The 56,031-nt window shown below is 64.7% G+C and carries 57 protein-coding genes and 1 pseudogene; 44 read left to right on the top strand and 14 right to left on the bottom strand.

Going from position 1 to position 56,031, the window contains the following annotated elements; all coding sequences use genetic code 11:
• Positions 1-39: 39 nt before the first annotated feature.
• On the top strand, positions 40-828 hold the full coding sequence (locus D2N39_RS06785) for an exodeoxyribonuclease III (protein ID WP_119134032.1): 789 nt from the start codon (positions 40-42) through the stop codon (positions 826-828).
• On the opposite strand, the gene D2N39_RS06780 is transcribed toward D2N39_RS06785, so the two are convergent.
• Positions 829-1,761 (bottom strand): transporter substrate-binding domain-containing protein, encoded by a 933-nt coding sequence (locus D2N39_RS06780; RefSeq protein WP_119134031.1) that lies wholly within the window; start codon positions 1,759-1,761, stop codon positions 829-831.
• Between the two features lies 1 nt (position 1,762).
• Positions 1,763-2,443 carry a cytochrome c-550 PedF gene (gene pedF, locus D2N39_RS06775; RefSeq protein ID WP_119134030.1) on the bottom strand — a complete coding sequence of 227 codons (681 nt, stop codon included), beginning with the start codon at positions 2,441-2,443 and terminating at the stop codon, positions 1,763-1,765.
• A gap of 152 nt (positions 2,444-2,595) precedes the next feature.
• Between pedF and D2N39_RS06770 the strand changes: the two genes are divergently transcribed.
• The 8 genes from D2N39_RS06770 to D2N39_RS06735 all read left to right on the top strand — a co-directional run bounded on the left by D2N39_RS06770 (position 2,596) and on the right by D2N39_RS06735 (position 9,900).
• Positions 2,596-3,786 carry an ABC transporter substrate-binding protein gene (locus tag D2N39_RS06770; protein WP_119134029.1) on the top strand — a complete coding sequence of 397 codons (1,191 nt, stop codon included), beginning with the start codon at positions 2,596-2,598 and terminating at the stop codon, positions 3,784-3,786.
• Positions 3,787-3,790: 4 nt separating this feature from the next.
• Positions 3,791-4,759 carry a YVTN family beta-propeller repeat protein gene (locus D2N39_RS06765; protein ID WP_119134028.1) on the top strand — a complete coding sequence of 323 codons (969 nt, stop codon included), beginning with the start codon at positions 3,791-3,793 and terminating at the stop codon, positions 4,757-4,759.
• Positions 4,760-4,776: 17 nt separating this feature from the next.
• Positions 4,777-5,226 (top strand): hypothetical protein, encoded by a 450-nt coding sequence (locus D2N39_RS06760; protein WP_119134027.1) that lies wholly within the window; start codon positions 4,777-4,779, stop codon positions 5,224-5,226.
• Positions 5,223-5,942: an ABC transporter ATP-binding protein gene (locus D2N39_RS06755; protein ID WP_119134026.1), complete on the top strand. Its 720-nt coding sequence runs from the start codon at positions 5,223-5,225 to the stop codon at positions 5,940-5,942. Before D2N39_RS06760 ends, D2N39_RS06755 begins: the two co-directional genes overlap by 4 nt.
• Positions 5,939-6,730 (top strand): ABC transporter permease, encoded by a 792-nt coding sequence (locus D2N39_RS06750; RefSeq protein WP_119134025.1) that lies wholly within the window; start codon positions 5,939-5,941, stop codon positions 6,728-6,730. The genes D2N39_RS06755 and D2N39_RS06750 overlap by 4 nt, the downstream gene beginning before the upstream one ends.
• Positions 6,731-6,845: 115 nt before the next feature.
• Positions 6,846-7,307, top strand: a complete 462-nt coding sequence (locus D2N39_RS06745; RefSeq protein WP_119134328.1) for an Hsp20 family protein — start codon at positions 6,846-6,848, stop codon at positions 7,305-7,307.
• Positions 7,308-7,426: 119 nt separating this feature from the next.
• Complete coding sequence (locus D2N39_RS06740; RefSeq protein WP_119134327.1) at positions 7,427-7,966, top strand: RNA polymerase sigma factor; 540 nt, start codon at positions 7,427-7,429, stop codon at positions 7,964-7,966.
• A complete protein-coding gene (locus D2N39_RS06735; protein ID WP_119134024.1) occupies positions 7,963-9,900 on the top strand; it encodes a vWA domain-containing protein in 1,938 nt (645 codons plus the stop codon). The genes D2N39_RS06740 and D2N39_RS06735 overlap by 4 nt, the downstream gene beginning before the upstream one ends.
• Positions 9,901-9,916: 16 nt before the next feature.
• Here D2N39_RS06735 and ade read toward each other — a convergent pair whose 3' ends face one another.
• A complete protein-coding gene (gene ade, locus D2N39_RS06730; RefSeq protein ID WP_119134023.1) occupies positions 9,917-11,617 on the bottom strand; it encodes an adenine deaminase in 1,701 nt (566 codons plus the stop codon).
• A gap of 113 nt (positions 11,618-11,730) precedes the next feature.
• Here ade and D2N39_RS06725 point away from each other — a divergent pair, with 113 nt between their 5' ends.
• Entirely contained in the window at positions 11,731-12,645 is a 915-nt protein-coding gene (locus D2N39_RS06725) for a DMT family transporter (RefSeq protein ID WP_108128724.1), read from the top strand.
• Here D2N39_RS06725 and D2N39_RS06720 read toward each other — a convergent pair whose 3' ends face one another.
• Positions 12,646-13,467, bottom strand: a complete 822-nt coding sequence (locus tag D2N39_RS06720) for a uracil-DNA glycosylase (RefSeq protein WP_119134022.1) — start codon at positions 13,465-13,467, stop codon at positions 12,646-12,648.
• Positions 13,468-13,547: 80 nt separating this feature from the next.
• Here D2N39_RS06720 and D2N39_RS06715 point away from each other — a divergent pair, with 80 nt between their 5' ends.
• The 15 genes from D2N39_RS06715 to plsY all read left to right on the top strand — a co-directional run bounded on the left by D2N39_RS06715 (position 13,548) and on the right by plsY (position 28,513).
• Positions 13,548-14,228, top strand: coding sequence for an HAD family hydrolase (locus D2N39_RS06715; protein WP_119134021.1), 681 nt, complete (start codon positions 13,548-13,550; stop codon positions 14,226-14,228).
• Positions 14,225-15,181, top strand: coding sequence for a sugar-binding transcriptional regulator (locus D2N39_RS06710; RefSeq protein WP_119134020.1), 957 nt, complete (start codon positions 14,225-14,227; stop codon positions 15,179-15,181). The genes D2N39_RS06715 and D2N39_RS06710 overlap by 4 nt, the downstream gene beginning before the upstream one ends.
• A 119-nt stretch (positions 15,182-15,300) precedes the next feature.
• Positions 15,301-16,608 carry an ABC transporter substrate-binding protein gene (locus D2N39_RS06705; protein ID WP_119134326.1) on the top strand — a complete coding sequence of 436 codons (1,308 nt, stop codon included), beginning with the start codon at positions 15,301-15,303 and terminating at the stop codon, positions 16,606-16,608.
• A gap of 91 nt (positions 16,609-16,699) precedes the next feature.
• Positions 16,700-17,572 carry a carbohydrate ABC transporter permease gene (locus D2N39_RS06700; RefSeq protein ID WP_119134019.1) on the top strand — a complete coding sequence of 291 codons (873 nt, stop codon included), beginning with the start codon at positions 16,700-16,702 and terminating at the stop codon, positions 17,570-17,572.
• Between the two features lie 3 nt (positions 17,573-17,575).
• A complete protein-coding gene (locus tag D2N39_RS06695) occupies positions 17,576-18,406 on the top strand; it encodes a carbohydrate ABC transporter permease (protein ID WP_119134018.1) in 831 nt (276 codons plus the stop codon).
• Between the two features lie 8 nt (positions 18,407-18,414).
• Positions 18,415-19,410: an ABC transporter ATP-binding protein gene (locus tag D2N39_RS06690; RefSeq protein ID WP_119134017.1), complete on the top strand. Its 996-nt coding sequence runs from the start codon at positions 18,415-18,417 to the stop codon at positions 19,408-19,410.
• The gene (locus D2N39_RS06685; protein WP_119134016.1) at positions 19,410-20,180 is read left to right on the top strand and encodes an L-iditol 2-dehydrogenase; all 771 of its coding nucleotides are present in this window, start codon (positions 19,410-19,412) and stop codon (positions 20,178-20,180) included. Before D2N39_RS06690 ends, D2N39_RS06685 begins: the two co-directional genes overlap by 1 nt.
• Positions 20,177-21,616: a mannitol dehydrogenase family protein gene (locus tag D2N39_RS06680; protein WP_199725223.1), complete on the top strand. Its 1,440-nt coding sequence runs from the start codon at positions 20,177-20,179 to the stop codon at positions 21,614-21,616. Before D2N39_RS06685 ends, D2N39_RS06680 begins: the two co-directional genes overlap by 4 nt.
• A gap of 180 nt (positions 21,617-21,796) precedes the next feature.
• Positions 21,797-24,484: a calcium-binding protein gene (locus D2N39_RS23640; protein WP_119134014.1), complete on the top strand. Its 2,688-nt coding sequence runs from the start codon at positions 21,797-21,799 to the stop codon at positions 24,482-24,484.
• Positions 24,485-24,562: 78 nt separating this feature from the next.
• The gene (locus D2N39_RS06670; protein ID WP_108128732.1) at positions 24,563-25,525 is read left to right on the top strand and encodes an aspartate carbamoyltransferase catalytic subunit; all 963 of its coding nucleotides are present in this window, start codon (positions 24,563-24,565) and stop codon (positions 25,523-25,525) included.
• Positions 25,522-25,977, top strand: coding sequence for a hypothetical protein (locus D2N39_RS06665; protein ID WP_119134013.1), 456 nt, complete (start codon positions 25,522-25,524; stop codon positions 25,975-25,977). Before D2N39_RS06670 ends, D2N39_RS06665 begins: the two co-directional genes overlap by 4 nt.
• Entirely contained in the window at positions 25,974-26,468 is a 495-nt protein-coding gene (locus D2N39_RS06660) for a hypothetical protein (protein ID WP_119134012.1), read from the top strand. The genes D2N39_RS06665 and D2N39_RS06660 overlap by 4 nt, the downstream gene beginning before the upstream one ends.
• Positions 26,465-26,587 (top strand): hypothetical protein, encoded by a 123-nt coding sequence (locus D2N39_RS23535; RefSeq protein WP_267899568.1) that lies wholly within the window; start codon positions 26,465-26,467, stop codon positions 26,585-26,587. The genes D2N39_RS06660 and D2N39_RS23535 overlap by 4 nt, the downstream gene beginning before the upstream one ends.
• Positions 26,588-26,629: 42 nt before the next feature.
• Complete coding sequence (gene pyrC / locus D2N39_RS06655; RefSeq protein WP_119134011.1) at positions 26,630-27,904, top strand: dihydroorotase; 1,275 nt, start codon at positions 26,630-26,632, stop codon at positions 27,902-27,904.
• Between the two features lie 3 nt (positions 27,905-27,907).
• A complete protein-coding gene (plsY, locus tag D2N39_RS06650) occupies positions 27,908-28,513 on the top strand; it encodes a glycerol-3-phosphate 1-O-acyltransferase PlsY (protein WP_119134010.1) in 606 nt (201 codons plus the stop codon).
• Between the two features lie 31 nt (positions 28,514-28,544).
• Here the strand turns inward: plsY and D2N39_RS06645 are convergent, their stop codons facing one another.
• Genes D2N39_RS06645 through D2N39_RS06635 form a run of 3 tightly spaced genes read right to left on the bottom strand, consistent with a single transcriptional unit; the run spans position 28,545 to position 31,220 of the window.
• Entirely contained in the window at positions 28,545-29,894 is a 1,350-nt protein-coding gene (locus D2N39_RS06645; protein WP_119134009.1) for a glutamate--cysteine ligase, read from the bottom strand.
• Between the two features lie 55 nt (positions 29,895-29,949).
• Positions 29,950-30,498 (bottom strand): hypothetical protein, encoded by a 549-nt coding sequence (locus D2N39_RS06640; protein WP_233557076.1) that lies wholly within the window; start codon positions 30,496-30,498, stop codon positions 29,950-29,952.
• Positions 30,495-31,220 (bottom strand): 16S rRNA (uracil(1498)-N(3))-methyltransferase, encoded by a 726-nt coding sequence (locus tag D2N39_RS06635; RefSeq protein ID WP_119134008.1) that lies wholly within the window; start codon positions 31,218-31,220, stop codon positions 30,495-30,497. The genes D2N39_RS06640 and D2N39_RS06635 overlap by 4 nt, the downstream gene beginning before the upstream one ends.
• A 14-nt stretch (positions 31,221-31,234) precedes the next feature.
• Between D2N39_RS06635 and ubiA the strand changes: the two genes are divergently transcribed.
• The 4 genes from ubiA (at position 31,235) to D2N39_RS06615 (ending at position 36,266) form a co-directional block, all read left to right on the top strand.
• Positions 31,235-32,209 carry a 4-hydroxybenzoate octaprenyltransferase gene (ubiA, locus tag D2N39_RS06630; RefSeq protein ID WP_119134007.1) on the top strand — a complete coding sequence of 325 codons (975 nt, stop codon included), beginning with the start codon at positions 31,235-31,237 and terminating at the stop codon, positions 32,207-32,209.
• Positions 32,210-32,270: 61 nt separating this feature from the next.
• Positions 32,271-34,307 (top strand): OmpA family protein, encoded by a 2,037-nt coding sequence (locus D2N39_RS06625; RefSeq protein WP_119134006.1) that lies wholly within the window; start codon positions 32,271-32,273, stop codon positions 34,305-34,307.
• A gap of 33 nt (positions 34,308-34,340) precedes the next feature.
• The gene (locus D2N39_RS06620) at positions 34,341-34,670 is read left to right on the top strand and encodes a hypothetical protein (protein ID WP_119134005.1); all 330 of its coding nucleotides are present in this window, start codon (positions 34,341-34,343) and stop codon (positions 34,668-34,670) included.
• Positions 34,671-34,787: 117 nt separating this feature from the next.
• Positions 34,788-36,266: an NAD-dependent succinate-semialdehyde dehydrogenase gene (locus tag D2N39_RS06615; protein WP_119134004.1), complete on the top strand. Its 1,479-nt coding sequence runs from the start codon at positions 34,788-34,790 to the stop codon at positions 36,264-36,266.
• Between the two features lie 54 nt (positions 36,267-36,320).
• On the opposite strand, the gene D2N39_RS06610 is transcribed toward D2N39_RS06615, so the two are convergent.
• Entirely contained in the window at positions 36,321-37,079 is a 759-nt protein-coding gene (locus D2N39_RS06610) for a lipase family protein (RefSeq protein ID WP_233557075.1), read from the bottom strand.
• On the opposite strand from D2N39_RS06610, the gene D2N39_RS06605 reads away from it, so the two are divergent.
• From D2N39_RS06605 to D2N39_RS06595, 3 genes are read left to right on the top strand one after another with little or no spacing between them, the layout of a single operon-like run.
• Positions 37,078-37,560, top strand: coding sequence for an NUDIX domain-containing protein (locus D2N39_RS06605; RefSeq protein WP_119134003.1), 483 nt, complete (start codon positions 37,078-37,080; stop codon positions 37,558-37,560). The two genes, D2N39_RS06610 and D2N39_RS06605, sit on opposite strands and share 2 nt — an antisense overlap.
• The gene (locus D2N39_RS06600) at positions 37,557-38,057 is read left to right on the top strand and encodes a GreA/GreB family elongation factor (RefSeq protein ID WP_119134002.1); all 501 of its coding nucleotides are present in this window, start codon (positions 37,557-37,559) and stop codon (positions 38,055-38,057) included. Before D2N39_RS06605 ends, D2N39_RS06600 begins: the two co-directional genes overlap by 4 nt.
• Positions 38,047-38,535: a GNAT family N-acetyltransferase gene (locus D2N39_RS06595; RefSeq protein WP_119134001.1), complete on the top strand. Its 489-nt coding sequence runs from the start codon at positions 38,047-38,049 to the stop codon at positions 38,533-38,535. Before D2N39_RS06600 ends, D2N39_RS06595 begins: the two co-directional genes overlap by 11 nt.
• 3 nt (positions 38,536-38,538) lie before the next feature.
• On the opposite strand, the gene D2N39_RS06590 is transcribed toward D2N39_RS06595, so the two are convergent.
• On the bottom strand, positions 38,539-40,137 hold the full coding sequence (locus tag D2N39_RS06590; RefSeq protein WP_119134323.1) for an alpha-glucosidase: 1,599 nt from the start codon (positions 40,135-40,137) through the stop codon (positions 38,539-38,541).
• Positions 40,138-40,350: 213 nt separating this feature from the next.
• Here D2N39_RS06590 and D2N39_RS06585 point away from each other — a divergent pair, with 213 nt between their 5' ends.
• From D2N39_RS06585 to D2N39_RS06530, 12 genes are all read left to right on the top strand, one after another.
• A complete protein-coding gene (locus D2N39_RS06585; RefSeq protein ID WP_119134000.1) occupies positions 40,351-41,586 on the top strand; it encodes an MFS transporter in 1,236 nt (411 codons plus the stop codon).
• Positions 41,586-42,758, top strand: a complete 1,173-nt coding sequence (locus D2N39_RS06580) for an MFS transporter (RefSeq protein WP_119133999.1) — start codon at positions 41,586-41,588, stop codon at positions 42,756-42,758. The genes D2N39_RS06585 and D2N39_RS06580 overlap by 1 nt, the downstream gene beginning before the upstream one ends.
• A gap of 51 nt (positions 42,759-42,809) precedes the next feature.
• On the top strand, positions 42,810-43,937 hold the full coding sequence (locus D2N39_RS06575) for a capsular polysaccharide export protein, LipB/KpsS family (RefSeq protein ID WP_119133998.1): 1,128 nt from the start codon (positions 42,810-42,812) through the stop codon (positions 43,935-43,937).
• Positions 43,934-44,551 (top strand): glycosyltransferase family 29 protein, encoded by a 618-nt coding sequence (locus D2N39_RS06570; RefSeq protein ID WP_119133997.1) that lies wholly within the window; start codon positions 43,934-43,936, stop codon positions 44,549-44,551. The genes D2N39_RS06575 and D2N39_RS06570 overlap by 4 nt, the downstream gene beginning before the upstream one ends.
• Positions 44,552-44,620: 69 nt before the next feature.
• Positions 44,621-45,643: an aspartate-semialdehyde dehydrogenase gene (locus tag D2N39_RS06565; RefSeq protein ID WP_119133996.1), complete on the top strand. Its 1,023-nt coding sequence runs from the start codon at positions 44,621-44,623 to the stop codon at positions 45,641-45,643.
• 125 nt (positions 45,644-45,768) lie between these two features.
• Positions 45,769-46,383, top strand: a complete 615-nt coding sequence (locus D2N39_RS06560) for a ribonuclease D (protein WP_119133995.1) — start codon at positions 45,769-45,771, stop codon at positions 46,381-46,383.
• Entirely contained in the window at positions 46,364-47,329 is a 966-nt protein-coding gene (locus D2N39_RS06555; RefSeq protein ID WP_119133994.1) for a KpsF/GutQ family sugar-phosphate isomerase, read from the top strand. Before D2N39_RS06560 ends, D2N39_RS06555 begins: the two co-directional genes overlap by 20 nt.
• 3 nt (positions 47,330-47,332) lie before the next feature.
• Positions 47,333-47,932, top strand: a complete 600-nt coding sequence (gene lptC, locus D2N39_RS06550) for an LPS export ABC transporter periplasmic protein LptC (protein ID WP_119133993.1) — start codon at positions 47,333-47,335, stop codon at positions 47,930-47,932.
• A gap of 12 nt (positions 47,933-47,944) precedes the next feature.
• A complete protein-coding gene (gene lptA, locus D2N39_RS06545; RefSeq protein WP_119133992.1) occupies positions 47,945-48,436 on the top strand; it encodes a lipopolysaccharide transport periplasmic protein LptA in 492 nt (163 codons plus the stop codon).
• Entirely contained in the window at positions 48,436-49,188 is a 753-nt protein-coding gene (gene lptB / locus D2N39_RS06540; protein ID WP_119133991.1) for an LPS export ABC transporter ATP-binding protein, read from the top strand. The genes lptA and lptB overlap by 1 nt, the downstream gene beginning before the upstream one ends.
• A 240-nt stretch (positions 49,189-49,428) precedes the next feature.
• Positions 49,429-50,004, top strand: coding sequence for a ribosome hibernation-promoting factor, HPF/YfiA family (hpf, locus tag D2N39_RS06535; protein ID WP_119133990.1), 576 nt, complete (start codon positions 49,429-49,431; stop codon positions 50,002-50,004).
• A 34-nt stretch (positions 50,005-50,038) separates the two neighbouring features.
• Positions 50,039-50,503, top strand: a complete 465-nt coding sequence (locus D2N39_RS06530) for a PTS sugar transporter subunit IIA (protein ID WP_119134322.1) — start codon at positions 50,039-50,041, stop codon at positions 50,501-50,503.
• A 3-nt stretch (positions 50,504-50,506) separates the two neighbouring features.
• Here D2N39_RS06530 and D2N39_RS06525 read toward each other — a convergent pair whose 3' ends face one another.
• The 5 genes and pseudogenes from D2N39_RS06525 to D2N39_RS06505 all read right to left on the bottom strand — a co-directional run.
• Complete coding sequence (locus tag D2N39_RS06525; RefSeq protein ID WP_325048509.1) at positions 50,507-51,904, bottom strand: nodulation protein NodH; 1,398 nt, start codon at positions 51,902-51,904, stop codon at positions 50,507-50,509.
• A 1-nt stretch (position 51,905) separates the two neighbouring features.
• Positions 51,906-53,603 (bottom strand): DUF5927 domain-containing protein, encoded by a 1,698-nt coding sequence (locus tag D2N39_RS06520; protein WP_119133989.1) that lies wholly within the window; start codon positions 53,601-53,603, stop codon positions 51,906-51,908.
• Positions 53,604-53,613: 10 nt separating this feature from the next.
• On the bottom strand, positions 53,614-54,624 hold the full coding sequence (locus D2N39_RS06515; RefSeq protein WP_119133988.1) for a glycosyltransferase family 2 protein: 1,011 nt from the start codon (positions 54,622-54,624) through the stop codon (positions 53,614-53,616).
• 33 nt (positions 54,625-54,657) lie between these two features.
• Positions 54,658-55,899, bottom strand: a complete 1,242-nt coding sequence (locus tag D2N39_RS06510) for a glycosyltransferase family 4 protein (protein WP_233557074.1) — start codon at positions 55,897-55,899, stop codon at positions 54,658-54,660.
• Positions 55,900-55,904: 5 nt separating this feature from the next.
• A pseudogene (locus D2N39_RS06505) lies at positions 55,905-56,031 on the bottom strand (UTP--glucose-1-phosphate uridylyltransferase); the annotation flags it as partial.

Genomic DNA, 56,031 nt, shown 5'->3' with positions numbered 1-56,031 from the left:
GCCGTGCCACCTAGACAGGTGGGGCGAAAGGAAACCGCCATGCCCTTCACGATTGCCACCTGGAATATCAACTCCGTCCGTCTGCGCGAGGCGTTGGTGTCGCGCCTGATGCAGGAGGAGGCACCGGATGTCCTCTGCCTGCAAGAGATCAAGACCCCGATCGAGAAATTCCCCCGCGAGGCGTTCGAGGCGCTTGGCTACCGTTACATGGTTGCGCGCGGGCAGAAGGGCTATAACGGCGTCGCCATCCTGTCGCGCCTGCCGCTGGAAGATGCGGGCGACCGTGATTTCGCCGCACTGGGCCATGCTCGCCACGTTTCGGCACGGCTGGAAAACGGCGTGACCGTGCATAATTTCTATGTGCCTGCCGGTGGCGATATTCCCGACCGCGAGGCCAATGTGAAATTCGGACAAAAGCTGGATTTCCTGACCGAGATGCGCGACTGGGCGCATGCCGACAAGCCGTCGAAGGCGATCCTTGTGGGCGACCTGAACATCGCCCCGCGCGAAGATGATGTGTGGAACCACAAGGCCCTGCTGAAGATCGTCAGCCATACGCCCGTCGAGGTCGAACATCTGGGTGCCGCGCAGGACGCTGGTGGCTGGGTGGACGTGACCCGCAAGGACATCCCGGAAGGCCGGCTATATTCGTGGTGGAGCTATCGTTCCCCCGACTGGGATGCCGCCGACAAGGGCCGCCGGCTGGATCATGTCTGGGCCACCCCCGACATCGCGGGCGCCGCGCATGGCAGCCGCATCCTGCGGCCGTGCCGGGGTTGGGATCAGCCCTCGGACCATGTGCCGGTCTTTGCCAGCTTCGACCTGTGATCACCGCTCCGGCGGGGTAAAGGTCAGCCCGTAGGCAGCATAGGCGGCAGCAAGGCGCCCGTCGGCCAGCGCCGCCGCAATGGCATCGTCCAGCGCATAGGCAAGGTCGCGGTGGCTTTGATGCACCGCAATGCCAACGGTCCAGCTGCCCAGAGCGAAACCCGGCAAGGGCGGCTGATGCACCGCGACGCCCTCGGCTGCGCCGAACTGCAATTGCGCGCGCGGCCCCATCGCGGCCATGACCTCACCCGCCACCAGCGCCTTCATCGCCTTGGCCATATCGGGAAAGCGATGAATGTTCGGCCCGATCTGCCCACCCGGAAAGGCGGTCAGGTAGAAATCGGAAATCGAATCGTTTTCCACCGCCACCGTGTCAAAGCGGAAATAGGCAGGCACCGGCCCCCCTTCGTGCCGGGGTTTGTCCGAAGGCACGGCATCGGGATAGGCGTCAAGCCGGTAGGCAATCGCCACTTCCTCCTTGGCATACTGCCCGGTAAAGACCACCTGCTCGACCAGACAGGTGAACTCGCTGTTATAGGGCACCCGCATCATCACATTGGATACCGGCTCTTTCTGCACCGTGCCGCGCCAGATGTAGGACATGAGATCGGTCTGCGTATTTTCTCCCGCCTGCACGAAGCGGTATTCCGGCTTCACGCCCAGCCCTTCGGCCAGAATGCGGCCGACCTCCACATCCACCCCGCGGGGGGTGCCTGCATCATCCCAGCTATAGGGCGGGAAATCCTCGTAAACCGCGATAGTCAGAGTGCCGCGTTCAACGATCTCATCCAGTGTTTGCCCGACATACTGGCGCGATGTGTTCTGCGGGCGGGCGCCGGGGGCCACGCCTTCGCAGCGGGCGAAAACGGGTGCGGCGGCGAGGCTGAACAGCCCCGCCGCCAGCCCCGCAACAAGTGCGGAACGCCGGTCCATCTCAGTGTGCCGCCGAAAGCCCGACCGTCAGCGCATCGGCCGCATGTTTCGCTCCGAGATCCGAACCATCCAGTAGCTTCGCCGCCCGGCTGGCCGCGCTGTCCGCGACCGGCGCGCCCGAGGCGGTCTTGACCTCGACCGCGATGGCGGCAAGCTCTTCCTTCAGCGCGGGCTGATCGGCGCCACCCGCCATCAGCGTGTCGCGGATCGCGGTCAGACGGGCGGAATGCGCATCCAGTGCGCCATCCTCGGGCCGGGTCTCGATATAGGTGCGAATCGCCCAGCCTGCCTTCTGGCCCAGAACTTCGCCGAAGGCTGGCATCTTGGTGACACCATCCTGAGTGTAGCCGTGCTGGAACCGTTCCATGAACCATTCGTCGCCGTATTCCTCGGCCTCCAGAAAGCGCACATCGGGGGCCAGACCACCCGACACCGCGCCCAGACCATGACAACGCGCGCAGTTCTGGTTGAAGGCGCTGTCGCCGATCTCTACCGCCTTGGCCCAGACGTCATCCCCTGCTGCTGCCGCACGATAGGGGTTCTCGGTCAGCCATTCCTCGCCCACATCGGGCAGCGCGTCGGTGTTCACCGGCTGCGGGGCCACATCGCCGTGGGCAAAAGCCATGGTCGCAAGCCCCGCGAGGGCCACAGCGGCAACGAAGCCGCGGGTCATGTTCGTCATTGCGCATCCTCCCTGAGCACTTGAGTCAGAGCTAACCTTTCCGCACCGCAGCGCGGTATTGGACTTTCGTGCAAAGCGGCGGGGTCTTGCGACCAATGTCCAATATCGCCCTGTGGCGTGGGCGACCAACATCCCCGACAGGGAGAGAAACCATGCCAAAAACAACCCTGCGCCGGATGGCGCTGGCCGCCGTTACCGGCATTGGCCTGATGCCCGTTCAAGGGTTATACGCTGCGTCGGTGGACGTTCAGGTGATCTATCTGCGACAGCAGGTGGTGCCAGCGCCGGTCCTGTCGAACCTTGATCCCGTGCCCGAGGATCTGGGGATCGCCGGGGCGAATCTCGCGCTGGCCGAGGTTGCCGCGACGGGCAAGTTCCTTGGTGAGACCTATGCCCTGACCGTGATCGACGTGCCCCCGGATGGCGATTTTGCCGCCGCCACGCGTGAGGCACTGGCCGGGGCCGGGTTGGTGCTGGTGGACGCCACCGCCGCCGAGCTTCTGGCCGTGGCAGACACGCCCGAAGCTGCGGACAAGCTGCTGTTCAACGTCGCTTCTGGGGACGAGGCGCTGCGGTCCGCCGATTGCCGGGCCAACCTGCTGCATACGATCCCCGAGGATGGCGCACGCACCGATGCGCTGATGCAGGTTCTGGCTGCGAAACGCTGGTCGAAACTGGCGTTGATCACCGGGCCAAAGGCCGCCGATCTGGTCTATGCCGATCATCTGCGCCGCTCTGCGGCCAAGTTCGGCCTGACGCTGGTGGGCGAAAAGGCATGGAGCTTCGACACCGACCTGCGCCGCGCCGCCACAGTCGAATTGCCGCCCTTCACGCAGGATCTGCCGGACCATGACGTGCTTCTGGTGGCCGATGAAACCGACGATTTCGGCCGTTATGTCGAAAACAACACATGGCTGCCGCGCCCCGTCGCCGGGTCCGAGGGCATGGAGCCACTGGGCTGGACGCATGTGATGGAACAATGGGGCGCTGTCCAGTTGCAGAACCGTTTTGAAGAGACGGCGGGACGCGACATGCAAAGCCGCGACTATGCAGCATGGGCCGCAATCCGGGCAATCGGCGAGGCGGTCATCCGCACCGGCAGCGCCGATCCGGCCACACTGCGCAGCTATATGCTGTCCGATACCTTCAAGCTGGACGGGTTCAAAGGGCGCGGTCTCAGCTTCCGGCACTGGAACGGCCAGATGCGTCAGCCCATCGCGGTCGCCAATGCCCGGGCGCTCGTGACGCTCGCCCCGGTCGAAGGGTTCCTGCACCAGCGCAACGAAACCGACACGCTTGGCCTCGACGAACCCGAGAGCCAGTGCCACGCCTTCACGGAGTAACCCGATGCGCCGCCTTGCCGCAGCCCTGCTGCTGACTGCCACGCCGTTGATCCCCGCCCCGATCCATGCCGGGGAAATCTGGGTCACCAATGAAAAGGATGACACGGTCAGCGTCATCGACACCGACACGCTGGAGGTCATCAAGACCTATCCCACCGGCGAGCGCCCGCGTGGCGTGACCTTCTCCAAGGATTTCAGGCGGCTGTATATCTGCGCTTCTGACAGTGACACCGTGCAGGTGATGGACCCTGATACAGGCGAGATCCTGCATGACCTGCCTTCGGGTGAAGACCCTGAACAATTTGTGCTCGCTCCCGATGACCGGCATCTCTACATCGCCAACGAGGATGATGCGATCACCACGGTCGTCGATACCCAAAGCCGTCAGGTGGTCGCGCAGATCGACGTGGGGGTGGAACCCGAAGGCATGGCCATCAGCCCCGATGGCAAGATCGCCATTACCACCTCTGAAACCACCAATATGGCGCACTGGATCGACACGGCGACGCACAAGCTGTTTGCCAATACGCTGGTCGATAGCCGCCCCCGCCATGCCGAATTTACCGCTGACGGCAGCCAGCTTTGGGTCAGCGCTGAAATCGGTGGCACTGTCACCGTGTTTTCGGTGGCCGACCAGCAAGAACTGGGAAAGGTGCATTTCGCCATTGCCGGAGTGAATGACGATCTGATCCAGCCCGTCGGGTTCAAGTTCTCGCCCGATGGCAAACGCGCCTTCGTGGCCCTTGGCCCCGCCAATCATGTGGCCGTGGTCGATACCGCCAGCTACGAGGTGACGAATTACATCCTCACCGGGCGTCGGGTCTGGCACATGGCCTGGTCGCCAGATCAAAGCCAGCTTTTCACCACCAACGGCGTGTCCGGCGACGTGACGGTGATCGACGTTGCCCGCGAAACCCCTGTCAAATCCATCAAGGTCGGCCGCTTCCCCTGGGGCGCGGCGATGCGGCCGTGAACCAGAAAGGACATCCCATGAAACCGCTGATCCTTGCCGCGCTGCTGGCCGCCCTGCCCCTTGCTGTCCATGCCGAAGGGGAGGATGACGATGACGCGGCTCTGGGGGCCGCTGGCTTGATGTCGAAGGGTAACAAGAGCAACCTGCCGCCCATCCTGCTGTCCGCCGGTGCGCCGCTGGCAGATGCGCCGTGGAAGCTGAAATCCGGCCACTACTACGAGGTCGAGATCGAGGCGGATGGCAGCCAGGAGCTTGGCCTCGTCGCGCCGGAATTCTTCCGTGCCATATGGATCGACGAAATCGTCATCGAGGGTCTGGAGGTGCGGCCGCTGGGCCTCGATTCCGTCGAGTTTGACGAGGCGGGCACCATGGAAATCGGCTTTATCGCCGTGAAACCCGGCAGCTATGTCATGCGCGTGCCCGGCACCAAGGGCGATACCCAGAAGCTGGACATCGTGATCGAATGACGCCCGGCCTCGGCATCCATGGGGTCAGCTACAGCTACGGCGCCAAGGCGGCGCTGAGCGAGGTGGCGCTTGAGGTGCCGAAGGGCCGGTTCTGCGCCCTGCTGGGGCCGAACGGGGCCGGGAAATCGACGCTGTTTTCCCTGCTCACCCGGCTGTTTACCACACGGACAGGCCGCATCACCGTCGCGGGGCAGGATCTGGCCCGCGCACCCCGCGCCGCGCTGGCGCGCATGGGGGTGGTGTTCCAGCAGCCAACACTGGATCTTGACCTGACGGTGCGGCGCAACCTGCTGTATTTCGCCGCCCTGCACGGCATCGGCGGGCGCGAGGCCGAGGCCCGCACCGCCGAGGCGCTGGAGCGGCTGGGCATGGCCGAACGTGCGGCTGAACCCGTCCGTGCCCTGAACGGTGGCCACCGCCGCCGGATGGAACTGGCGCGCGCCCTGATCCACCGGCCCGAGGTCTTGCTGCTGGACGAACCGACTGTCGGCCTTGATGCCGCCGCGCGGGCGGCGATCACCGCCCATGTCCATGACCTTGCCGATCAGGGGCTGGCCGTGCTCTGGGCCACGCATCTGACGGATGAGGTGCGCGACAGCGATCAGCTTGCCATCCTGCATCGCGGCCGGTTGCTTGCCGATGGCATCACCCGCGACCTGCGCGGGGACGAGCCGCTGCGCGAGATGTTCCTGCGGCTGACGGGGGCCGAGGCATGATCTGGTGGCTGGCCTTCCGCGCCATCCTGCACCGCGAGGCGCTGCGCTTTCTGGGTCAGCGCGGGCGGCTGGTTGCCGCCCTGGTGCGGCCGCTGGTCTGGCTGCTGGTCTTTGCCGCCGGCTTTCGCGCCGCACTGGGCCTGTCGATCATCCCGCCCTACCAGACCTATATCACCTATGAAATCTACATCACTCCCGGCCTCTGCGGCATGATCTGCCTGTTCAACGGCATGCAAAGCTCGCTGAGCCTGGTTTATGACCGCGAGATGGGGTCGATGCGCCTGCTGCTGACCGCACCCTTGCCGCGCTGGTGGCTGCTGCTTGCCAAGGTCACGGCGGGGGCGATGATTTCGCTGCTGCAATGTGCTGCCTTCCTTGCCATCGCGGCGGGGGTCGGTATCCACATGCCGTGGCAGGGCTATATCGTCGCCATTCCCGCCATTCTGCTGGCCGGGCTGATGCTGGGGGCGCTGGGGCTGATGCTGTCGTCTTTCATCCGCCAGCTTGAAAACTTCGCGGGGGTGATGAACTTCGTCATCTTCCCGATGTTCTTCCTGTCCTCTGCGCTTTACCCGCTGTGGAAGATGAAAGAGGCCAGCCCTCTGCTGGCGCAGATCTGCGCTGTGAACCCCTTTACCCATGCGGTCGAACTGATCCGCTTTGCGCTTTACCTGCAACCGAACCTCGCGGCCGCAGGCTGGGTGCTGCTGGCGCTCATGGTCTTCGGGGCGGCGGCGCTTTGGGGCTATGATCCGGCGCGCGGAATGCAGGCGCGCAAAGGGTCTTGAAACCGGCGCGACGGCTTCCCAGATCACTTGGGCGGGTGCCATGACGGGCCCGCGCCATCAACCGAGGCCCGCCCGCAACGGGGGGCCGGACAGACATCGCTTCAAGAGGATGACCATGCGCAATCTCGATTTCGCACCGCTTTACCGTGCCACCGTGGGCTTTGACCGGATCGCCGATCTGATGGATCGTGCCCTCAGCGCCGACGTGGCCCAGCCGACCTATCCGCCCTACAACATCGAAAAAACCGACGAGAATGCCTATCGCATCTCGATCGCTGTCGCAGGCTTCACGCCCGAGGAACTGAGCGTCGAGGTCAAGGAAGGCGCGCTGTTCGTGTCGGCCCGCAAGGCACCGGAAGAAGCCGAACGCAGCTACCTGCATCGCGGCATCGCCACCCGCGCGTTTGAACGCCGCTTCGCGCTGGCTGATCATGTGCGCGCCACCGGCGCCACCCATGAACACGGGATGCTGCACATCGACCTCGTGCGCGAAACGCCCGAGGCGCTGAAACCCCGCCGCATCGAAATCGCCCGCCCCGCCGGGGTGACGCAGGTGGTGGATGCCGCCGTCAACTGACCCCGCCCGCAAGGACGGCAAGGCCCGGAGATTTCTCCGGGCCTTTTGCATTGGTGCGAAATTTTCAGGTGACAGGCCAAGGATTGCGCAGCCCGTCGCGTCTGAATAGCGTCATGCGCATGGAAACACCGGATGAAACCCTTGCTCTGGCCGCCGCAAGTGGCGACCGTGCCGCTTTCGCGGCGCTGGTGACGCGGCATTACGACCGGGTTTACGGTTTTGGCTGGCGGCTGACTGGCTCGGCCGCGGATGCGCAGGATCTGGCGCAGGAAATTTGCGCCGCCCTGCCCGCCAAGCTGGCAAACTGGCGGGGCGAGGCGCGGTTCACCACATGGCTTTACCGTGTCGTCGTCAATGCCGCCTCCGATCTGCGGCGGCGGCAGGCGACGCGGGCACGGGCCGCTGATGGCTGGGGCGATTGGGAAATCGCCCGTCAGGCCGAAATGGAGGAATCCCGCGCCGCGCGGCAGTGGCTGGAAGGCGCCATGGCCCGGTTGTCGCCGGAACTGCGCGAAACCGTCGCGCTGGTTCTGGGCGAGGAACTGACCCAGGCCGAGGCGGCCGAGGTGCTGGGCCTTTCCGAAGGCACGGTCGCCTGGCGCATGTCCGAGGTGAAAAAGCGGCTGCGCCGCATCGCAGCAGAGGACGAGGCGCAATGACCGATGATTTTGACAAGCTGAAATCGGCCCTGCGCGCCGCCCCGCCACCGCCCGGTGATGCGGCGCGGATGGCGGCGCTGGATGCCGCGTTGCAAAATTTCGATCTTTTGCAGGACAACCGCCAAGAAACCGCTGCCCCCGCGCGTCCCAATCCGGCAAGCCCTGAAAGGAAGGGCTTTCTGACCGGAGTCAAAGACATGCTGAAATCCCTTTCCCCCGCCGGGCTTCTGGCGGCAACGACCTCTGTCGCCGCGCTGGCCGTGGCGGTGATCGCCCTTTCCCCTGCGCTGCACCAGCCGCCCGAACCGGCGCTGGTGCGCCTTGCACCGGAACCCACCACGCCTGAGGCCGTCGAAGACATGGCGCCCCTCGCCGCTCCCGCGCCGCTGGCAGGGGCGCCCGCCTTGGCCACGCGCAAGGTGGCGCCAACCATAGCACCTTCCGCCGATGCCCCCGTGATGCTTGAGGCCGCTCCCGAGGCTGAGTTTGCGATGGGTGGCGCAATAACGGCAATGGACGCGGCCACCGCGCCAGAACCCGATACCTCGGCCTTCGCCAATGCCGATGCGAACCCGGTGAAGTCGGTCGATACCGACCCGGTTTCCACCTTCTCGGTCGATGTTGATACGGCCTCTTATGCCGTGATCCGCCGCGATCTGGAGGCGGGCGCCCTGCCCCCGCCCGAGGCGGTGCGGATCGAGGAGATGGTGAATTACTTCCCCTATGCCTATCCCGCGCCCGAAGGCGATGCGCCGTTCCGCGCCGATGTTTCGGTCATGCCGACGCCGTGGAACGCGGGTACCCGGCTGGTGCGGATCGGCTTGCAGGGCCGCCTGCCCGCGCTGGCCGACCGACCGCCGCTCAATCTGGTATTTCTGGTCGATACCTCGGGCAGCATGGACGAAGCCGATAAGCTGCCGCTGCTGAAACAGGCGCTGCGGCTGGTGCTGCCGCAACTGCGCCCCGAGGATGAGGTCGCCATCGTCGCATATGCTGGCTCTGCCGGTGTGGTGCTGCCGCCCACACCCGCCCGCGAAACCGCCGCGATTTCCGCCGTGCTGGATGATCTGGTGCCCGGCGGCGGCACGGCAGGGGCGGAGGGGTTGGCCGAGGCTTACCGTCTTGCCGACCAGATGCGCGGCGAGGGCGAAATCAGCCGCGTGCTGCTGGCGACGGACGGGGATTTCAACCTCGGGATTTCAGACCCCGAGGAACTGGAGACTTTCATCGCCAAGGAACGCGCGGGCGGCAGCTATCTGTCGGTGCTGGGCTTCGGGCGTGGCAATCTGGACGACGCCACCATGCAGGCGCTGGCGCAAAGCGGCAATGGCATGGCGGCCTATATCGACACCGCGCAAGAGGCTCGCAAGGTGCTGGTGGATCAGCTTTCCGGCGCGCTGTTCCCGATCGCCGACGATGTGAAGATTCAGGTCGAATGGAACCCCGCGCAGGTCGCGGAATACCGGCTGATCGGCTATGAAACCCGTGCCCTGCGGCGCGAGGATTTCAGCAATGACAAGGTGGATGCGGGCGAGATCGGCGCCGGCCATCAGGTGACCGCGCTTTACGAGATCACCGCCCCCGACAGCCCCGCCCGGCTGACCGAGCCGCTGCGCTATGGCACCGCCCCCGAGGCGACGGGACCCGCGGGGGAACTGGGCTTCCTGCGGCTGCGCTATAAGGCGCCGGGTGCGGCAGAAAGCCAGTTGATCGAAACCCCCATCCTTTCGACCGACGTGGCCCCCGGCGCGGATGCCCGCTTCGCCGCCGCTATTGCGGGCTTCGGCCAGCTTCTGACTGGCGCGACCTATCTGGGTGACTGGGGCTGGGACGATGCGATCCGCCTTGCCGAAGGCGCACGGGGTGATGACCCGTTCGGCTATCGTGTCGAGGCGGTGAACCTGATGCGTCTGGCGAAAAGCCTGAACCGCTGAAGCGCGTGATGCCCGATCAGGGCATCACCTCGAAACGATCCACGTCGATCATGCCATGGTCGGTGATCTTCAGATGCGGGATCACCGGCAGGGCGAGGAAGGCGAGTTGCAGGAAGGGTTCTTCCAGCTCCACCCCCAGGGACCGGGCGGCGGCGCGCAGCGTGATCAGATCGTCGCGCACCACCTCGAACGGTTGCAGGCTCATCAGCCCGGCGACGGGCAGCGCGAGTTCGGCCAGCACCTTGCCACCTTCCGTCACCACAAAGCCGCCTTCGATCTCGCCCAGCCGGTTGGCGGCCAGCGCCATATCGGCATAGTCGGCGCCGACCACTGCGATATTGTGGTGATCGTGACAGACGGTCGAGGCGATGGCACCGCGTTTCAGGCCAAAGCCCTTGACGAAGCCGGTGGCGCGGTTGCCGTTCTTGCCGTGACGCTCGATCACCGCGATCTTCACCAGATCGCGTGCAAGGTCGGGGCGCTTGTCGCCATCGCTGGGCGCGATGTCATAGGTCAGATGTTCGGTGATGATCTTGCCGGGCAGGATGCCGATGACCGGGGTTTCGGCGCGGTTGCCGCCAGTGCGGAAATCCTCGGCGCGCACCGGTGGCGCCTTCACCGAATGGCGTGCGACCGGCGGCACGATCCGGCGGGTGACGAAGGCGGCATCGCCCACCCGCACCCCGCCGGTGAACACCATCTCCGGCCGGCAGGTCGCCAGATCCTCCAGCACCACGATGTCGGCCCGCTTGCCCGGCGCGATCAGGCCACGGTCCTTCAGACCAAAGGCTTCGGCCGCCGAAAGGCTGGCGGCCCGGTAAGCGGCCAGCGGCGGGCAGCCCAGCGCGATGGCGGTGCGGATCAGGTAATCCAGATGACCGTGTTCGGCGATGTCCAGCGGGTTGCGGTCATCGGTGCAGAAACAGCAATAGGGCGAGGTCCGTTCCGTCAGCATCGGCGCCAGCGCATGCAGGTCTTTCGAAACCGAGCCTTCGCGGATCAGCACCCGCATCCCCTTGCGCAGCTTTTCCATCGCCTCGGTGGCCGTTGTCGCCTCATGCTCCGTTCGGATACCGGCGGCGATATAGCCGTTGAGGTCGCGCCCCGACAGAAGCGGCGCATGGCCGTCGATATGGCGGCCGCGAAATGCCTCCAGCTTGGCCATGCAACCGGCGTCCTGATGCAGCACGCCGGGGAAGTTCATGAACTCCGCCAGACCGATGACGCGCGGATGATCCATCAACGGCACCAGATCCGCCGCCTCCAGCCGGGCGCCCGCCGTCTCCATATGGGTCGAGGGCACGCAGGAGGACAGGTTCACCCGGATGTCCATGACAGTATGGGCTGAGGCGTCGAGGAAATATCCGATGCCTTCCAGCCCGCAGACATTGGCAATCTCGTGCGGGTCGCAGATCGCCGTCGTCACGCCATGCGGGCCGACGCAGCGGTCGAACTCGTAAGGCGTGACCAGCGAGCTTTCGATGTGCAGATGCGTGTCGATGAAGCCGGGGACGAGGATCTTGCCCGTCACATCCACCACCTCGCGGCCTTCGTAAGAGTCAAAGACGCCTACGATCAGCACGCCGCAGATGGCGACATCGCCTTCCAGCAATGCGCCGGTAATCACGTCGAACACCCGCCCGCCGCGCAGCACCAGATCGGCGGGGGCAAGGCCACGGCCTTGCGCGATGACATCGGAAAGCGGCGGCAGGGTCATGGCAGTCTCCTTTTCCCGGCAGTGAAGCGCAGGGCGCGCGGCACGGCAAGCCGTTTCCGGCTTGCGCCTGCCGACGGGGGATGACACCCATGGGCCAAGGAAGGAAACGCCCTATGCGACCGCTGCGCGGCATCACCTACAAGCTGCTGTCTGTTCTGGTGTTCATCACCATGTCGGGGCTGATCAAGGCCACCGCCGCGCATGTGCCCGCCGGGCAGGCGGTGTTCTTCCGATCCTTCTTTGCCATTCCGGTCATCGTGGTCTGGCTGCTGACCCGGCGCGAGTTTCCCGCCGGGCTGCGGGTGCAAAGCCCGATGGGCCATGTCTGGCGCGGCGTGGCGGGCACCTGCGCCATGGGTTTCGGTTTTGCCGGTCTGGCCTGGCTGCCGCTACCCGAGGTCACCGCCATCGGCTATGCCGCGCCGCTGCTGACCGTGGTTTTCGCCGCGATGTTTCTGGGCGAGGAGGTGCGCGCCTTCCGCATTTCCGCCGTGGCCCTGGGCATGTGTGGCGTGCTGATCGTGCTCTGGCCCCGCCTGACGCTAAGCCGCGAGGGCGTCGATCATGCGCAGGCGATGGGCGCGATGCTGGTGCTGACCGGCGCGGTCTTTGCCGCACTGGCACAAGTCTTCGTGCGCAAGATGGTGGCCACCGAAAAGACACCCGCCATCGTGTTCTGGTTCTCGCTGACCTCGACCCTGCTGTCGCTGATCACGCTGCCCTTCGGCTGGGTGGTGCCCACGGCGCAAGAGGCGGCGCTTCTGGTGATGGCGGGGCTCCTGGGCGGGATCGGGCAGATCCTGCTGACATCGAGCTACCGCGAGGCCGATGCCTCGCTGGTGGCGCCGTTCGATTATGCCTCGATGCTGTTCGCGCTGGCGATCGGCTATTTCATCTTCGCAGAAGTGCCGACGCTGCCCATGCTGGGCGGGGCCAGCCTGATCATCACGGCGGGCATTCTGATCATCTGGCGCGAGCGGCGGCTGGGGCTGGAACGCGCGCGTCAGCGCAAGGCGATGACGCCCTGATCAGGCGTTCAGGTGATCCTGAAGCGTCAGCAGGTCGGCCCAGGTATCACGTTTCGCATGCGGGTTGCGCAGAAGGTAAGCGGGGTGCAGCATCGGCAGCACCGGCTTGCCCCAGGCCTCGGCCCATTTGCCGCGCAGACGGGTGATACCCCGCTGACGCAGCACCGCCTGCGCGGGCGTGTTGCCCATGATGACGATGACCCCCGGATCGGCCAGTTCGACATGGCGCCGCAGGAAGGGCACCATCATCGCCATTTCCTCGGGCGTGGGTTCCCGGTTCGAGGGCGGGCGCCACGGCATCACATTGCTGATATACAGCGCGCGCTCCGCGTCGGGGCTTTGGCGGCCAAGGCCGATGGCGGCGAACATGCGGTCCAGCAACTGCCCGGCACGGCCGACAAAGGGCAGGCCCTGCATATCCTCGTCGCGGCCCGGCGCCTCGCCGATGACCATGACGCGGGCGGCGGGGTTGCCATCGGCAAAGACGGTATTCCGGGCGCCGCGTTTCAGGTCGCAATGCGGATAGGCGCCCAGCGCCTCGCGCAGTGCCTCCAGCGTCGGCGCGCGCTGCGCTGTTTCCCGCGCCACGGCGACCGGATCAATCTTCACCGGCTCGGGTGGTGGTTCGGGCACCTGCCGTTGTGCCGGGCCGCGCGCCGGAGCCGGAGCGGCGGCGCGGGCGGGCGGGGCCTCCCGCTCCGCCAGATCATAGCGATCCAGCGGTGCATCCAGCACCGGCTCGGTCACGCCAAGTTCGTGAAGCCACTGAAGTGCTGCGGCAGAGGCGTGCCAGTCGGCGAGGATGTCGGCGTCGATTCCCATATCCGCCAACCTATGCCCCGCCGCCTTCCGGGGCAACAGCGCCAGATTGCCCGACGAAGGCGGTTGTGCCAGAACGGGGCATGGCGAGACGGGTTCCCAGGCTTCTGATCCTCGATTGTGACGGCGTGTTGATCGACAGCGAGATCATCAGCGCTCGTATGCTGGTTGCCGAACTGTCGCGCCTGGGTGTGCAGATCGACCTGCCCTATGTGTCGCAGCATTTCCTTGGCCGCAGCTATCCGACCGTCATGGCGACGATCCGGCGCGAATTCGGGCTGGATCTGCCCCCAGAATTTGAAACCCGCTACCGCGAGGCGCTGCTGGAGGCGTTCGGCCGCGAGCTGAAGATCATGCCGGGTGTTGCGGACATGCTGGATGACCTGTCGGTGCCGACCTGTGTCGCCACCTCCTCCAGCCCGCGGCGGGTGGAAATGTCCTTGCGGCTGGTGGGGCTGTGGGACCGGCTGGCGCCGCATATCTTCACCGCATCCGAGGTGTCGCGCGGCAAGCCCGCACCTGACCTGTTCCTGTATGCCGCTGCGCGGATGGGCGCCGCGCCGCAAGACTGCCTTGTGATCGAGGACAGCCTGACTGGCGTGCGCGCGGCCCTTGCGGCGGGGATGGAGGTCTGGCGTTTTACCGGCGGCAGCCATATGGGCCCCGACACCCTGCCCGAACCCGACGATGCACGCCCGCATCATCGCTTTGCCTCTTTCGGCGATTTCTACCGGATCGCCCCCGACCTACGGAGCATGCCATGAGCCGCGCCGAACCCGAGACCACACCGCAGGACGATGCCGCGCGGGCGGCGTGGCTTTACTACGTCGGTGGGATGACGCAGGACCAGATCGCGGGTGAACTGGGCATCAGCCGACAGCGCGCGCAACGGCTGGTCAGCCGGGCGATGGCGGAAGGTCTGATCCATGTGCGGCTGAACCACCGCATCGCTGCCTGTCTGGATCTGGAAACCGCGCTGAAGGACAGGTTCGGGCTTTTGCGCTGCCGGGTGGTGCCCTCGCTTGGGCCGGGCGCCGATCCGGTCACCGCCACAAGCAGTGCTGCCGCGGCCGAGATGGAACGCTTCCTGCGCATGCCTGATCCACTGGTCATCGCACTGGGCACCGGACGAGCGCTGCGCGGTATGGTGGATGCGCTGACCCCGATGGAGGCCGAACAACACCGTCTGGTGTCGCTGATCGGCAATATCGCCCCCGATGGCTCGGCCAGTTTCTTCGACGTGGTGATGCGCATCGCCGACAAGGTGCGCGCCCCCCATTACCCGATGCCGGTGCCGGTGATCAGCCCCACCCCTGAGGAACGCGCGGCCTTCCATGCGCTTGCCCCGGTGCAACGTGTAGTGGACCTTGCCCGCAAGGCCGATGTGGTGGTGGTAGGCGTCGGGCAGATGTCAGACGACGCGCCGCTGCTGGCTGACGGATTCGTCAGCCGGGCGGAACTGGACGAGATGCAGGCGGCGGGCGCCGTGGGCGAGGTGGCGGGCTGGGTCTTCGATTCGGCGGGCAATTACCTCGATCTGGGCACCAACCGCCGCACGGGCGGGGTGCGGGTGACACCGGGGCTGGATCGGCCCGCCGTGGGGATCGCTGCAGGCGCAAGCAAGGCGTTGGCGATCATCGGTGCGATGAAATCCCGCATTATCAATAGTCTGGTGACAGACGAAGCCACAGCGACCGCCATTCTGAACCGCCCGTAAGCCTTGTTTCCTTCGCATTTGCGGCGAATCCGGGGGCTTGACGGTAGCGCCATCATGTGAGCAATTACCCATAGTGCGATGATTTGCTCATTCGCATACAGGGAGGATCACTGATGAACATGACACTCCGCGCCATGCTTGGCGCGACGGTTTCGCTTACGCTCGCGGGTGCTGCGCTGGCCGAAACCACGATCACCGTCGCCACCGTGAACAACGGCGACATGATCCGCATGCAAGGATTGATGGACGCTTTCAACGCCAAGCACCCCGACATCAAGGTCGAGTGGGTGACGCTGGAAGAAAACGTCCTGCGCCAGAAGGTTACCACCGACATCGCCACCAAGGGCGGCCAGTTCGACGTGATGACCATCGGCACCTACGAGGCGCCGATCTGGGGCAAGCAGGGCTGGCTGGTGTCGCTGAATGACCTGCCCGCCGATTATGACGTGGACGACCTGCTGCCTGCCATCCGTGGCGGCCTGACCGTTGACGGCAATCTGGTCGCCGCGCCCTTCTACGGCGAAAGCTCGATGGTGATGTATCGCACCGACTTGATGGAGAAGGCCGGGCTGACCATGCCCGACGCGCCCAGCTGGGACTTCATCAGGGAAGCCGCCGAGAAGATGACCGACAAGGCCGGCGAGGTCTATGGCATCTGCCTGCGCGGCAAGGCCGGCTGGGGCGAGAACATGGCCTTCCTGACCGCCATGTCCAACTCCTTCGGGGCCAAGTGGTTCGACATGGACTGGAAACCCCAGTTCGACCAGCAGCCGTGGAAAGACACGCTGACCTTCTATCTGGACCTGATGAACAACTACGGCCCGCCCGGCGCCTCGAACAACGGGTTCAACGAAAACCTCGCACTGTTCCAGCAAGGCAAGTGCGGCATGTGGATCGACGCCACCGTTGCGGCGAGCTTCGTGACCAATCCGAAGGATTCGACCGTGGCCGACAAGGTCGGCTTTGCACTGGCGCCCGACAAGGGTCTGGGCAAGCGCGGCAACTGGCTCTGGGCCTGGAACCTCGCCATCCCGGCGGGCACCCAGAAGGAAGAGGCCGCCAAGACCTTCGTCGCCTGGGCAACCTCGAAAGACTATCTGGCGCTGGTCGCCGAGAAAGAAGGCTGGGCCAATGTGCCGCCGGGCACCCGCACCTCGCTGTATGCGAACCCGGAATACCAGAAGGTGCCGTTTGCCAAGATGACGCTGGATAGCATCAATGCGGCCGACCCGACCCATCCGACCGTGGATGAAGTGCCTTATGTCGGCGTGCAGTTCGTGGCGATCCCGGAATTCCAGGGTCTTGGCACCGCTGTCGGACAGATGTTCTCGGCCGCTTTGGCGGGCAGCACCTCGGCGGAGGATGCGCTGGCACAGGCGCAGGCGATGGTGACCACGGAAATGACCCGCTCGGGTTACATCAAGTAAGGAACGCCTGTCGTTCCTCCCTGGGCGGGGCCGGCCCTCTCACATCCGCTGGCCCCGCCGTTTCATTCCCCTCCGACATTCAGGAAACGCCATGGCAACCGAACATTCGCGGACGGCGGCGCGCCTCATGGTCTCTCCCGCGGTCATCCTGCTGTTCCTGTGGATGATCGTTCCTCTGGGCATGACCATCTATTTCAGCTTCCTGCGCTACAACCTGCTGATGCCCGGCATGGAAAGCTGGACCGGCTTTGACAATTATTACTACTTCATCACGCAACACGCGTTCTGGGATGCGCTGGTGAACACGCTCCTGCTGGTGGGGGGTGTGCTGGTCATCACCGTCGTCGGCGGTGTGGCGCTGGCGCTGTTGCTGGACCAGCCGTTCAAGGGACAGGGCATTGTGCGCGTCATGGTGATCGCGCCTTTCTTCGTGATGCCCACGGTGTCGGCGCTGGTCTGGAAGAACATGTTCATGAACCCCGTGAACGGCATGTTCGCCCATATCGCCAAGGCGTTTGGCTTGCAGCCCTTCGACTTCCTGTCACATGCGCCGCTGGCCTCGATCATCCTGATCGTTGCGTGGAGCTGGCTGCCCTTTGCCACCCTGATCCTGCTGACCGCCCTGCAAAGCCTTGACCGCGAGCAGATGGAGGCGGCCGAGATGGACGGCGCAAGCTGGCTGAACCGCTTCATCTATCTGACGGTGCCGCATCTGACGAGGTCGATCACCGTCGTCGTGCTGATCCAGACCATCTTCCTGCTGTCGGTCTTTGCCGAAATCCTTGTCACTACCAACGGCGGCCCCGGCACGGCTTCGACCAACCTGCCCTACCTCGTCTATGCGCAATCGCTGCTGAACTACGACGTGGGCGGCGGCAGCGCGGGCGGCATCATTGCCGTGATCCTGGCCAATATCGTTGCGATCTTCCTGATGCGGATGATCGGCAAGAATCTGGAGACCTGAGCCATGTCGCGCAAAACCACCGCCACCCGGCAGGCCGTCGTCACGGTCGCCGCCTGGACCATCGGCTTCCTGATCTTCTTTCCGATCCTCTGGACCATCATCCTCAGCTTCAAATCCGAGGGCGACGCCATCAAGGCGCCGCTGGATGTGCTGACCTCGACCTGGTCGCTGGAAAGCTATCACGAGGTGCAGGAACGCTCGAACTACCTGAAGCATTTCTGGAACTCGGTCGTTCTGTCGCTGGGCTCCACCCTGCTGGCGCTGTTGATCGCCATTCCGGCGGCCTGGTCGATGGCCTTCGTGCCGGGCAAGCGCACCAAGGATCTGCTGATGTGGATGCTGTCCACCAAGATGATGCCTGCCGTGGGCGTTCTGGTGCCGATGTATCTGATGTTCCGCGATTTCGGCCTCTTGGACACCCGCATCGGTCTGGTCGTGGTGCTGACACTGATCAACCTGCCGATCGTGGTCTGGATGCTTTACACCTACTTCAAGGAAATCCCCGGCGAGATCCTTGAGGCCGCGCGGATGGACGGCGCAAACCTGCGGTCGGAAATCCTTTACATCCTGACGCCGATGGCCGTGCCCGGCATCGCCTCGACCCTGCTTCTGAACGTCATCCTCGCCTGGAACGAGGCGTTCTGGACCCTGCAACTGACCACCTCGAACGCGGCGCCGCTGACCCAGTTCATCGCCAGCTATTCGTCGCCCGAGGGGCTGTTCTACGCGAAACTTTCGGCGGCCTCGACCATGGCCATCGCGCCGATCCTTATCCTCGGCTGGTTCAGCCAGAAACAACTCGTCCGCGGCCTGACCTTCGGCGCGGTGAAGTGAGGTAACCCATGGGACAGATTACCCTTTCCTCGATCACGAAAAGCTTCGGCGACGTGAATGTCATCCCGCCGCTGGATCTGACGATCAACGATGGCGAATTCGTGGTCTTCGTCGGCCCCTCGGGGTGCGGCAAATCCACCCTGCTGCGGCTGATCGCCGGGCTTGAGGACATCTCCTCGGGCAAGATCGAGATCGACGGACGCAATGCCACCGATGCGGCCCCGGCCGAACGCGGCCTTGCGATGGTGTTCCAAAGCTATGCGCTTTACCCGCATATGTCGGTCAGGAAGAACATCGCCTTCCCGCTGAAGATGGCGAAGATGCCGCAGGCCGAACAGGACCGGAAGGTTGAAAACGCGGCGCGTATCCTCAACCTTTCCAGCTATCTGGATCGCCGTCCGGGGCAGTTGTCGGGCGGTCAGCGCCAGCGCGTCGCCATTGGCCGCGCCATCGTGCGCGAACCGGCCGCCTTCCTGTTCGACGAACCGCTGTCGAACCTTGACGCGGCGCTGCGTGTCACGATGCGGCAGGAAATCAGCGAACTGCACCAGTCGCTGAAGACGACGATGATCTACGTCACCCACGATCAGGTGGAGGCGATGACCATGGCCGACAAGATCGTGGTGCTGAACGCGGGCCGGATCGAACAGGTGGGTTCACCGCTGGAGCTGTATCGCAGCCCGCGCAACCTGTTTGTCGCAGGCTTCATCGGCAGCCCGAAAATGAACCTCATTACCGGGGCCGAGGCCGACAGGCACGGCTGCGCCACCCTTGGCGTGCGGCCCGAACATCTGGAAGTCACGGCCGACGGCCCGTGGAAGGGCGTGATCGGGCTGGCGGAGCATCTGGGGTCCGATACCTTCCTGAAGGTCGCGGTGGAAGGCGTGGGCGATCTGACGGTGCGCGTGCCCGGCGAACGCGGGCTGCATCATGGCCAGACCATCAGCCTTCTGCCACCCCCCGACAAGCTTTACCGCTTCGACGCAAACGGGATGGCGCTTTGATGCGGCTGGCGGGAAAAACGGCCCTGATCACCGGGGCGGCACGCGGCATCGGGCTGGAGTTCGCCCGCGCCTATATCGCCGAGGGCGCGACGGTGACGCTGGCCGACGTCAATGCGGCTGCCGCCGAAGCCGCAGCGGCGAAGCTTGGTCCGCAGGCCCATGCGGTGCAGATGGATGTGACCGATCAGGCCAGCATCGAGGCCGGTTTCGCCACCGCCATCGCGCGGATGGGCAAGCTCAACATCCTTGTGAACAACGCGGCGCTGTTCACCGCCCAGCCCATCGCTGACATCACCCGCACCGATTACGACCGTATCTTTTCGGTCAATGTGGCGGGCACGCTGTTCTGCATGCAGGCGGCGGCGCGGCACATGATCGACCGGGGCGAAGGCGGCAAGATCATCAATATGGCAAGCCAGGCCGGGCGGCGCGGTGAAAGCCTTGTGGCAGTCTATTGCGCCTCGAAAGCCGCCGTCATCAGCCTGACGCAAAGCGCCGGGCTGAACCTGATCGCCCATGGTATCAACGTCAATGCCATCGCCCCCGGCGTGGTGGACGGCGAACACTGGGATCATGTGGACAGCCTGTTCGCCCGCTTTGAAGGCAAGCCCCCCGGCCAGAAGAAACGCGAGGTCGGCGCCACCGTGCCCTTCGGGCGCATGGGCACGGCGCAGGATCTGACGGGTATGGCGATCTTCCTCGCCACGCCGGAAGCCGATTACATCGTCGCCCAGTGCTTCGGCGTGGACGGCGGAAACTGGATGGCCTGACCATGACTGTAGAAACTCCGCGCTACGACCGCAGCAAGCTGACCCCCGGCATCGTCCATATCGGGCTGGGCAATTTTCACCGCGCGCATATGGCCGTCTATCTGGACGACCTGTTCAACCTCGGCCTCGGACATGACTGGGCGATCCTCGGCGCCGGGGTGCGCGCGCCGGATGCAAAGATGCGGGATGCGCTGAAGGGGCAGGATTGCCTTTCAACGGTGATCGAGCTTGATCCGGCAGGAAAGACCTGCCGCCGTATCGGCAGCATGATCGACTTCCTGCCGGTCGAGCCGGGCAATGCCAGCCTGATCACCGCGATGACCCAGCCCGAAATCCGCATTGTCAGCCTGACGGTGACGGAGGGCGGCTATTTCATCAACGCGGCCACTGGCCAATTCGACCCCGCCGCACCCGAGATCATGGCCGATGCCGCCAATCCCGACGCACCGGGCACCGCCTTCGGCGCCATCGTCGCGGCGCTGAAGGTCCGGCGGGCTGCGGGGGTGCCGCCCTTCACCATCATGTGCTGCGACAACCTGCCAGGCAACGGCCATGTCACCCGCGCCGCCGTGGTCGGCCTCGCCCGCCTGTCGGACCCCGAGCTTGCAGGTTGGATCGACACGCATGTCGCCTTCCCCAATGCGATGGTGGACCGCATCACCCCCGCCACCGGCCCGCGCGAACGCGCCATGGCGGCGAGCTTCGGTCTGGCCGACGATCCGGTGCCGGTGACGTGCGAGCCGTTCCGACAATGGGTGGTGGAAGACCACTTCCCCGCCGGCCGCCCGCCGCTGGAACAGGTCGGCGTCACCTTCTCCGACCATGTTCATGCCTACGAGATGATGAAAATCCGCATCCTCAACGGCGGGCACGCGATCATCGCCTATCCCGGCGGGCTGATGGACATTGAATATGTGCATGAGGCGATGGCGCATCCGCTGATTTCCGCCCTGCTGGACAAGGTGGAACGCGAGGAGGTCATCCCCTATGTGCCGCCGGTGCCCGATACCGATATCCCGGCCTATTTCGATCTGATCCGCGCACGATTTGCCAATCCAGAGGTGGCGGATACCGAACGCAGGCTCTGCCTCGACGGGTCGAACCGGCAGCCGAAGTTCATCATCCCCTCGGTCCGCGACGCGCTGGCGGCGGGGCGGTCGGCGCGCGGGCTGGCGCTGGTGTCGGCGATGTGGTGCCGCTATTGCGCGGGCCGCAGCGACAGTGGCGCCGAGATCGCACCCAACGACCCGAACTGGGACGTGCTGCAAGGGCTGGCCCGGCAAGCCCAGGAACAACCGCAGGTCTGGCTGGACCAGCGCACGATCTATGGCGATCTGGGCGACCATGCGGGATTCGCGGCGGATTTCGCGCATTGGCTGCACAGCCTCGCCGCACAGGGCACTGAAGCGACGCTGCGTGCCTATTTGGTAGGCTGATTTCGCACCCTTTCCTCCCCTGTTCAGGGGAGGAAACCGCGCCGGGCGCTTGCCTGCCTGCCCGGCACCGCGCTACGCTTTCAAAACCCCGGCCCTGACAGGGCCGGGGTCATTCCATTCCATCACGACGCATTGATCCGAAGGCCAAACCTTTTCCACCCGCGATGAAGGGGGACCAGAATGCCGATCAGAGACATGGCCCATAGCTGGCTCAGCTCCGACGATACTTCGGTGACGCTGGACGAAGCCGATGATTTCGTATCCGGTGGCCGGATGATCCCGTTCGAACTGGAACGGGTCTGGACCGGCAGCTGGTATGACTACCGGATCGCCACCCCCACCTTCAACGGCCGGTTCACCGTCGATCTGGGCGCGGGTGACGATGTGTTTCAGGTCAGCAGCGGCGATGATGACGTAGATGGCGGCGCAGGCTTCGACCTGCTGGATTTCCGCATCGACACCTTTGCCGATGGCGAGCTTTATGGATGGGAGTTCGATCTGCCCTATCCGCGTTACTACGCCAATGTCGATCTGGCCGCCGGAACCGCCTCTTGGCAGGGCCGTGACATCGTGCAGGAAGAATCCTCGACGATCTGGGACAACGGCAAGGCCGTCGGCACCAAGCATTTCAGCTTTTCGATCACGAACTGGGGTGGCTACACCGACAGCCTGCGCAACTTCGAGGCAGTGATCGGCTCGGAAGGCAATGACATCATCAGCGGCAGCGATGGCGAGGTGGAGTTCTTCGACCTCAGCGAGGGTGGCAGCGATACGGTCAACGGGCGTGGGGGGATCGACTGGATCGGTTATGGCCGGGGCTCTGGCGGCTCGCTTTTCCCCGATGACCTCACGGCGATCCGGGCGGACCTGAAGGCCGGAACCGTGCAGACTCGCGGTGGCTATTACGAGGATTACGCAACCATCGTCACCTCGCTGAAGGGGATCGAGAGTATCCTCGGATCACCCAGCAAGGACATCATCAAGGGCGACGACAAGGCCAATGCGATCTCGGGCGGGCTGGATGACGACACTCTGGACGGGCGCGGCGGCGTCGATACGCTGGTGACCGAATTTCACCTGACCAATGCCTTTGGCGACCTTCTGGAAACCTCATGGGAGGCCTTTAACGGCGAACGCCCCGACCCGGATCTGGGGGTCGAGGTCGATCTGGCGGCGGGCTTTGCAAGGGACGGCAACGATACCGATACCATCAGCAACTTCGAAAATGTCACCGGCACCTCGCGAAACGACACCATCGCGGGCGACGGCAAGGCCAACCTGCTGGAAGGCGGCAAGGGGGCCGACACCCTGTCCGGTGCGGCAGGCGAGGATACGCTGGATGGCGGCAAGGGCGTCGATACACTGACCGGCGGCGATGGCAAGGATGTGTTTGTCATCACGCCGGGGGCCGAGGACGGACCCGACAAGATCACCGATTTCACCTTCGGCACCGATGCGCTGAGCATCAGGCAACCCGCTGCAACAGGAGTTCCCGCCATGATCAAGCTTGGTGGCAATCTGATCAAGCTGATGGATGGGCTGGACGGCTATCTCAATACCAGCGGCAAGGACATCATTGTCAGCGACGCGACCAAGACCGCGCTGGTCGAACTGTCGAACGGCGTGGCACAGCTTGCCACCCACCTGTCGGATGCAATCATCAAACCGACGGACAAGAGCATCGGCACCTCGGGCAACGATGTGCTTGTCGGCGGCGATGCGGCCGACAAGCTGGTGGGTCTGGATGGCGACGATGTGCTGCGCGGCAATGGCGGCAATGATGATCTGTCGGGCGGCGTAGGCAAGGACAGGCTGCTGGGCGGCGCGGGCAACGATGTGCTTTCCGGCGATGCAGGCAATGACGACCTGTCCGGCGATGCGGGCAATGACCGCCTGTCGGGCGGCGACGGGGCGGACGTGCTGCACGGTGGGGCGGGGGCCGATACGCTGGAGGGCGGGGCGGGCAATGACACGCTGAATGGCGGCGGTGGCAAAGATCGTTTCATCTTTGGCCAGAATGGCGGCGTTGACAGGATCGAAGGGTATGAACGCGGTGATGTGCTGGATATTTCAGGCTTCGCCCAGATCGGGCTGAAGCCGACGCGCGGCGATCTGGCGATCGAATGGGCCAACAAGGCGCAGCGCATCGCGCTGGTGACGCTGGACGATCCGCTGAGTTCGAAGGACATCGCGCTGTTCGAGGTGGAACTGGGCAAGAAGCACACGCTCAATTCCTTCCTCGACAATGCGAATTTCGCCTTCAACGGCGGGCTTGCCACCATCTTTGCCGATCTGGGCGATGCGATCACCAAGGGCACTGCCAAGATCAATCATATCGTCGGCAGCATCGGGAAAGACGTGCTGAAGGGGCTGGGCGGCAATGACATCCTTGAAGGCAACGCCGGAAACGACAAGATCGACGGCGGCGCGGGTGACGACCAGCTTTCCGGTGGAGCAGGGAATGACAAGCTGGTCGGCGGCAGCGGCAACGACAAGCTGATCGGTGATGCCGGCAATGACACGCTGGACGGCGGTGGCGGCAATGACATGCTGGTGGGGGGCACCGGCAAGCTGTTGCTGCGCGGCGGCACAGGCGACGACACACTGGTGGCCAATGGCGGCACGACGCAACTGGTGGGTGGCGCGGGCGAGGATACTTTCGTTCTCAGCAAGGACGCCCTGACCAAGGGCCACATCGACCTCGTGGATTTCGACCCCGAGGAAGACCGACTGCTGATCGACCCGTCACTGGATCTTGAAGAGATGAACCTGACCATCAAGAATAATCTGATGACCATCGAAAGCCTGAATCAGGCCTTCCAGATGCGGGCAGACCTGTGGGATGACATCCTGGGCAGTATCCGCTGAGACCTGTGCCGATTTCACCGATTGATCCGCCTTCCCCGGCTGCCTATAACGCGGCAACCGCTGCCGAGGGAGATTTCCATGTCGTTCCGCGCCCGTCATCTGCTCGGCATCGAACACCTCGCCCCTGACGAGATCCGCAGCGTTCTGGATCTGGCCGAACGCTATGTCGATCTGAACCGGCGCACCGTCAAAAGCTCTGACGCGCTGGAGGGGATGACCCAGATCAACATGTTCTTCGAAAACTCGACCCGCACGCAGGCGAGTTTCGAGCTGGCGGGCAAGCGCCTTGGCGCCGATGTGATGAACATGAGCGTTGCGCAGTCGAGCGTGAAGAAGGGCGAGACGCTGATCGACACCGCGCTGACGCTGAACGCGATGCACCCCGACCTGCTGGTGGTGCGGCATCCGAACTCGGGCGCGGTCAACCTGTTGGCCAGCAAGGTGAATTGCGCCGTGCTGAACGCGGGCGACGGCAAGCATGAACACCCGACGCAGGCGCTGCTGGATGCGCTGACCATCCGCCGCGCCAAGGGCCGCATCCAGCGGCTGACCGTGGCGATCTGCGGCGACATCGCGCACAGCCGGGTGGCGCGCTCGAACCTGATCCTTCTGGGCAAGATGGAAAACCGTGTGCGGCTGATCGGGCCACCGACGCTGATGCCCTCGGGCGTGGCCGAATTCGGCTGCGAGGTGTTTGACGACATGCGCGAGGGGCTGAAGGGCGCCGATGTTGTGATGATGCTGCGGCTTCAGAAGGAACGGATGGACGGCGGCTTCATCCCCTCGGAACGCGAATACTATCACCGCTACGGGCTGGACGGGGAAAAGCTGTCGGTTGCCGCGCCGGATGCCATCGTCATGCATCCCGGCCCGATGAACCGCGGGGTGGAGATCGACGGCGAGCTGGCCGACGACATCAACCGCAGCGTGATTCAGGATCAGGTGGAAATGGGCGTCGCGGTCCGCATGGCCTGCATGGACCTCCTGGCCCGAAACCTGCGCGCCGAACGCGGCGCCAAGGCGGCGGAGACCATGGTATGACCGACGGCCCCGCCCGCGACAGCCTGTTTCGCGGCCCGCAGGCCTTGGCCGAGGGCGAGCGGCTGGTGGACAGCTTTCGCGCCGACCGCACGGTCTACTGGCGCAATACCCTGATCCTTGTAGTCATCTTCGGCACGCTGGCCGGGGCCGCGCTGCTGGCGTTTGGCAACCCCTATCCATGGATCGGGCCGGTCGCGGCGGTGCTGGCGCTGGGCCTGCGGTCGGCCTGGCTCGCCTCCGAGGCGCTGGCGGCAGAATGGCGACTGACCGACCGGCGGCTTTTGGGCCCAGCCGGGCAGGCGATCCCGCTGGGCGATATTGCCGATGTGAAGCCGGTGTTCGGCGATCTGGTCGTCATCACCCGCTCGGGCGAGAGATTCCTGATGAAATACCTGCGCGACGGAGCCGCCACCCGCGCGCGGATCGAAGCGGCACGGGGCGGCCGGGCATGACCGATTTGCAGCCGGGTGAACGTATCCTGTGGGAAGGGCGGCCCGAGCCGGGCGGCCTGCTGGATGTCTCGCGCCCCGGCGAAATGGTCTTCGGCCTCGCCTTCATCGCTTTCTCGCTGTTCTGGATGACCAAGGCGCTGGAACAGGGCGCCTTCTGGCTGTTCGGCCTGCCCTTTCTGGTTGTCGGAATGAAACTCGCGTTCTGGCGGGCCTATCAGCCGCGCCTGCGGGCGAAATTCGCGCGCTACACGCTGACCGACCGCCGTGCCATCGTGGCGATGCACTGGCCGCTGGCCGGGGTGCGGGAACATGCGCTGACCCTGACCCCGGCGACCATCGTGGACAGTGAGGGCGAGCCAGCAACGATCAGGTTGCACCAGCAGATGACCGGCCCGCGCGGCGCGGTGACCGAAAGCCTGATCTTCGACCGCATCGACGAAGGTGCGCAGGTGCTGGCGCTGATCCGGCAGGTGCAAAGGGGGGCGGCATGAAACCCGATCCGAACCGCAAGCCCACGAAAGAGGAAATGCGCGCCGGCGGCATGGTGGCCGTCGCCGTTCTGGTGTTCCTCGGGCTTTTCACACTTGCATTCGTGCTGGGGTCCGGCTGATGCCCGCCCCTGCATTTCAATCCTACCCCCGGAGGGCATGACATGACCCTGCATTTCACCAATGCCCGCCTGATCGACCCCGAGGCGCTGACGGATGCGCCCGGCAGCCTGACGCTGCGCGGCGGGCAGATCGTCGCAGTGAACGAACCCGCGCCCGAAGGGGCCGAGGTCGTGGATTGCGGCAGCAAATGCCTTGCCCCCGGTATCGTGGATCTTGGCGTCAAGATCGGCGAGCCGGGCGAACGGCACCGCGAAAGCTTTCGGTCCGCCGGGCTGGCGGCGGCGGCGGGCGGGGTAACGACAATCATTGCGCGTCCCGATACCGCGCCCGCCATCGACACGCCCGAGGTGCTGGAATTCGTGACGCGCCGCGCGGCCGAGGCCAGCCCCGTGCGCATCCGCCACATGGCCGCGCTGACCAAGGGCCGTCAGGGCCACGAGATGACCGAGATCGGCTTTCTGCTGGATGCGGGCGCCGTGGCCTTCACCGATGCCGATGCGGTCAGCACCGATACCAAAGCGCTGGGGCGGGCCTTCACCTATGCCCGCAGCCTTGGCGCGCTGGTGATCGGCCATCCGCAGGAACCCGGCCTGTCAAAGGGTGCCGCCGTGACCAGCGGCAAGTTCGCCTCGTTGCGCGGTCTGCCGGGTGTGCATCCGATGGCGGAACGCATGGGCTTTGACCGGGACATCGGCTTGGTCGAGATGACCGGCGTGCGCTACCACGCCGACCAGATCACCTGCGCCCGCACCCTGCCCGCGCTGGAACGCGCGCGGAAGAACGGGTTCGACGTAACGGCCGGGGTGTCGATCCATCACCTGACGCTGAACGAGATCGACGTGGGAGATTACCGCACCTTCTTCCGCATGACTCCGCCACTGCGGTCCGAGGACGACCGTCTGGCCATGGTCGAGGCAGTGGGGGCGGGGCTGATAGACGTGATCTGTTCCATGCACACGCCCGCCGACGAGGAAAGCAAGCGCCTGCCCTATGAAGAGGCCGCCTCGGGCGCCGTGGGGCTGGAAACGCTTCTGCCCGCCGCGATGCGGCTTTACCACGCCGGCCACCTGAGCCTGCCGCAATTGTGGCGCGCGCTCAGCCTCAACCCTGCGCGACGCCTGGGCCTGCCGCAAGGGCGGCTGGCGGCGGGCGCGCCGGCCGATCTGGTGCTATTCGACCCCGATGCGCCCTTCGTGCTGGACCGTTTCACCCTGCGGTCCAAGTCGAAGAACACCCCCTTTGACGGGCAGCGGATGGAGGGTAAGGTGCTCGCCACATGGGTGGGCGGCACCCGTGTCTTTGCGGCAGGAGAATAACGGATGCCGAGCCTGACGACCGATCCCACGACACTGTTTCTGGTTGCCTTCTTCGCCTATCTGTTGGGGTCGGTGCCTTTCGGGGTGGTCATCACCCGCCTGATGGGGCTGGGCGACCTGCGGCAGATCGGATCGGGCAATATCGGCGCGACCAATGTGCTGCGCACCGGCAACAAGGCGGCTGCGGCGGCGACCCTGCTGCTGGATGGCGCCAAGGGCGCGGTGGCGGTGCTGATCGCGCGGGCGGTGGCGGGCGAGGATGCGGCGCAGCTTGCCGGCCTAGCGGCCTTCCTGGGCCATCTTTACCCGGTATTCCTCAACTTCAAGGGCGGCAAGGGCGTGGCAACCTTTCTGGGTGTGCTGCTGGCGCTGGCCTGGCCCGTCGGCCTTGCCTGCTGCGCCACATGGCTTCTGGTCGCTGTAGTCTCGCGGATCTCCTCGCTCTCCGCACTCGCGGCGGCGGCAAGCTCGACAGTCTGGATGCTGATGCTGGGTCAGGGACGGATGCTGTTTCTGGGCATGATCCTGACGCTGCTGGTGTTCTTCCGCCATGCAGCCAATATCCAGCGCCTGCGCACCGGGACGGAACCGAAGATCGGCAAGAAGTGAGGCATCGGGGCGCAGGCCGCGCCCCGGCCAGTTACACCACGCGCGCCGCCTGATAGAGCGGCGCGAGACTGCCGCCCCATTCCCCGTTATAGGCGGCAAGGAAGCGATCTGCCTGCACCTGCCCGCTGCCGAGGCTTTGCATCAAGGGCGCCAGCAGGCGTTCCTCGTCCAGCCCGCGTGCGGCAAGCCCGGCATGCGACAGGCCCACGGTGGCATGTGCAAGGTCAATCAGTTTCACGCCGTTTGCCTCGCCCGCCAGTGCGGAAACCGAAGCCGCAACCCGCAGCCCCTCGCGCGTTTCCACATCGAAGCCCTTCACCAGATCCCATGCGGCATCCAGCGCGGCGTCGTCATACATCAGCCCGACCCAGAAGGCCGGCAGTGCCACGATATGCGGCTGATCCCCGCAATCGGCACCACGCATCTCGATGTATTTCTTCACCCGCGCCTCGGGGAACACCGTGGTCAGATGGTCCGCCCAATCCGACAGCGTGGGCTTTTCGCCCGGCAGCGCGGGCAGTTCGCCGCGCAGGAAATCGCGGAAGCTCTGGCCCAGCGCATTGATGTATTTGCCGTCGCGGTAGACAAAATACATCGGCACATCCAGCACCCAGTCCACATAGCGCTGGAAACCCATGCCGGGTTCAAAAGCAAAGGGCAGCATGCCAGTGCGCGCGTCATCAAGGCCCCGCCAGATGCGCGAGCGCCAGGACCGATGGCCGTTCGGCTTGCCATCAAAGAACGGCGACGAGGCGAAAAGCGCCGTCGCCACAGGTTGCAGCGCCAGCGCGACGCGCAGCTTCTTCACCATGTCGGCCTCAGAAGCGTAATCGAGGTTCACCTGCGTCGTCGAGGTGCGATACATCATCTGCGTGCCATGGGTGCCGACGCGGCCCATGTATTCGGTCATCAGCCGGTAGCGCCCCTTGGGCATCACCGGCATCTGGTCATGCGTCCATTCCGGCGCGGCGCCAAGGCCAAGGAAACCGACGCCCCAGCCTTCTGTTACGGCGCGCACTTCGTCGAAGTGGTTCTGCAATTCGGCGGCGGTGTCATGCAGGCTGGCCAGCGGCGCCCCCGAAAGCTCGAACTGGCCGCCCGGTTCAAGCGAGATATTGGCGCCGTTGCGGCTGAGGCCGATGATATAGTCCCCCTCAAGCACCGGCTGCCAGTTGAACCGGTCGCGCAGACCTTCCAGCAGCGCCTTCACCGAATGCGCGCCGTCATAGGGCAGCGGCAGATGGCTGTCGGTCAGGAAGCCGAATTTCTCGTGCTCGGTGCCGATGCGCCATTCGGCTTTCGGCTTGCAGCCCGAGGCGAGGTATTCGGCCAGTTGCTCAAACCGCTCGATGGGGCCGCCACCGGATTGGGGAATGGACATGAGGAAGGCTCCGTTCGATGCGGGTCGGGCGCCAACAGGTGGCGCGCGTTCGCGGTCAAGTCAAGGCGCGGCGCGCAGCACGATGCCAGATGACCGGGCCAAGCGTATCTGTCGCAGGCGCAGGCAGACCACCTGACACGGCGCCCCCTACGGGGGCGAGCGCGGCGACAAGGGTCTGGCTGTCCATGCCCGGCAGGGCCGAGAAGGCATCGAACAGCCGTTCAGCCCCGGTGGCATCTATCGGCACCAGCAAGGCTTGCCCGTCCGCCTGTTTCAACCGCCAGAAACGTCGCCCGCTGCGCGCAAGCAGTCGCAACTCGACCAGTTCACGCAATGAAACCGCACCGCCGCCGGTCGGGCCGAAATAGGTGATCTGGCTTTCATCCAGCTCAACCAGCCCCGGACCGATGCTGTTCTGACGGAACCGCGCGCGGCGCAGGGCGAGGATCAGGAAGGCTGCGCCCGCCGCCGCAATCGCCAGCCCGAGCGGCCCGAAGACCCAGCCACCGCGACCGGCAAGCCACAGGCCAAAAGCGCCCAGAGCGACGGCAAAGGCGCTTTCGCGCCAGCGGGAAAGGGTGGCCAGAGCCTCGGGGCGAATCACTTCCAGTCTCCCAGCGCCGCCTGCCAGAGCGTCAGCGCCGCCAGCGCCGCCGTCTCGGCGCGCAGGATGCGCGGGCCAAGGCTTGCCTCCACCACCTGCGGCAGGGCGGCAAGCTTCGCACGCTCGCGGTCGGAAAAGCCGCCCTCGGGACCGATCAGGATGGCCCAAGGCCCGGCGGGTTGCCCGGCCAGTGCGGTGGCGACACCGGCCTTCGCCTCGTTACACCACAGGATACGGCGGTCGGCAGACCAGCCCGCCAGAAGCCGGTCGAGCGGTTGCAGTTCGACCACCTCAGGCACGAAGGTCGCGCCGCATTGTTCCGCCGCCTCGACCGCATGGGCCTGCTGGCGGTCAGCCCGCAATCGTTCGGAATTTGTGAACTGGGTCTGCACCGGCAGGATGCGCGCCACGCCGAGTTCCACCGCCTTTTCCACGATGAAATCGGTGCGCGCCTTTTTCACCGGGGCGAAGACCAGCCAGAGATCCGGCGGCGCCTGCAAGGGTCGGGTCTGCGACTGGCAGACCAGCCGCCCGCCGCGCTTGCCGGTCTCGGCCACCTCGGCCAGCCATTCGCCATCCCGACCGTTGAACAGCAGCACCAGCGCGCCGGGTTGCAGCCGCATCACGGCGAACAGATAGCGTGCCTGATCCTCGGTCAGCGGAACCGATTGCCCCCCGGCAAGAGGGTGGTCTACATAAAGCCTGATCTTCGCATCTGCCATGACAGGCCAAACCTATGACCGAGCGCGCCAAAACGCCAGAGGCCCAAGCAAGCGTCGCCGATGCGCCGAAGGGGAACTGGGTCGATCTTTATGCCCCCGCGGCGCTGCGCCCCTATCTGCGCCTTAGCCGGGCCGACCGCCCCATCGGGACATGGCTTCTGCTTCTGCCCTGCTACTGGGGGCTGTGGCTGGCCGCCGCCGCCGATCCGGCCGGGATCGGCTGGCGCGATCTGTGGATCTTCGCAGGCTGCACCCTTGGCGCGGCCGTCATGCGTGGCGCGGGCTGCACCTGGAACGACATCACCGACCGAGAGTTCGACGCGGCCGTCGCGCGCACCCGGTCGCGGCCGCTGCCCTCAGGTCAGGTCACGGTGCGGCAGGCAGTGGTCTGGATGGCGTTGCAATGCCTGATCGGGGCGGCGATCCTGTTCACCTTCACCCCAATGGCCATCACGCTGGGGGTGGCCTCGCTGGCGCTGGTGGCGATCTATCCCTTCGCCAAGCGGTTTACATGGTGGCCGCAGTTCTTTCTGGGCCTTGCCTTCAACTGGGGCGCGCTGGTCGCTTGGACCGCCCATACCGGCAGCCTGAGCCTGCCGCCGGTGATCCTGTGGGTGGCGGGCATCATCTGGACGCTGTTCTACGACACGATCTATGCCCATCAGGACAAGGAGGATGACGCGCTGATCGGGGTCAAATCCACCGCGCGGCTGTTCGGCGACGAAAGCTCGCGCCTCTGGCTGACGTGGTTCATGATCGGCGCAGTCAGCCTTGCCGCGCTTGCCGTCATCGCCGCGCTGATCGAGGCGGGAAGCCTCTGGCCCATGGCGCTGGGGCTCCTGGGGGTGATGCTGTTCGCCTGGCATCTGCGCTGGCAACTGGCACGACTGGACACCACCGACACGGAAAACTGCCTCTGGCTCTTTCGGTCGAACCGCGATGCCGGGCTGATTCTTGCGCTGTTTCTTGCCGGTGCTGCGACGGTCTGATTGATCCGTCCGTCCCGGCACCCTAAGGAAGCTGTAACGTAATGGTTCCGAAGGCCCACCGATGAGATTACGCACCCCGCTCCTGACCACGGCCGCATTTGTCGGCGGGGGGGTGGTTTCCATCGTGATCGCCTGGACTGCCGCAATGCTGATCGAGAACCGGACAGAGGCGGCGGTGCGGTCACAACTGCTGACTGCCGGCATGACCTGGACCCATGTGCGCACCACCGGGCTTCAGGTCCGCCTGTCAGGCGAGGCCCCGAACGAGGCCGCGCGCTTCCGGGCGGTCAACCTTGTCGGGGCGGTGGTGGATGCGTCCCGCGTGCGCGATCGCATGACGGTGGCCCCGGTGCGCGCCATCGAGGCGCCGCGCTTTTCGGTGGAAATGCTGCGCAATACCGACGGGTTGTCCGTCATCGGGCTGTTGCCCGCCTCGGTCCGGCTGAACCCGGCCGACCCCGAGCCAGATGCCGCCGATCAATTGCTGCGGGATGAGGTTTCGGCCATCGCGGGCGACCTGCCGGTGTCGGACATGCTGGAAACCGCCGCCTTCCCGGCACCGGACCGCTGGTCCGAGGCGCTGACCTTCGGGACCGAGGCACTGAAACTGCTGCCACGCTCCAAGATCTCGGTCGCGGCGGATCGCGTGGCGATCACGGCGATTTCCGACAGCGACGCGCAGAAACGGCGGCTTGAAACCGAACTGGCCAAGATCAAGCCCGCAGGGCTGGAAGTGGTGGTCGAGATTTCGGCACCACGCCCGGTGCTGACGCCCTTCACCCTGCGGTTCATCAAGGATGCCGAGGGCGCGCGGTTCGATGCCTGTTCGGCCGACACCGACCGCGCACGCGACCGCATCCTGCGCGCCGGCACGGCCGCCGGGGTGCAGGGCACCTCGATCTGCACCGTCGGTCTGGGCGTGCCGACGCCGAGCTGGGCCGAGGCGGTGGAAGCCGGGATCAAGGCGGTGGAGGCTTTGGGCGGTGGCAGTATCACCTTCTCGGATGCCGATGTGACGTTGCTGGCGGAACCGGGTGCCTCGCAGGCGACCTTCGATCAGGTGGTGGGCGAATTGCAGACCGCGCTTCCGGCGGTGTTCTCGCTGAAATCCACCCTGCCGCCGAAGCCCGATGCCAAGGCGCAGGGCCCGGCCGAATTTACCGCCACGCTGTCGCCCGAGGGCCGGGTGCAGTTGCGCGGCCGCCTGACCGATGCGCTGCTGAAATCGGCGGTGGACAGTTATGCCAAGGCGCGTTTCGGCGCCGATCAGGTCTATACCGCGACCCGGTTTGACGAAGATCTGCCCGATGGCTGGCCCGTCCGCGTTCTGGCCGGGCTGGAGGCGCTGGCCGAACTGCATGACGGCAGGCTGACCGTGCGCGCCGATATGGTCGAACTGACCGGGGTCAGTGGCAATCAGGGCAGCCGGGCGCGGGTGTCGCAGATCCTGTCCGGCAAGCTGGGTCAGGGCCAGTCGTTCCGGGTAAGTGTGCGTTACGACGAGGCGCTGGACCCGTTCGCCGCCTTGCCCAGCCCGCAGGAATGCGCGGCCAGTCTGAACAAGGCCGTCGCCACCAGCAAGATCAACTTTGCGCCCGGCTCGGCCGAAATTGATGGGCCGACAGGCGAAACGATGGATGCACTGGCGAAAATCCTTCAGGGCTGCCCGGTGATGAAGCTGGAAATCGCCGGTCATACTGACGCGCAGGGTTCGACCGAGGGGAACCTCGCGCTCAGCCAGGCGCGGGCCGAGGCTGTGCTACTGGCACTGCAAGGGCGGCGCGTCGATATCAGCGGCATGGTGGCGAAGGGCTATGGCGAGGGGCTGCCGATTGCCGACAACGGCACCGAGGAAGGGCGCGAGGCGAACCGGCGTATCGAATTTACGCTGCTGGAACCCGCGGCACCGGCCGAAGTCGTCGAGGAAGATCAGGTTGAGGCCACTGCCCGGGCGGCAGAAGGCGAAGCCACGCCCGACTCCGCACCCGCCGCTTCCTCCGAGGAGGACGGCCCGGATTTCTCGCGAGACACCAGCCCTTCGATCGCGCCGAAGGAAATCACCTCCCGGCCGAAACCCCGGCCGGAACAGACCAACTGACCGATGACGACCCGAGCTTGAGGACCGCACAGCATGAACCGCAATGAATTCGTCATCGTCTCGGCCGTCGTTCTGATGCTGGCCTTCACCTTGGGCTGGTTTGCCAACTGGCTGGTGCATCGCTTCCGCCGCGTCTCTGCCGCTGACATGGGCGAACTGGAGCGTCTGGCGCAATCCCTGCATGAGGCCGAGGAGACCCGCGATCAGGCGATCATCTATCTGGAACAGCGCGAAGCCGAGCTGACCAACCAGATCGCCCAGACCGAGGCCGAGCTGCGCGCCGCGATGGAAGGCCTGCGCGATGCCCGGCACGAGGCCGAGGAAATGCGTGCCTATATCGAGCGGATGCATTCGAACGGCTGACCTTCCGGCTGCATATTTTGATCAAAAGCGCGGATTCCACCGGAAACCGTCGCTGGTGAACTGGACAGCGGCAGCACAAAGGGGTTTCCTGCGCGCGACCCGAAACTGGAGGCCCCCATGCTTGATTCCGTGACCGACCTGCGCGCGCTGCTGAAAGACCCGTCGCTGCTGGCAACACAGGCTTACGTTGCCGGTGAATGGATCGACGCAGATGACGGCAGCACCTTCGAAGTGACGAACCCCGCCCGCGGCGACGTGATCTGCACCGTACCGAACCTCGGCCGCGCCGAAACTGCCCGTGCAATCGCCGCCGCCGAAAAGGCGCAGAAGGAATGGGCCGCCCGCACTGGCAAGGAACGCGCGCAGGTGATGCGCAAGTGGTTCGATCTGATGATGGCGAATCAGGACGATCTGGGCGCGATCCTGACCGCCGAAATGGGCAAGCCGCTGGCCGAGGCGAAGGGCGAGATCGCCTATGGCGCCAGCTTCATCGAATGGTTCGGCGAAGAAGCCAAGCGCATCTATGGCGAAACCATTCCGGGGCACCAGCGCGACAAGCGCATCACCGTGATCAAGCAGCCCATCGGGGTTGTTGGTTCGATCACGCCGTGGAATTTCCCCAATGCGATGATCACGCGCAAATGCGGCCCGGCCATCGCGGTGGGCTGCGGCTTCGTCGCCCGCCCGGCGGCGGAAACCCCGCTGTCGGCGTTGGCGCTGGCGGTGCTGGGCGAACGCGCGGGCCTGCCGAAGGGCATCTTTTCGGTCATCACCTCGCAGCGGTCCTCGGACATCGGCAAGGAGTTCTGTGAAAACCACGCCGTCCGCAAGCTGACCTTCACCGGCTCGACCGAGGTGGGCCGCATCCTGCTGCGTCAGGCGGCGGATCAGGTGATGAAATGCTCGATGGAGCTGGGCGGCAACGCGCCCTTTATCGTGTTCGACGACGCCGATCTGGATGCGGCAGTTGAAGGCGCGATGATGTCGAAGTTCCGCAACAACGGCCAGACCTGCGTCTGCGCCAATCGCATCTATGTGCAGGCTGGCGTCTATGATGCCTTCGCCGCCAAACTGGCCGCTGCGGTGAACAAGCTGAACGTCGGCGACGGGCTGAAGGACGGGGTGACCACCGGACCGCTGATCAACATGGGTGCGGTCGAGAAGGTCGAGGAACACATCTCCGACGCGCTGGGCAAGGGCGCACAGATCGTCACCGGCGGCAAGCGTCACGATCTGGGCGGCACCTTCTTCCAGCCGACCGTGGTGGCCAATGTCACCGACGAGATGCTGGTCACGAACGAGGAAACCTTTGGCCCGCTGGCGCCGCTGTTCAAGTTCGAGACCGAGGACGAGGTGATCGCCAAGGCCAATGCCACGATCTTCGGCCTTGCCTCCTATTTCTACGCCCGTGACATCGGCCGCATCACCCGCGTGCAGGAGGGGCTGGAATACGGCATCGTCGGCGTGAACACCGGCATCATCTCGACCGAAGTCGCGCCCTTCGGTGGCGTCAAGCAATCCGGCCTTGGCCGCGAGGGCTCGCGTCACGGGATGGAGGATTATCTGGAAATGAAATACATCTGCCTCAGCATCTGATCCGCCCGGATCTTTCGCAGACGGCCGTCGGGACAACCCGGCGGCCGTTCGCGTTCAGGGGGTGCCACCCAATGTGATCGCCAGCGCGACGGCATAGCTCATGTCGGGATCGAACCGGCCTTCCTTCAGAAACAGCACGGTCTGGGCGATGACCTCGGGGCTGAGCATCATGAAGGTATGGGTGACCGGCAGGGTGATATGCGCTTTCATCCCCGCCACCTTGGTCGAGGCGACGGAAACCTTGCCATCGTCGCGCCCCGTGATGATCGAAGAATAGACCGGGTTCAGCGAACGATTGCCGGCGATCACCCCCAGTTCGTAATCCGGCAGCGGCAGCGCGCGCGGCACCGAGCCGGCGCCGGTGCCCAGTTCCAGCCCGGCGGGGCCGTTCAGCCATTCGAAGGCGCCGATATGGCCGAAGGCATCCACCAGTTCCGAGCCATGGTTGGGCGGTGCCAGCATGACGACGCGCCCCATGACCTCGGGCTTGTGATCCTTCAGCCAGACCCGCGCCAGAATACCGCCCATCGAATGCGTGACGAAATGCACCGGGCCGGGCAGGCATTGCGCCACGCCCTCACCCACCAGCGGCGCCAGATCGCGGATCGGCGCCTCGGTCGAGGGGTAGCCCTCGTTCACCACCTGATAGCCTTGGGCCTCCAGCGCCTCTTCCATTGCCAGAAGCGAAGCCTCGCTGCGGGCAAGGCCGTGCAGCAGCACGACGCAATCGGCCTGCGCTGCGCTGGCAGTCAGGCTGGTTGCAAGGGCAAGGGACAGGGCAAGATCGTGGCGCAGGCTCATGCGGCGGAGCATGGACAAAGCCGCGCGCATCGGCAAGGCTCGGCCCATGAAAACCCCGTGTCCCCGTCTCGCCGTTCGTGCCCTGATCCTGCATGAAAACCGCCTTTTGCTGGTCAATGCCTGGGGCGGGGGCGTGTCCGACCTGTGGTGCGCGCCCGGCGGCGGCGTGGAACGCGGCGCCTCTTTGCCCGACAACCTGATCCGTGAAGTGCATGAGGAATGCGGGCTGACCGTCGCTGTGGGCGAGGTGGCGCTGGTAAACGAGTTCCACGATCCGAACGGGCCGTTTCATCAGGTGGACGTCTATTTCCGCTGCACCATCGTCACGGGCGACCTGCGGGCGGACTGGCGCGACCCCGAGGGCGTGGTGACCGAGCGGCGTTTCTTTGCCCGCCCCGATCTGGCGCATATCCGCTACAAGCCCGATAGCCTGCCGGTCGCCGCATGGGATGGCGGCGTGACCTATGACCCGCTGGAGCCGATCATCCGATGAGCCGCGCTTTCGTCAAGGAAGATACCAATGATCTGGCACCACTGCCGGATCTGCCGGTGTCACCGCATCCGAATTACGTCACCCCGCGCGGGCTGGCGGCCTTGCAGGCGCGGCTTCTGGTGGTGCAGGCGGAGCTTGCGCAGTTGCGCGCGCGGGCGGAGCGGCTGGACCGTCTGCCCGAGGCCGCGGCAGAGCGCGACATCCGTTACCTTGAGGCCCGCCTGCGCAGCGCCATCCTGATCGACCCGGCAAGCCATGGCACCACCGAAGTTGCCTTCGGTCATCGCGTGACGGTGGTGGATGAGGACGGCACCGAACTGGTCTATGAAATCACCGGCGAGGATGAGGCCGACGCCGCCCTTGGCCGCATCGCGCCACAATCGCCGCTGGCGCGGGCCCTGATCGGGGCGCGCGTCGGCGATCTGGTGACATGGCGCCGCCCGGCCGGGGCGGTGGAACTGGAAATCCTGAAGATCGAGGTGCCCGATGATCCGTGATCTGGACCCGCAGGCTGACCTTGCGGCGGTGGAGGCGCTGTTTCGCGCCGCCGCCGATTACGTCGATCTGGAAAGCGGCGCGGCGGTCGATGGCTCGCAGGCCGCCGATTTCTTCACCGACGCCCCGCCCGGTATCGACCCGACGACCAGCCTGCGTCTGGGGATGTTTGCCGCTGACCGGCTGATCGGCAAGGTGGATGTCGCCTTCGGCTATCCCGAGGCCGGAGACGCCTATATCGGCCTCATGGTCTTTGCGCCGGAGGCACGCGGCTCCGGCCAAGGCGCGCGGCTGCTGCGCGAGGTCGAGGCGCGTGCCAGGGCGCGCGGCGCCACAAGGCTGTTCATCGCGGCGCTGGAGGCCAATGCGAAGGGTCGCGCCTTCTGGGCACGCGAAGGATTTCAGCCCGATCAGGTTTTCCCCGACCGTGACTATGGCGCGCGGCGCCATACCGTGCACAGGATGGTGAAGGCGCTCTAAGGCTCAGGCCCGCGCAGCCGTGTCGCAGGAGGCCCAGACCCAGCCGCAGGGGGCAAGGCTCAGCTTGTCGCCCACCAGCGTTGCCCCCTCCTGCGGCCCGTCCAGCGCAGTCAGACCCTTGACGGGCAGGCTCACCGGCTTGTCCGACAGGTTGAAGGCGCAGAACACCGATCCCTCCGCCCCGTCGCGCCGGAAGGCCAGCACGGGGGCCTTCACATCGAAGAACGTGCTGCGCCCGGCCACCAGCGCCGAGCCTTTGCGCCACGCCAGCAGGCTGCGATAGCAGTCCAGCACCGACCCCGCCCCCTGCGCCGCCACGTTGCGCGCCAGTTGCGGCGGTTTCACCGGCAACCAGGGTTTGCCGGTGGTGAACCCGCCATGGTCCGAGCCGTCCCAGACCATTGGCGTGCGGCACCCGTCACGGCCCTTGTAATCCGGCCAGAAGCGGAAACCCGGCGGGTCGGTCAACTCGTGATATTCGATGTCGGTCTCGGTCTGACCCAGTTCCTCGCCCTGATAGAGGCAGATCGAACCCTCGAAGCTCAGCAGCATCGCGGCCGCCAGCTTTGCCACCGCGTCCTGCGGCCCATGATCGGCCCAGCGCGAGACATGGCGGATCACGTCATGGTTGGAAAAGGCCCACATCGGCCAGCCATTCGGTGCGGCGGTAAAGAAGCCTTCGACGCGCGACCGGAAATGCGCAGGCGTGAACTTCGGCCCCAGCATGTCGAAACTATAGGCCATGTGCAGCCGGTGGCCCGAGGTATATTCCTCCATGATGCGCAGGGCGCGGCGCGGGCCTTCACCCACCTCGCCGACCATGGTTCGGGCATCGAATTCGTCGAGCAGTTCACGCATCCGTTCCAGAAACGGCAGATTTTCCGGGCGGCATTTGGAATATTCGTGGTCCTGCATGTCATAGGGGTTCACGGCGGGAATGTTTTCCTCCCGCGGTTCCGGCCCGTTGTCGCGCAGCTTCGCGTCGTGGAAATAGTAGTTCACCGTATCCAGCCGGAAGCCATCGACCCCGCGTTCCAGCCAGAAGCGCATGGTGCCCAGCAGGTAGTCCTGCACCTCCGGGTTGTGGAAATTGAAGTCGGGCTGTGAGGTCAGGAAGTTGTGCAGGTAATATTGCCGCCGCCGCGAATCCCACTCCCATGCGCTGCCGCCAAAGACCGAAAGCCAGTTCGAGGGCGGGCTGCCATCGGGCTTCGGATCGGCCCAGACATACCAGTCGGCCTTTGGGTTGCTGCGGTCCTTGCGGCTTTCGACAAAGGCGGGGTGCTGGTCCGACGAATGGCTGATCACCTGATCAATGATGACCTTCAGCCCCAGATCATGCGCCCGCGCGACCAGCGCGTCGAAATCCTCCAGCGTGCCGAACAGCGGGTCGATGTCGCAATAATCGCTGACATCATATCCCATGTCGGCCATCGGGCTTCTGAACACCGGCGACAGCCAGATTGCATCGACGCCAAGCCCCGCCACATGATCCAGCCGGGCAGTAATGCCCTTCAGATCGCCGATGCCGTCACCATCACTGTCCTGAAAGCTGCGCGGATAGATCTGATAGACCACCGCGCCGCGCCACCAATCCGTCATCCGAAACCCCATAAATGTTCGCGCTAACATCGCGACGGACCACCTGCATGGCAAGCCGCATCGGCAGCGGGTGGCATAAATTCCTGCCGATTGTGGCCGCAAGGGCGAAATCGCTGCCAGAAGCATCAGGAACGGTCATTGTATGGATCACAAAAATCAAATTGACCCTGCCGCAGGCGCGCATCACCTTGCACCGAACCCCGGAGCGCGCCGATGACCAAAGCCCCCCTTTTCACGCCTGTCCTGATTGCAGGCTGTGCCATCTTGTTGCTGAACTTTGCCCTGAGGGCCAGTTTCGGCATGTTCCAGATCCCGATTGGCGAGGAATTCGGCTGGCCGCGCGCGGAATTTTCGCTGGCCATCGCCATCCAGAACCTCGCCTGGGGCATCGGGCAGCCGCTGTTCGGTGCGGTCGCGGAACGGTTCGGCGACCGCAAGGCGATCATCGGCGGTGCGGTGCTGTACGCGCTGGGGCTGGTGCTGTCGGCCTATGCGATGACACCGCTGGAAATGCAGCTTTACGAGGTGCTGGTGGGCTTCGGTATCGCTGGCACCGGCTTTGGCGTGGTGCTGGCCGTGGTGGGGCGCGCATCTTCGCCGGAAAACCGCTCGCTCGCGTTGGGGATTGCGACGGCGGCCGGATCGGCCGGTCAGGTGATCGGCGCACCGCTGGCCGAAATCCTGATGCAAAGCTTTCCGTGGCAGACGGTGTTCCTGATCTTCGCGGGCATCATCATGGCAACGCTGCTGGCGCTGCCCTTCCTGCGCTCGCCCGAGATGGCAACGAAGCAGGAGCTGGAGGAAAGCCTTGGCACGGTGCTGAAACGCGCCTTCACCGACCCGTCCTATATCATGATCTTCCTCGGGTTCTTTTCCTGCGGCTATCAGCTTGCCTTCATCACCGCGCATTTCCCGGCCTTCGTGACCGAGATGTGCGGCCCGATCGACCCGAACGGCCCGCTGGCCGCCATGGGGATCGAGACGACCTCGGCCCTGGGCGCCGTTGCCATCGCGGTGATTGGTCTTGCCAATATCGTGGGCACCATCACCGCCGGGATGCTGGGCAAGAAATACACAAAGAAATACCTCCTGGCAGGGGTTTATACCGCGCGCACCATCATCGCAGCGCTGTTCATCCTGCTGCCGATGACGCCGACGACGGTGTTGCTGTTTTCCCTGTCCATGGGGGCACTGTGGCTGGCAACCGTGCCGCTGACCAGCGGGCTGGTCGCACATATCTACGGGCTGCGCTACATGGGCACGCTTTACGGCTTCGTCTTCCTGTCGCACCAGATCGGCGGCTTCCTTGGCGTCTGGCTGGGCGGCAAGATGTATGACCTGACGGGCGGCTATACGCTGGTCTGGTGGATCGGCGTCGGGGTCGGTGCCTTCTCGGCGCTGGTGCATCTGCCGATCCGCGAAAAGCCCTGGGCGCCGCAGGCTGCCTGATGCGCGCCGGGATCTCGGCGCTGGTCGCCGCCTATGTGTTAAGCCAATTCTACCGCGCCTTCCTTGCGGTCATGGCGCCGGTCCTGAAAACCGATCTGGGGATCGGGGCCGAGGATCTGGCCGCCGCCTCGGGCCTGTGGTTCCTGACCTTCGCGGCGGCACAGATCCCGGTCGGTTCTGCGCTGGACCGGATCGGGCCGCGCCGCACGGCAGCGGTTCTGTTCGGCCTTTGCGCAGGCGGCGGGGCATTGGTGTTCGCAGCCGCCTCCTCCGCATGGCAGATCCAGCTTGCCATGGCGCTGATCGGGGTGGGCTGTTCGCCCGTCTTGATGGCGACCTATTACATCTTCGCCCGCACCTACGCGCCCGCAATCTTCGGAACGCTGGCGGGTGCGGTTATCGGCATCGGCAATCTGGGCAATATCGCGGGCTCCCTTCCGCTGGCATGGGCGGTAGAGAGTTTCGGCTGGCGCGAGACGCTGGTGGCGCTGGCGGCCGTGTCGCTGGTCATCGCGGGGCTGGTTGCCGTGCTGGCGCGTGACCCGGAACGGGTGGCGGGGCAGGCGCGCGGTTCGGTGCTGGATTTGCTGCGGATGCCGGCGATCTGGCCGATCCTTGCCATGATGTCAGTGGCCTATATGCCGCCCGCCGCGCTGCGCGGGCTGTGGGCCGGGCCTTACTATGCCGATGTCTTTGGCGCCGATACCGCGCGCATCGGGCAGGTGACGCTGGCGATGGGGCTGGCGATGGTGGCCGGGAATTTTGCCTATGGCCCACTGGACCGGCTGTTCCACTCGCGCAAGCGCGTTATCCTGACCGGCAACCTGATCTGCGCTGGCGGCTTTCTGGCGCTTTGGGCCATGCCCGCAGCCGGGGGCTGGGTGACGCCCGGTCTGATGGTGCTGATCGGGCTGACCGGCGCCACTTTCGCGGTGATCGTCGCGCATGGCCGGGCCTTCTTCCCACCGCATCTGGTGGGACGCGGGGTAACTCTGATCAACCTGTTCGGCATGGGCAGCGTCGGGATTTCGCAGATGATCACCGGGCGGCTGCATGCCGCCGTGGCACCCGTGCCGCCCGAGGCGCCCTATCAGGCGCTGTTTCTGTTCTATGCGCTGGTCATGCTGGCAGGGTGCGCCGTCTACCTTCTGGCACAGGATCGCACGGACTAAGCTTTCCCTTGTCGCACCACGCCCCTATCTTGTGGCGCGAAAGGCAGGCCGATGATCGTCTATCCCGCTGAATACAACGCCCGGAAAGAGGCAGTCTTTGCCGCCCTTGCGCAGGTGGAAGGCGAAGCCCACCGCCTGCCCTTCGCCCCGCTGCGCTTCCGCGACTGGCCCGAGACCGAGGCACGCGTGGCTACTGCGCTGGCGCGGGCGAAGCGCCAGCCGCGCGGACCCGTGATGCGCTGGCTGAAGCGACAGCTTTTGCGCGGGCAATACAACTGGGCGCGCAGCTATTTCACCGCGCACCCCGACCGGGTTGCCGTGGCATGGAACGGGCTGACCGGCTCGCGCATGGCCTGGCTTCAGGGCGCCCGCGACGCGGGGGCGCCGGTGCTGCATGCCGAGCTTGCCCCGCTGCCAGGACGGATCACGCTGGACCCGGCAGGGGTGAATGCCGAAAGCAGCGTTCCACAGGACCCCGAATTCTTTCGCGCCTGGGCCGCGCTGCATGAAACCCATCGCTGGCGCGAGGCGGGTGCGGGCCTCAGCGCACGCGCCTCGCGTCGCGCCGATGTGGGGCAGGCCGGGGCCGATGGCCTGCCGGATACGCCTTTCCTGTTCTGCCCGCTTCAGGTGCCCGATGACAGTCAGGTCCGGCTGTTCGCCGGATGGTGCGGCGGGATGGGCGGGTTTCTGACCGCGCTGACGCAGGCCGTGCCGCATCTGCCCGAGAGCTGGCACCTGCGGGTGAAGGAACACCCTTCTGCCAAACAGGCGCTGGGGCCGCTGCTGGAGCCGCTGCTGGCGACCGGACGAGTGGTGGTGGACAATGCGACCGACAGTTTCGCCCAGCTTGCGGCCGCGCGCGGGGTGGTGACGCTGAACTCCTCGATGGGGTTGCAGGCATTCTTTCATGACCGGCCGGTGGTGACGCTGGGCCAGGCCTTCTTCAACCTGCCCGGACTGGTGCAGCATGCCGGGGGGCAAGAGGCGTTGAACGCCTTGTTCGCGGCACCCGAGGCGCTGGGCTATGACGAAGCCTTGCGCGCGGCCTTCGTGGCATGGCTGGCAGAGGTCTATTATCCGCATTTCAGCCACGAACCCGGCCAGCCACCCAGCTTTGACCGACCCGCCTTCGCCACCAAACTGGCCGAGGCCCGCGCGGCCGGAGGACGGGAATGAACCGGCTGGGCTACCTGATTGCCAAATACGGCCGGAATGATGCGGCCTTTCAGGCCGCCTCGATTCCCGAAGCCGAATTGCTGACCCCGCTGGCAGGCAAGCGCGTCGCGCTGGTCGGCAATGCGCGCGCATTGGCGGAAGGCGCATTCGGGGCCGAGATCGACACCGCCGATCTGGTGATCCGCATTAACGCCGCGCCGATCCCCTCCGCCCGGTCGCATGGCACACGAACCGACTGGGTGGGCCTTGCCGTTCGCATGCCAGCCGCGCGCCACCGGCTGCTGGGCCAGCCGCGCCTGTTGTGGATGTCGCCCAAGCTGCACCGCATTTCATGGCTGGTGGCATCACAGCCGGGGTTCTTCCGCTATCCGCGCCCGCGCTATAATGTCCTGCGCACGAAACTGGGGGTCGGCCCGACCACGGGCATCATGCTGATCGACCTGCTGGCGGATTCGGCACTGACGGAGCTTCGGCTTTACGGATTTGACTTCTTCGCCTCGCTGTCGCTGTCAGGCCCGCGCACGGCAGCGGATGTGGGCCATAACTTCGCGGGCGAGGCGGATTTCGTGGCCGAACTGACAAAGCGTGACCCGCGTATCCTTCACCGGCGATGATCGCGCTTTCCCTCGCCGGGGGATTGGGCTAAGGGGCCTCGTCTTCTCTGTGAAATGGAGGTCCCCCCGATGGGCTACAGAGTCGCCGTCGTCGGCGCCACGGGCAACGTGGGCAAAGAAATGCTGAACATCCTCGCCGAGCGCGAGTTCCCGGTGGACGAGATCGTGGCGCTTGCGTCGCGCAATTCGCTGGGCACTGAAGTCAGCTTCGGCGACAAGACTTTGAAGACCAAGGATCTGGCCGAGTTCGATTTCACCGGCTGGGACATCGCCTTCTTCGCCATCGGCTCCGATGCAACGAAGGTCTATGCGCCCAAGGCGGCCTCGCAGGGTTGCGTGGTGATCGACAACTCGTCGCTGTATCGCTACGACCCGGAAATCCCGCTGGTCGTGCCGGAAGTGAACGCCGAGGCGGTGGACAACTACAAGAACAAGAACATCATCGCGAACCCCAACTGCTCGACCGCGCAGATGGTGGTGGCGCTGAAGCCGCTGCATGACCGCGCGAAGATCAAGCGCGTCGTCGTCTCGACCTACCAGTCGGTTTCCGGCACGGGCAAAGAGGCGATGGACGAGCTGTGGAACCAGACCAAAGGCGTGTTCGTCCCCGGTCAGGAAGTCGCGCCGAAGGTCTATCCCAAGCAGATTGCCTTCAACGTGATCCCGCATATCGACGTCTTCCTGGACGATGGCTCGACCAAGGAAGAATGGAAGATGGTCGCCGAGACCAAGAAGATCCTCGACAAGAACATCAAGCTGACCGCGACCTGTGTGCGCGTTCCGGTGTTCGTGGGTCACTCCGAGTCGATCAACGTCGAATTCGAGGAACCGCTGGACTGGCAGGAAGCGCAAGCCATCCTGCGTGAGGCGCCGGGCATCCTTGTCGTCGATAAACGCGAGGCCGGTGGCTACATCACCCCGGTGGAATGTGTCGGCGAATATGCCACCTATGTCAGCCGCATCCGCGAAGATTCGACCGTGGAAAACGGGCTGAACTTCTGGTGCGTGTCCGACAACCTGCGCAAAGGCGCGGCGCTGAACGCGGTGCAGATTGCCGAGGTTCTGGGCAAGCGCTGCCTCAAGAAAGGCTGATCCGTCTCTGACGACACGTCAAAGGCCCCGCCCCGGCGGGGCCTTTTCGCTTGTGGCGCCGGGCTGGCGTTGACCGCGGGCGCGGGCGGGTCTATCCCCCACCCATATGGCCAGCGGAGGCGAGATTGACGATTTACCTGCATCAGAACGACCTGCCCGACGGGCTGGACCTCGGCCCGGTTGTGGCAATCGACACCGAGACCATGGGTCTCGACCCGCGCCGCGACCGGCTGTGCGTGGTGCAGCTTTCGGCGGGCGACGGCCATGCGCATCTGGTGCAGATCGCGCGCGGGCAGACCAGCGCGCCGAATCTGGAACGCCTGCTGACCGATCCGGCGGTGCTGAAGCTGTTCCATTTCGGACGTTTCGACATCGCGGCGATGCAGAAGGCCTTCGGCGTGACCACCGCGCCGGTCTGGTGCACCAAGATCGCGTCGAAACTGATCCGCACCTTCACCGACCGGCATGGGTTGAAATACCTGCTGGCAGAACTGGTGGGTGTCGATGTCTCGAAACAGCAGCAGACCTCGGACTGGGGGTCTGCCGAATTGACCGAGGCGCAGAAGGAATATGCGGCCTCCGACGTGCTGTATCTGCACAAGCTGAAGGCGGCGCTGGAGGCGCGGCTTATCCGCGAGGGGCGGATGGATCTGGCGCAGAAGTGTTTCGATTTTCTTCCCACGCGGGCAGAACTCGATCTGCTGGGCTGGGAGGAACCGAATGACCTCTTCCACCACTGATTTTCTGGCCGTTGGCCGCCGCGTCATCCGCCGCGAATCGGAGGCGCTGGATCTGCTGGCCGATACGCTGGACGGCACATTCAGCGCGGCGGTCGATCTGATCCTGAAGGCACGCGGGCGGGTCATCGTCTGTGGCATGGGCAAATCCGGCCATATCGCCCGCAAGATCGCCGCCACCTTCGCCTCAACCGGCACGCCGGCACAATTCGTCCATCCGGGCGAGGCGAGCCATGGCGATCTGGGCATGGTGACCGGGGACGATGTGGCACTGGTGCTGTCGAACTCCGGCGAGACGCCGGAGCTTGCGGATGTCATCGCCCATACGCGGCGGTTCAGCATTCCCCTGATCGGGGTGGCAAGCCGGGCGGGTTCGACCCTGCTCAGGCAGTCGGATGTGGCCATCCTGTTGCCGCCAGCGCCCGAAGCCTGCGAAACCGGCATCGTGCCGACGACCTCGACCACCATGACCTTGGCACTGGGGGATGCGCTGGCTGTAGCGCTGATGGAGCACCGGCAATTCACACCCGACCAGTTCCGCGTGTTCCACCCCGGCGGCAAGCTGGGCGCGAAACTGGCCACCGTGCGGCATCTGATGCATGCCGACCTGCCGCTGGTCAGCGGTGACACCCCGATGAGCGAGGCGCTTCTGGTCATGAGCCAGAAGGGCTTCGGCGTGCTGGGCGTGATCGACGCAGATCGTCACCTGATCGGCGTGGTGACCGACGGTGACTTGCGGCGCCATATGGACGGGTTGCTGTCGCTGTCCGCCGAACAGGTGATGACACGCCATCCGCGCACCATCGGCCCCGAGGCACTGGCCGAAAAGGCGGTGGCCGAAATGAACGCCCGCAAGATCACCTCGCTTTTCGTGGTGGACCCCGAGAGCTCGCAACAGGTGGTCGGGCTGATCCACATTCACGACTGCCTGCGCGCGGGCGTGGTCTAGGCCATGGCGAGGGACGCGCATTCGCGGCTGGTGGGATGGTTGAAGGTCATCCTGCCATTGTCTGCGCTGGCGATTCTCTCGACGCTGTTCCTTGTCGCGCGCACGGTCGATCCTGATGCGGCCATCCCCTATTCCGATGTCGAAATCGCCGAACGCCTGCGCGAGCCACGCATGACAGCGCCTACGCTCGCCGGGGTGACCCGCGACGGGGCGACGATCACGGTGACCGCCGCCGAGGCACGCCCCGCCGAAGAGGCAGGCACCTCTGCCAGCAGCGTCCGCGCGCGGCTGGAAACGCCGGATGGCGCGCATACCGCACTATCTGCCGGACAGGCGCAGGTGGATGCCGACGGAACCACCGTAACGCTGGATGCGGGCGTTCTGGTGTCCAACTCTGCCGGATACGAGATGAAGACCACTGCGATGCGGCTGCGGCTGGATACGACCGAAGCGCGCAGCGATGGCCCGGTTGAGGGCTTCGGCCCGCCCGGCCGGATCGAGGCGGGCGGCATGGCGGTAACGGAAGCCCCCGGCGCACCGGGCCAGTATGTTCTGGTTTTCAACGGTGGCGTTCGCCTGATATACCAGCCGCGTAACCCCTGACAGAGGCCGATCATGCGCTGCCGCCCCCTTCTTGCCCTCGCCCTGAGCTGCCTGCTTCTGCCGGTAGTCGCAGGGGCGCAGCAGGCAAATATTGCGTTCGGCGGGCTGAAGCAGGATACCAGCCTGCCCGTGCAGGTGGAGGCCGACAACCTGACCGTCGAACAGGCCACTGGCACGGCAGTGTTCAGCGGCAATGTCCGGGTGGCGCAGGGGGATCTGAAACTCGCCGCTGCACGGGTGCAGGTGGAATATGCCGCCGACGGCAAGGCCATCGAACGGCTACATGCCTCGGGCGGCGTGACGATGGCCAATGCCACCGACGCGGCCGAAGCGAAAGAGGCCGTTTATACCATCGGCTCCGGCAATCTGGTGATGACGGGCGATGTGCTGCTGACCCAAGGCAAAAGCGCCATTGCCGGACAGAAGCTGGTCATCGACCTGAAAGCGGGCACCGGCACCATGCAGGGGCGGGTGTCCACGACTTTCGTGCCGGGCAACAAGTGATGGCGGATCTGGCGGTGACAGAGGGTTCGGCCGGGCTGCATGTGCGTGGCTTGCGGAAAAGCTACAAGAAACGGCCTGTGATCCGCGATGTGACGCTGGATCTGCAACGCGGCGAGGTCGTGGCACTTCTGGGCCCCAACGGCTCGGGCAAGACGACCTGTTTCTACTCCATCGCCGGTCTGGTGACGCCCGAGGGCGGGCAGGTGCTGATCGACGGCAAGGATGTGACCACCTTGCCGATGTATCGCCGTGCACGGCTCGGCGTGGGCTATCTGCCGCAGGAAATGTCGATCTTCCGGGGGCTTTCGGTCGAGGACAATATCCTTGCCGTGCTGGAGATTCGCGAGCGCGACGGCCACAAGCGGCGTGAGCGGCTTGAGGAACTTCTGTCCGAATTCTCTATCACCCACCTGCGCCGCGCACCCGCGCTCGCGCTGTCGGGCGGTGAGCGGCGGCGGGTCGAAATCGCGCGCTGCCTTGCGGCGGAACCGAAATACCTGCTGCTGGACGAACCCTTCGCAGGTGTGGACCCCATCGCAGTGGGAGAAATTCGCCATCTGGTGCAGGATCTGAAGCTGCGCGGCCTTGGCGTGCTGATCACCGATCACAACGTCCGTGAAACGCTGGGAATCGTGGATCGCGCCTATATCCTGCATGACGGACATGTGCTGATGAGCGGCACCACCGACGAGATCGTGCGCGACGAAACCGTGCGCCGCGTTTATCTGGGCCAGAGCTTCCGCCTGAGTTGACGCTAGGATGGCGCGACAAACCGTCTGTCACGCGGCCTTCATGAAGCTGTTGACAAGTCACGCCCTCCTGCCGCCAAATGCTTGGGATGCGTGCGAGAACCGCCCCCGACTCCAGACATGACCGGCAGCTTCCTGCCGATATGACTGGTATCCAAGTGCAGGCGGCCCCATGTAAAATTCATCAGCGGGTAACCCTGCATGATGCAGGATCTGCCGTGCTGTTTTCGTGAAGGAGGAGCCATGCGTTACCAGATCAGTGGAAAACAGATTGATATCGGTGAGGCGCTTCAGACCCATGTGAAGGCCGAACTGGGCGAGGTGGTGGAAAAATACGCCCAGCGCCCGACCGACGCTGTGATTGTGTTTTCCAAGGCCGCGCACGAATTCGTATGCGAGGCCACGATCCATCTTTCCACCGGACTGAATGCCAGTGCGAAAGGCAGCGCATCCGAAGTCTATGCCGCGTTCGAAGCCTGTCGCGAGAAAATGGACAAGCAGTTACGCCGTCACAAACGCCGTCTGCGCGACCATCACCACAAGCGCACGGCACCTGTTGAATTCGACGGCGGTTCCTCCTATATCCTCGCCCCGACCGATGAGGGCGACGAGAGTCAGGCAATCTCTGATCAGCCCATCGTCATCGCCGAGATGGAGACGAAGATTCCTTCGATCACTGTCGGCGAGGCGGTGATGCAGATGGAGCTGGCAGGACAGAAAATGCTCGTCTTCCGCAATGAAGGACATGGCGGGGTGAACGTCGTATATCGCCGGGATGACGGCAATATCGGCTGGATCGACCCGCGCAACAGCAAATAGGCGCCCTTGCGGCGTGGAACAGACGGCGACCCTGATGGACATTTCCAAGATTCTCAATCCTGAGGCCGTCAGGGTCGTCAGCCAGTTGACCAGCAAGAAGCGCCTGTTTCAGGAGCTGGGTGAAATGGCGGCGCAGGCTTACAAGCTGAATGCTTCCATCGCCATTGATGGTTTGCAGGAACGCGAAAGCCTTGGCCCGACCGGCGTGGGCCATGGAATCGCCCTGCCCCATGCGCGTCTGGAAGATCTGAGCGGAATTGTCGGCGTTTTCGTGCGGCTGGAAAAACCGCTGGATTATGACAGTGTTGACCGGCAGCCGGTCGATCTGGTGTTTGGCCTGTTCGCCCCGAAAGATTCGGGCGTGGAACATCTGAAGGCGCTGGCCTTGGTCAGCCGCACCATGCGCGACAGTGGCATCTGCACAAAGTTGCGCGCCAATACCGACCCGGCAAAACTGTTCGCCATCCTGACCGAAAGCCGCGCGCCACAAGCCGCCTGAGCGTCAACCGCGCCAGCGGCCGAAGCCGTAGCCGACATAATCGCGCTGATAGGCCTCGCGCGCCGCATCTTCGATCTCGCGATCATGGATGCGGGCCAGCGCATCGGGCAGCGCGTTATCTTCGGTGAAATCCGGCATCGCAACGTCAGTTTCGGCGCAAAGCCAAGCGAGCCCCTCGGCCAGACGCTCCTCGCGTAGCACGGCATCCGGGCCCTGAAACTGCGCAAAACCCTGAAGCACGGCGGTTTGCGAGGCAAAGCGCGGGTCGATCTTCTGCCCGGTCTGCCCCGACAGATAGAGCTTCAACCAGCGCAGCACCGCCAGAAAGGCGGCACGTTCTTCCTCTGCCGTAAGGGCTTGGTCGGGCGCAGGCAGATCCAGCTTGTAGCTGCGGACCAGCAGCCGATGCAGATCACCACCCGCCATGACGGCATCCTGAAAGGCGGCATAGACGCGCAACAACGGGTGGCGCAGCACGGTGAAGCTGCGATGCCCTCCGTTCTGACGCTTCCACTGGCGCAGGGTTTTCTGCGCGAAATCCGTCATAATGCCACCTGCACCCAGACGGCCGAGCCATGCGCGCACCTCTGCCTCTGGCCCGCCCCGAAGCGGCATATAAAGCAAGGGCGCATCCGCCGCGGCGACAAAACCCGGAATTCCGGGTGTGCGGCGGGGTTCAAAATTAGGGGTGCGGGCGAGGTTGAAACGATCCAGCCGCGCCAGCGAGTGTTCCATTTCGGCCGGATTGGTCACCTTTTCTGCAATCTCTTCGGGGTTCTGCTTTTTCAGCTTGGGGTCCGTCACCTCCAGCCGCGCCGGAATCCCAAGGAAGGCCGCAAGACCGTTCAGCACCTCAAGATCATTCAGATCCTCATAGTCGATGTAGAAAGCCGTCTGCCCCGACACCTGCAACCCATGCAGCAGATACAGTTGAAATTCCTGGGCGGTGCGCAGATGCGCCTCAAACTCGGCGGCATCGAAATGCGCACGCGCGGATTTCAGCTTCGCCGCGTTCTGCAATTTCCACTGCCCGGTGTCCTGCGCGATCTTCAGGCTGACATAGCTTTCCACCGGATTGCGGGTCAGGATGATCTTGGCGCAGGCCGGATCGGCCAGAACCGCGTCGATCACCCGTGCGTCGTGATCGTGGAAGCAACGGAATCCCGCCAGCCCCGGCGTCGCCGCCCGCATCGCCGCCAGCACGGGAAACGGGTCGGCATCGCGTTGCGCGATGTCGATCCCCCAGAGCGACAGATTGTCTTTCTTGCCCATGAAATGCGGGTTGAATACCTCGCCGTGGCATTCGACGCCTTCCAGCGCGTTCAGATTGGCCTCAAGGAAATTAGAGCCTGTCCGCATTTCCGCGAACATCACGAAAGAGGTAAATCCGGTCAGGGGCAAATCACTTCACCAGATAGGGGCGGCCGCGCCGCGTGGTCGAAGGCCGGGGGTCGTCACCGGCCGGAAAATCGCCCATCAGGACCGGCTGCATCCCCTGATTGCGCAGGTTTTGCAGGAACTGGCCGAAGCCGGTCAGATCCGACATGCGCGGCGCTTCGGTCAGGCGGCGGCTGGAGCGGGGGCTGATCTCGTCGATGATGGTTTGCAACGGTTCCATCGGGTTTTCTATGAATTCCGCCAGTGTCCAGATTCGCACCCGCGCCTTCACATGCAGCGAACGCAATTCGGCCAGATGTTCCGCCTCGATCTTCTGAAGCCGCGCCGCCTCTTTGCGGATGTCACCGAAATTGCGGTTGGAATGGAACAGCGGCACCGCCCAGGCGCCCGAGATGACCGAGACCTGTGCATTCGGGTCGCGGCCAAGGAAGGGGCCAATCTTCTGGTTATCACGCGGGCCGAACTGGAAGCACTGCCTCTCGCCCCGCGTGTTCCACATCAGGTTCCCCATAAAGCCGCGCAGGTTGTAATCGCGCAGATCGGCGCTGTCGGACAGGGCGCCGTTATAGACCGTCTCGCCCCCCGCGAACTCCACCCGGTCCGGGGCGAACAGATGGCCATGCACGCGCGAGCCAGTGACCTTGCCCAGCCAGATGTCGAAATTCTCGAACAGGTCGGAAAACCCTTCGAACACAGAATAGGGCGCGGCCGTCATGCCGTTTTCCCAATGCAGGTTCGGGAAACGGCTTTGCATGTAAAGCCCGGCACGGCCCTTGGTGCGGCGTTCCACGGCCTTGGCGAACAGCCGGTCGATCTTGCCCGGATTAGGCTCTGCCGCTGGCTGGCGAGCCAGATCGTCTGACAGGAAGATGCGGTAAAGCTTGTCGGCATGCGGCCAGATCTTGCGCGCCACAAAACAGTCGGACCGGCGCAGCAATTGCAGGTGATCGTCGTAAAAGATATGCGGTTTGCCCTGAAAATCGAACTTCGACAGGGTCAGAGACCGGCTTTCCACATTGGCCGAGACCTGACGCACAAGCGTCTGGAAATAGCTTTCATCGGGGATCCAGACCTTGCGGAAATAGCGGTCATAGGCGGGGCGCTCCGGGTCTTCCAGAATGGCGGACAGGGTTTGTCGGGTCAGACACCACCACTGGCTTCCCAGATGCGGCACCAGCGCGGGGGGGATTCGCCTACGATAACCGACACGACGTTGCAGCCGGACATAGCCATCGAACAGCCGCCGCTGCTTGCGCCATGAAAACGGGAATCGCAGGGTGAAGCGTTCGATGTTCAGCCCGCCGATCGTCCAGCCGACATCCTCGGTCGTGACGCTTTCGATGAAATCGGTTTTCGGCCGTCCATCCAGATAGGCGACCAACTCCTCGACCGGGCGCAGCGGCAGGCACGAGCCGGAGGCAAGATAGACATGCCGCACCCCCGGAAATTCCCGCAGCATCAGCGTGGCGGCAGCCTGTGTAGCCGCGACAAGGCCCCAGCTTCCCCATTCGCAGGCATGGCGCTGTGAAAAGCGGACGTCAGCCACCCCTTCCAGATCACGCGTCATGCGGCGCAGCGCCGATTTCGACACACGCTTGTCAACATGGATCACCACCGGGCAGCCATGTTCGGCCCAGTAACGCGCCACCTGCGCGGCACGGCCAAGCGCGGTGTGACAGAGCATGACGAAGCCGACGCTCACCCCTGCCCCCTCATGCCCAGTTGCCCTTGGACATCAGCCCGAGAATCTCAAGCTGGCGCCAATTGATGTATTTCTCGCTCCACTTGCACCAGAAATCCGGGCTGGCGGCCAAACCCTCCTGATAGGCGCGATATTCGTGACTGTTGGCATAGTGCTGCTTGCGGGCCATTTCCTCGGCCGCCTTGTGGGCGAAGGTATCGAGGAACTTGGCATGCAGAAGACAACCCGAGGCCTTCTCGCCGCCCCATTCGTCATAAACAAGGTTCAGCCCGCGCGGCAGAAGCATGTGGGTCGAACTGACATAGGCATAATCGCGGTGCCATTTCACCAGCGGGATCTTGTTCAGTGCCGGTGCGCGTTCCGGTGCATCTGTAAAAAAGGTGCGCGCGCGGGGACCACCCTGAATCCACAGGTTCCCGAACTTGCGGTTCTTCGACATGGTGTAATTGCCACTGTCGAACCATTGCGCGATCTCGAACGGATCGGTGCCTTCGCGGTAAACATGTTCACCAAAGGGGCCTTTGGGATACATGTCCAGCAGCATGGCCGAGAACGACTTGATGGAACTCGCGTCAAGCCAGTCGGTCAGGGCACGCAAGGGCCGGGTGTCGCAGAAGGGATAAACGAAGAATTCGTCTGAATCGACAACCAGCGTCCAATGGCCATGACCGTAGCGCATTTGCAGCCAGTTCAGCCAGTCCACGCCGAAACGGGATCGTTTGTAACTGGCCCGCGTGGTCCAGACCGAGACATCGGGCTGCGCCGCCAGATATTCGCGCGACCCGTCATCGCTGTCATTGTCCACGAAAAGGAAATGATCAATGCCGAGGTCACGGTAATAGCGCAGAAACCAAGACAGGCGAACTTTCTCGTTCCGCAGGGTCGAGAACAGCAGAAGGTCACCCGACCGGATGGCGCCCGTGCGATCAGCAACAGGTTTCAGCTCGCGTCGTTTGCGAAACGCGCGAATCCGCCAGCGCTTGCGCGCAAGCCGAAGCTGATATGACCCAAGTATTCCCACACACTCTCTCCGACCGGAAAATACCGGCCCGGTTTACCAGTCATTGCTTAAGACGAGTTTGAAATGGGCATCCCACTCAGGACCTGCCGCTGCCATCCCCGTCTCCCGGTATGCTGCGGCTGCCGCGTCTGGGTGCGGACCGGCTGACAACGCCCGGATTATTGTTTCCGACCAAGAATAAACATCTGAAGTCCCGAGGTAAATGGCCGTATCACCCAGAAGTTCACGCAGAACCGGCAGGTCCGACACGAAAACAGGAACCCCCAACGCGCGCGCCTCCAGCGGGGGCAGGCCAAAGCCTTCGGCCAGGCTGGGAAACAGCAGTGCCCGCGCGTTGATCAGCAGGTGCGACAGGGCGGCATCGTCCAGCCCTGGTGCCTCGATCACATGGCGAGGGGCTGCATCCAGCCGGGCAAAAACCGCCTCGTTCCTCCAGCCGCGGCTGCCCGCGATAACAAGTTGCGGCATCCTGTCCTCAGGCAGATGCGCGCCCAGCGCTTGCCAGACATCCAGCAGCAGCATGTGATTCTTGCGCGGCTCAATCGTGCCAACCGTCACGAAATAAGGTCGCGCCGGGTCAAGCGCCGGCAAGTGCAGCGAGCCCGGATCGGCAACCGTGATGCCAAGCGGCGCGACAACTGCCTCCGGCACCGGGCCAAAGCCGCGCAATTGCGCCTCATTCGCCTGCCGCGTCACCTGTGCGGTATGGATCACCCGATCCGCCCCGCCCGCCACCGCCGCCAGCTTGCGTGCAAAGACCTCTGGAATGCCTGCGCGGGTATATTCCGGGTGGTCGAGCGGAATCACGTCATGCAAAAGCACCGAACTGCGGATGCCCCGTCTCCGCAAGGCACGGAACAACGCCGTATTCAGATGGCTATGGCCGACGTTGTAGTATCGACAATCCGGGGGCAGCCGCTGCAACAGAAGCCCGATGAACCCCACAGGCAGCGTGGTGCTGGCCAATTTGCGAATGGCGGTTTCGGCCTGTGCCCGTGCGGGGTTGGAACGGAACCGAAGGCGCGCGGCAAGTGTAGGGGCAGGCAGGGGTTGTTCCCCGCGGGCGAGCCGGGCCACCTGTGCGGTGGCAGGCGCATCCAGCAGCGCCACGGCAGACGAAAGACGGACCAGCGCATAAAGCGCGGGCCCGCCCGTTTTGTGATCCGCCAGAAAGCGGTCAAGATAGGCAAGCTCTACCCTGTCGATACCTGTAGCTGCCTGTCGGCCCAGACGCGACATCAGCCGCGTCAGATCCAGCAGGCGGGCGGCAGGCACAGGGATTACTGGGCGGCTTTCTGCTGGGCGATCGTATCGTGAAGATAGGCGGTGAACTCGTCCCGCAGATCCGGGCGAGCCATGCCGAAGGCAACAGTGGCCTGAAGGAACCCGGCCTTGGACCCGCAGTCG

Origin of the sequence: Gemmobacter lutimaris (assembly GCF_003570715.1) — a bacterium.
Lineage (GTDB): Bacteria > Pseudomonadota > Alphaproteobacteria > Rhodobacterales > Rhodobacteraceae > Gemmobacter > Gemmobacter lutimaris.
This window is presented reverse-complemented; position numbering and strand designations above follow the sequence as displayed.

Coding starts and splice junctions, on each gene's coding strand:
- D2N39_RS06660 (WP_119134012.1), top strand. CDS start 25,974: ATGACCGATTTGCAGCCGGGTGAACGTATCCTGTGGGAAGGGCGGCCC.
- D2N39_RS06705 (WP_119134326.1), top strand. CDS start 15,301: ATGACACTCCGCGCCATGCTTGGCGCGACGGTTTCGCTTACGCTCGCG.
- D2N39_RS06745 (WP_119134328.1), top strand. CDS start 6,846: ATGCGCAATCTCGATTTCGCACCGCTTTACCGTGCCACCGTGGGCTTT.
- D2N39_RS23535 (WP_267899568.1), top strand. CDS start 26,465: ATGAAACCCGATCCGAACCGCAAGCCCACGAAAGAGGAAATGCGCGCC.
- D2N39_RS06700 (WP_119134019.1), top strand. CDS start 16,700: ATGGCAACCGAACATTCGCGGACGGCGGCGCGCCTCATGGTCTCTCCC.
- D2N39_RS06570 (WP_119133997.1), top strand. CDS start 43,934: ATGAACCGGCTGGGCTACCTGATTGCCAAATACGGCCGGAATGATGCG.
- D2N39_RS06710 (WP_119134020.1), top strand. CDS start 14,225: ATGAGCCGCGCCGAACCCGAGACCACACCGCAGGACGATGCCGCGCGG.
- pyrC (WP_119134011.1), top strand. CDS start 26,630: ATGACCCTGCATTTCACCAATGCCCGCCTGATCGACCCCGAGGCGCTG.
- D2N39_RS06765 (WP_119134028.1), top strand. CDS start 3,791: ATGCGCCGCCTTGCCGCAGCCCTGCTGCTGACTGCCACGCCGTTGATC.
- ubiA (WP_119134007.1), top strand. CDS start 31,235: ATGACCGAGCGCGCCAAAACGCCAGAGGCCCAAGCAAGCGTCGCCGAT.
- D2N39_RS06565 (WP_119133996.1), top strand. CDS start 44,621: ATGGGCTACAGAGTCGCCGTCGTCGGCGCCACGGGCAACGTGGGCAAA.
- D2N39_RS06530 (WP_119134322.1), top strand. CDS start 50,039: ATGGACATTTCCAAGATTCTCAATCCTGAGGCCGTCAGGGTCGTCAGC.
- D2N39_RS06615 (WP_119134004.1), top strand. CDS start 34,788: ATGCTTGATTCCGTGACCGACCTGCGCGCGCTGCTGAAAGACCCGTCG.
- D2N39_RS06610 (WP_233557075.1), bottom strand. CDS start 37,079: ATGCTCCGCCGCATGAGCCTGCGCCACGATCTTGCCCTGTCCCTTGCC.
- lptA (WP_119133992.1), top strand. CDS start 47,945: ATGCGCTGCCGCCCCCTTCTTGCCCTCGCCCTGAGCTGCCTGCTTCTG.
- D2N39_RS06685 (WP_119134016.1), top strand. CDS start 19,410: ATGCGGCTGGCGGGAAAAACGGCCCTGATCACCGGGGCGGCACGCGGC.
- D2N39_RS06575 (WP_119133998.1), top strand. CDS start 42,810: ATGATCGTCTATCCCGCTGAATACAACGCCCGGAAAGAGGCAGTCTTT.
- D2N39_RS06635 (WP_119134008.1), bottom strand. CDS start 31,220: ATGGCAGATGCGAAGATCAGGCTTTATGTAGACCACCCTCTTGCCGGG.
- D2N39_RS23640 (WP_119134014.1), top strand. CDS start 21,797: ATGCCGATCAGAGACATGGCCCATAGCTGGCTCAGCTCCGACGATACT.
- D2N39_RS06595 (WP_119134001.1), top strand. CDS start 38,047: ATGATCCGTGATCTGGACCCGCAGGCTGACCTTGCGGCGGTGGAGGCG.
- D2N39_RS06625 (WP_119134006.1), top strand. CDS start 32,271: ATGAGATTACGCACCCCGCTCCTGACCACGGCCGCATTTGTCGGCGGG.
- D2N39_RS06555 (WP_119133994.1), top strand. CDS start 46,364: ATGACCTCTTCCACCACTGATTTTCTGGCCGTTGGCCGCCGCGTCATC.
- hpf (WP_119133990.1), top strand. CDS start 49,429: ATGCGTTACCAGATCAGTGGAAAACAGATTGATATCGGTGAGGCGCTT.
- D2N39_RS06585 (WP_119134000.1), top strand. CDS start 40,351: ATGACCAAAGCCCCCCTTTTCACGCCTGTCCTGATTGCAGGCTGTGCC.
- ade (WP_119134023.1), bottom strand. CDS start 11,617: ATGACCCTGCCGCCGCTTTCCGATGTCATCGCGCAAGGCCGTGGCCTT.
- D2N39_RS06750 (WP_119134025.1), top strand. CDS start 5,939: ATGATCTGGTGGCTGGCCTTCCGCGCCATCCTGCACCGCGAGGCGCTG.
- D2N39_RS06770 (WP_119134029.1), top strand. CDS start 2,596: ATGCCAAAAACAACCCTGCGCCGGATGGCGCTGGCCGCCGTTACCGGC.
- D2N39_RS06755 (WP_119134026.1), top strand. CDS start 5,223: ATGACGCCCGGCCTCGGCATCCATGGGGTCAGCTACAGCTACGGCGCC.
- D2N39_RS06690 (WP_119134017.1), top strand. CDS start 18,415: ATGGGACAGATTACCCTTTCCTCGATCACGAAAAGCTTCGGCGACGTG.
- D2N39_RS06590 (WP_119134323.1), bottom strand. CDS start 40,137: ATGACGGATTGGTGGCGCGGCGCGGTGGTCTATCAGATCTATCCGCGC.
- D2N39_RS06780 (WP_119134031.1), bottom strand. CDS start 1,761: ATGGACCGGCGTTCCGCACTTGTTGCGGGGCTGGCGGCGGGGCTGTTC.
- D2N39_RS06760 (WP_119134027.1), top strand. CDS start 4,777: ATGAAACCGCTGATCCTTGCCGCGCTGCTGGCCGCCCTGCCCCTTGCT.
- pedF (WP_119134030.1), bottom strand. CDS start 2,443: ATGACGAACATGACCCGCGGCTTCGTTGCCGCTGTGGCCCTCGCGGGG.
- D2N39_RS06720 (WP_119134022.1), bottom strand. CDS start 13,467: ATGGGAATCGACGCCGACATCCTCGCCGACTGGCACGCCTCTGCCGCA.
- D2N39_RS06725 (WP_108128724.1), top strand. CDS start 11,731: ATGCGACCGCTGCGCGGCATCACCTACAAGCTGCTGTCTGTTCTGGTG.
- lptC (WP_119133993.1), top strand. CDS start 47,333: ATGGCGAGGGACGCGCATTCGCGGCTGGTGGGATGGTTGAAGGTCATC.
- D2N39_RS06665 (WP_119134013.1), top strand. CDS start 25,522: ATGACCGACGGCCCCGCCCGCGACAGCCTGTTTCGCGGCCCGCAGGCC.
- D2N39_RS06695 (WP_119134018.1), top strand. CDS start 17,576: ATGTCGCGCAAAACCACCGCCACCCGGCAGGCCGTCGTCACGGTCGCC.
- D2N39_RS06620 (WP_119134005.1), top strand. CDS start 34,341: ATGAACCGCAATGAATTCGTCATCGTCTCGGCCGTCGTTCTGATGCTG.
- D2N39_RS06580 (WP_119133999.1), top strand. CDS start 41,586: ATGCGCGCCGGGATCTCGGCGCTGGTCGCCGCCTATGTGTTAAGCCAA.
- plsY (WP_119134010.1), top strand. CDS start 27,908: ATGCCGAGCCTGACGACCGATCCCACGACACTGTTTCTGGTTGCCTTC.
- D2N39_RS06740 (WP_119134327.1), top strand. CDS start 7,427: ATGGAAACACCGGATGAAACCCTTGCTCTGGCCGCCGCAAGTGGCGAC.
- D2N39_RS06670 (WP_108128732.1), top strand. CDS start 24,563: ATGTCGTTCCGCGCCCGTCATCTGCTCGGCATCGAACACCTCGCCCCT.
- lptB (WP_119133991.1), top strand. CDS start 48,436: ATGGCGGATCTGGCGGTGACAGAGGGTTCGGCCGGGCTGCATGTGCGT.
- D2N39_RS06785 (WP_119134032.1), top strand. CDS start 40: ATGCCCTTCACGATTGCCACCTGGAATATCAACTCCGTCCGTCTGCGC.
- D2N39_RS06600 (WP_119134002.1), top strand. CDS start 37,557: ATGAGCCGCGCTTTCGTCAAGGAAGATACCAATGATCTGGCACCACTG.
- D2N39_RS06735 (WP_119134024.1), top strand. CDS start 7,963: ATGACCGATGATTTTGACAAGCTGAAATCGGCCCTGCGCGCCGCCCCG.
- D2N39_RS06645 (WP_119134009.1), bottom strand. CDS start 29,894: ATGTCCATTCCCCAATCCGGTGGCGGCCCCATCGAGCGGTTTGAGCAA.
- D2N39_RS06715 (WP_119134021.1), top strand. CDS start 13,548: ATGGCGAGACGGGTTCCCAGGCTTCTGATCCTCGATTGTGACGGCGTG.
- D2N39_RS06605 (WP_119134003.1), top strand. CDS start 37,078: ATGGACAAAGCCGCGCGCATCGGCAAGGCTCGGCCCATGAAAACCCCG.